A 57671-nucleotide genomic window follows, 5' to 3' on the forward strand; every position below is an offset into this window, starting at 1 on the left:
TAGCGTTCGGCAAAATCGGGAATGATGACCACGATGGTCTTGCCGGCAAATTCCGCACGCTGGCCGACTTCGATGGCCGCCGCGACCGCCGCACCCGCCGAAATGCCGACCGGAATGCCTTCGCTGCGGGCGAGCTTGCGCGAGGTGGCGAGCGCCGATTCATTCGAGATGGTGACGATCTCGTCGAACACCGACGTATCGAGCACGGGCGGCACGAAGCCGGGACCGATGCCCTGGATTTTGTGCGGGCCCGGCTTGCCGCCCGACAGCACCGGCGAATCTTCCGGCTCGACCGCGATGACCTTGATGGGCTTGCGCTTCTTCAGCACCTGCCCCACCCCGGTGATGGTACCGCCGGTGCCGGTCCCGGCCACGATCACGTCGACATCGCCGTGGGTATCGTTCCAGATTTCTTCGGCCGTGGTGCGGCGGTGGATTTCGGGGTTGGCGGGATTTTCGAACTGACGCGGGCTGACCGCATCGGGGATCTCGTTGACGAGTTCCTGGGCGCGCGCGATGGCGCCCTTCATGCCGTTCGCCGCGGGCGTCAGCACCAGTTCGGCACCGAGGAAGGCCAGCATCTTGCGCCGTTCGATCGAGAACGACTCCGGCATGGTCAGGATCAGTTTGTAGCCGCGCGCCGCCGCCACGAAAGCGAGCGCAATGCCGGTGTTGCCGCTGGTGGGCTCGACCAGGGTCGTCTTGCCGGGCGTGATCTTACCTTCGCGTTCGAGGGTATCGATCATGGCGACGCCGATGCGATCCTTCACCGAGGCGATCGGATTGAAGAACTCGAGCTTCAGGAGAATGTTCGCCTTCACCCCTTCGGCCTGCGGCAAACGCGCCAGCTTCACGATCGGCGTGTCGCCGATGGTCTCGGTGATCGAGTTGTAGACGCGGCCGCGGCCCGGAGCGCGAAAGGTCGGGCTATCCGTTAGGGCAACAGACATCGGGTTCTCCTGTTCAATACGCGCCAGCGCGCGTTTGTACAGGACGTTACTGCCAGAAATTTCTAATGTCCAGTTTGAAAGTCGTGAATAAAATATTCAACACTAATTACAGTGCTAAATTACCCCGCGGCCGGCGGAGGGCAGTTATAGATGTCGGCAGAAATCGTGGCCATCGTGTCGGCCTTTGAGCCGGATTGAACTTTGTAGGAGCGGATAGCCAGCGCATTGCCGGACATCTCGGTGGCCTTGGCGCGAACCCGCATCATCGCAGCAAGGTAGAGGTCTTGGTCCTGCGGATACGTGCTGGTTACGTCGACCGGAGCGATGAAACGACACGCTTTCGTATACCCGACTGAAATGATGCGGATATCCTGGAGGTCAGGACTCGGCGCATCATCCAGCCATCCGCGCGCGCATCCCGTCGCGAGAAGCGCGAATAGTGCCGTGATAGCAACTTTAACGACGTCCTTCATGTCCTACCCCGTCCCCAAGTGAGACTGAGGTAACGCATCGTCACCCTTTTGGCTATCGTGTCCAGCCCGGTTGGTTAAGCTAACCGCTTGAATTTCCAGCACTACTCTAGATTGCAGTTGAAATAATTTTATTGTATCCACCGCTAACGCCCGGAAGCACAACGAAAATAAGAACACGCGCCTGTTCGCGAGCGACCTTGGCGACCGGCTTCGAGGCCCTATGGAGCCGCGCGCCCCTGCGGACCATAAATCCCCTTGTTCCAATAGGACAAAAACCCGAACCCCGGAGCCCAAAAAGCCGGACCGGCCGCGGCAGAAACCCTCATGAAACTGTGTGCACTGCGCCGCACCTTCTTGCGCGCGCCGCCCTGCCAAGCCTAAACGAGGCGGTCACCCTGGACGAGCTGCCGATGTCTTCTGATCCCACTCCGCTCACCTACAAGGATGCGGGCGTTGATATCGATGCCGGCGAAGCTTTGGTCGAACGCATTGCCCCCGCTGCGCGCGCTACGCGCCGCCCCGGCGCCGATGCCGATCTCGGCGGTTTCGGCGGGCTGTTCGATCTCAAGGCGGCAGGGTTCACCGATCCGGTGCTGGTCGCATCGACCGACGGCGTCGGTACCAAGCTCAAGATCGCCATCGACACCGGCCATTACGACGGCCTCGGCCAGGATCTGGTCGCGATGTGCGTCAACGACATCGTGGTGCAAGGCGCCGAGCCGCTGTTCTTCCTCGACTACTACGCCACCGGCAAACTCAAGGTCGACGGCGCCGCCCGCGTGGTCGAAGGCATCGCGCGCGCCTGCAAGGACTCCGGCTGCGCCCTGATCGGCGGCGAGACCGCGGAGATGCCCGGCCTTTATGCGGCGCACGATTTCGATCTCGCCGGCTTCTCGGTCGGCGCGGTGGAACGCGGCGCCATCCTGCCCAAGACGGGCGACATGAAGGCCGGCGACGTCGTCATCGGCATCGGCTCGTCGGGCGTGCATTCGAACGGCTTCTCGCTGGTGCGCCGCGTCGTCGAGAAGATCGGCCTCTCCTATGAATCCTGCGCGCCCTTCGCCAGCCCGATGACTCTCGGCGAAGTGCTGCTCACTCCGACGCGCCTTTACGTGATGAGCGCCCTGGCGGCCATCAAGACCGGCGGCGTCAAAGGCCTCGCCCACATCACCGGCGGCGGCATCACCGAAAATACGCCGCGCGCTTTGCCTGCCGGCCTCGACGCCGAAATCGACCTCGGCGCCTGGACGCTGCCGGGCGTGTTTTCCTGGCTGGCGCGCGCCGCCGCCATTCCGGCGGAAGAAATGCTGCGCACCTTCAATTGCGGCATCGGGCTGATCGCCGTGACGGCGCCGGAAAAGGCCGACGCGGTGATCGAAGCCTTCCGCGCGAAGGGCGAGACCGCGCAAGTGATCGGCACGTTGGTTCCGGGGGAAGGCGAAGCCAATGTGCGCTATCGGGGGAAACTGAAGCTATGACCAAGCGCGTTGGAATCCTGATCTCAGGCCGCGGCAGCAACATGCGCTCGCTGATTGCGGCGGCCGCAGTGCCGGGTTTCCCGGCCGAAATCGAGCTCGTGATTTCCAACGTCGGTAACGCCGAAGGCCTCGGCTTCGCCGCCAAGGCCGATATCCCCACCATCGTCATTCCGCACAAGGCCTACGAGACGCGCGAGGCATTCGACCGGGCGCTCGACACCGCGCTCAACAATGCCGGCATCGACATCGTGTGCCTGGCCGGCTTCATGCGCATCCTGTCGGACTGGTTCGTGCAACGTTGGGAAGGCCGGCTTCTCAATATCCATCCCTCGCTGCTGCCGCTGTTCAAAGGCACGCATGTGCACGAGCAGGTGCTCTTGTCGGGCATGCGCGTATCGGGTTGCACCGTGCATTACGTCGTTCCGGAACTCGATGCCGGCCCGATCATCGCCCAGGCCGCCGTGCCGGTGGCGATCGACGACACGCCCGAAACGCTTGCCGCCCGCGTGCTGGTGGAGGAACACAGGCTCTATCCCGCGGCGCTGAAACTCCTGGCCGAGGAGCGGGTGTGGCTCGAGAACGGCCGCGCGGTGTTCGCACGTTCCTGACGCGGAGGCGACCATGGGGGGCAAACGGGTGGTGGCGCGCATCGGACTGCTGCGGCTGCTTGCCTTCTTCGTTCTCCTCGCGCTGGCTTACGGCGGAACGCAGTACCTTCTGCAATTCCAGATCATGCCCGGCATCGCCCGGAGCTTGCGCGGCTTCGTAGCGCTCGGCGCCGACATCGTCATCTGCGTCCTCTGCATCAGCCTTTACGCGCTGCTGGTCGGCTGGCTGGAACGGCGTGACGTCATCGAGCTTCATCTCAAGCGCGGACTGCCGCTTCTCGGCATCGGGCTGGCGCTGGCGGTCGGCATGTTCGCGATCGTGTATGCCGTGCTGTTCGGCGTCCATGCCGCGACATGGCAAGGCTTCGGCGGCACGCAATGGCTTCTGCCGATGGCGGCGATGGCCATTCTCTCAGGCGTTTGCGAAGAGCTCTTGTTCCGCGGCGGCGTCTATCGCATCACCGAGGACATGTTCGGCACCGGCGCCGCCCTTCTCATCTCCGGCGCGCTGTTCGGCCTCCTCCATCTCGGCAATCCGCACGCATCCCTGCTGGCCGGGATCGCCATTGCAGTCGAAGCCGGCATCCTGCTCGGCGCGGCTTATGCAGCGACGCGCAATCTGTGGCTCGCCATCGGCCTGCACATCGGCTGGAATTTCGCGGAGGGCGGCATTTTCGGCGCCGCAGTGTCCGGCGGCATGGGCGGACGCGGCCTGCTGAACATTCCGCTCCACGGCCCCGACTGGCTCACCGGCGGCGCCTTCGGACCGGAAGCCTCGGTCGTGACGCTGGCGGTCTGCACCGCCGCGGGCCTCTATTTCGTCTGGCGCACGATCCGAGCCGGCCGCTGGTGCCGCGCCGGCTTCCGGATGATGCTAGATTAGCGCGTCCGCCTTCAGTTCCTGCCGCCAGTACGCTTCGCGCTCCTTGAGCAGGACCGGGATCATCAGTTCGTTGTCGTCCTTGATCTCTTCCAGGATTTCGAACGCGAACGCGGCCTCGCCGTGCGTCTTCCAGGCGTCCTGCAGCGACTTGCCGGGAAAGCCGCCCATGCCGAGCTGGAACCACAAACCGGACTGACGCTTGCCAAGATCGGGCGCCTTGGCGACCCACACTTGTCCGCTCGCCGCACAGCGCACGGCAAAAATGCCGGGCTGCGCCTTCTGCTCCTTGTATTCGCGGACCAGTTCTTTCTTGCGGGCGTTATCCATGAGCGATGTGTTCCGAAACCTCCCACAGACGGCGGGCATCCGTATCGCTGCGCCCCGCGGCCGAAGGATTGATGGGTTTGCACTTGTACCAGTAGGTCCCGCTTTTGTCTTCCACGCCGGGCGCGGTGGCCAGATGGACGATGGTGCGCGCACCTTTCTCCGGCGTAATCGCCGCGAGCGTCTTCAGCACCGAGAACGAGGACCCCAGAAGACCGCCGGTGTTGGACGCAAACCGCGTATCGACAAATCCGGGATGCAGGCAAACGGCCGTGATAGCGGGGCAGCGCCGCGCCAGTTCGCGCGTGAACAGGATATTCATCAGCTTCGAGGTGCCGTAGACGCGAAAGCCCTTATAGGGACGGAGGGCAAACTGCAGATCGTCGAAGTCGAGCCGCGCCGCGTAATGGGCGTCCGACGCCGTCGACACGATGCGCCCGCCCGGCTTGATGTGATTGATGAGCGCGGTGGTCACGACGAAATAGGCCATGTGGTTCAGCGCGAACGTCCGCTCCAGACCGTCGGCGGTCACTTCGCGTTTGCCGAACATCGCTCCGGCATTGTTGACGAGCACATCGATCTCGGGCGCCGCAGCGGCGATCTTGGCGGCAGCCTCTTTCATGCCGGCGAGCGCCGACAGGTCGGCGACGACCAGCGCATGGTCGCGAGGTCCCGCTTTCGCCAGCCGTTGCACAGCCGCCTCGCCCCGCGCCTCGCTGCGCGCCACCACCACGATCCGCGCGCCCATGGCGGCCAGCGTCTGCGCCGCCACTTGGCCGATGCCGGACGTCGCCCCGGTGATGACGACCGTTTTGCCTTTCATGGCACTCTCCCGCAAACGACAAAGCCGCGCCGACAGGGTCGCCGGCGCGGCTCTGCAAGACCAGAAGTCTGCCGGCGATTAACCGACGATGTCGAGATCGGAGAAGAAGAATTTGATCTCGTTGGCGGCCGTTTCGGGCGCATCGGAGCCGTGTACCGAGTTGGCTTCCATCGACTCGGCGAAATCCTTGCGGATGGTGCCGGGGGCGGCCTTTTCGGGATTGGTGGCGCCCATCACTTCGCGATTCTTGGCGATGGCGTTCTCGCCTTCCAGCACCTGCACCACCACCGGGCCCGAGGTCATGAAGGCGACCAGGCTGCCGTAGAACGGCTTTTCAGCGTGGACGGCGTAGAAGGCTTTCGCCTGCATCTCGGACAAGCGGATGCGGCGCGAGGCCACAACCCGAAGGCCCGCCTTCTCGAACCGGGCGACGATCTCGCCAGTGATGTTCCGGCGGGTGGCGTCGGGCTTGATGATGGAAAGCGTGCGTTCGATAGCCATGGTGTGTTCCCTCTTTGGTAATTTTGGCTTTTGGTAATTTTGGGGCGCTTATAGCCGCGGCCTTTGCGCGCGCGCAAGGAATGTCGTGACCCGGCTTGACCGGACCACCCAATCCGCCGCAAATCCGCCCCGCCATGCTGACCATCGACAACGTAACGGTACGGATCGCTGGGCGCGTCATTTTGGACGGCGCCAGCGCCGGTGTGCCTGCGGGCCGCCGCGTCGGTCTGGTGGGACGCAATGGCTGCGGCAAGTCGACCCTGCTCAAGGCCATCCAGGGCATCATCCACCCCGACGGCGGCGAGACCACCACCCCCAAGGACTGGCGCATCGGCGCCCTCGCCCAGGAAGCACCCTCCGGCCCGCAATCGCTGATCGAGACCGTCTTGTCGGCCGACAAGGAACGCACGGCGCTGCTCGCCCGCGCCGAGACCGAAAAGGACCCGCACACCATCGCGGACATCCACGCGCGGCTGCACACCATCGATTCCTATTCCGCGCCCGCCCGCGCGGCGGAGATCCTGGCCGGTCTCGGCTTTCCGGAAAGCCAGCAGCAGCGGCCGTGCTCCGAATTCTCCGGCGGCTGGCGCATGCGCGTCGCGCTGGCCGCGGTGCTGTTCTCGGCGCCCGATCTGCTGCTGCTCGACGAACCGACCAACTACCTCGATCTCGAAGGCGTGTTGTGGCTCGAGGATTACCTCAAGCGCTATCGCGGCACCGTGCTGATCGTCAGCCACGACCGCGACCTGCTCAACACCTGCGCCGAATTCATTCTCCATCTCGAACACGGCAAGCTGACGCTCTACACCGGCGGCTACGACACCTTCGTCGAAACCCGCGCGATGAAGCGCGCTCTCGACGAAGCCACCGCGAAGAAGGTGGACGCGCAGCGCAAGCATTTGCAGGCCTTCGTCGACCGCTTCCGCTACAAGGCGTCGAAAGCGACCCAGGCGCAAAGCCGCATCAAGATGCTGGAGCGGCTGCAGACCATCGACATTCCGATGGACGAGCATGTCGCTCCGATCCGCCTGCCCGCCGCGACCGAAGCGAGCCCGCCGCTCATCACCATGGAGAACGTCTCGGTCGGCTATGTCGAAGGCCAGCCGATCCTGACGCGGATCAATCTGCGCTTCGATCCCGACGACCGCATCGCGCTCCTGGGCAAGAACGGCAACGGCAAGTCCACGCTGGCGAAGCTTCTCGCCGGCAAGCTGGAACCGATGGGCGGCACGCTGACGCGCGCCAAGAAGATGATCCCCGGCTATTTCGCCCAGCACCAGCTCGAGGAATTGAACGGCGACATCACGCCGATCGACACGCTGGCGCGCCTCAGGCCCCATCTCACGCTGCTGCAGGTGCGCAATGCCCTCGGCGGTTTCGGCTTTTCGGCCGACAAGCAGCTTACCAAGGTCGGCAATCTCTCCGGCGGCGAGCGCGCGCGGCTGATGCTGGCATTGGCGACGCTCGACAATCCCAACCTCATCATCCTCGACGAACCGACCAACCATCTCGACATCGATGCGCGCGGCGAACTGTTGTCGGCGCTCAACGACTTCGACGGCGCGGTGATCCTCATCAGCCACGACCGGCGGCTCTTGGAAGCCACCGCCGACCGGCTGTTCCTGGTGGCGGACGGACGCGTGATGCCGTTCGACGGCGATCTCGACGATTACCGCAAATTCCTGCTCACCTCCGAGGCGCCGGTGAAAGCCGCCGTCGCCGAGCCGAAGCAGACCAAGGAAGACGCGCGGCGCGAAGCGGCGGCCAAACGCCTGCGCCTCAAGCCTTTGAAGGACAAGGTCGATGCCGCCGAGCATCAGATCGAGACGCTGAACGCCGAGATCAAGAAGCTCGACGCCACGCTCGCCGACCCGCTCCTGTTCGTGCACGATCCGAGGAAAGGAACGGCGGTGTCGAAAAAACGCGCCGACGCGGTGAAGAAACTCGAAGCGGCCGAGGAGCGCTGGCTCCTGGCGCATGAGGATTATGAACGCGCGGCGGCGGAATAACGTCAGACTACGGATGAAACTGCGGCGGGAATCCGGCGCGCGCTGCGACGTGTGGTTTCATACGGGAAATTACCCATTCCGCCTGCATGCTGTTCGAAAGCAAAGTCGTCTCACGCCCTTAGCGCGGGAACATGGTGAAAATTGCACCTGAACGCGAGGCACTCTCGCGTAACAGTTGTGTTTGCACTAGCGACTTTCACATCCGTATCGGTCATTGAGACGGCCGATGATTTGCGGGGATTGGCGTGTTCCACAAACAAACGTCACTGGCGGGAACGGCGGTCGAGGACTGGGATCTGGCTCCGGCCGCGGTCGCGGTCGGCATCCTGATCTTCGATGTCGAACATCGCGAAATGCTCGGCCATCTGCGCCGGTTATATGACGGCTTGGCGGAAGGCCGGCCCGAACGGCAGGTTCGCCAAACCGTGGCGGACCTTCTCGCCGTGGCGAAAGCGCACTTCCATCACGAAGAAGAATACATGCGAATGCTGGATTATTCCGACTACCGCCGGCATTCGGACGACCACTACGCGCTCGGCGCCAAGTTGCAGAATTTCATGGACGAGATGTTCGCCACGGACGCGTCGGCCGAACGCAATCTCGCGGAGGTGCGGGCGTTCCTCAAGAAATGGCTGCTCGAGCACATTCTCGAACACGACCGCTCCTTCGCCAATTTCCTGGCGCGCAAGGGAATCCGCTAGGCGTCTGCCGGGATTTACCCATATCGTTTAAGGGGAAATTTAGGGCCGCATGGTCGAATAACGCCCAGAAGCGCCGACCGGAAGCCACCCATGCAATTCATGGTCTTCACCGACAAATTGAGCGACGGTGTGGCGTCGATCGACCATCAGCACGCGCGTCTGGTCGACATCATCAACCAGCTCTACGCGCTGGTCCTCAAGCACGATACGGCCGCTTCGCTGGAAACTGTCTTCGACGATCTGGCGCGCTATACCGAGCAGCATTTCGAATACGAGGAAAAGCTGTTCGCCGCGAACGGCTATCCCAAGCTTGAAGAACACCGCGCGCACCACGACGATTTCAGGCGGCGCCTCGCCGATTATCGCGACCGCATCGGGGGCCGCAACGACACCATTCTGGCCGCCGATCTTCTGCATGTGCTCAAGCAGTGGCTTACCGACCACATCGCGACCGACGACAAGGAGGCCTGCCGCCACCTCAACGCGTGCGGCATTCACTAGTCCTTGGCGGGACCGATTTCCTTGAGCCATCGCCCGAACACCGCGACCGCCTGCGCGGCGTAATGTGGCGCGAACTCAGCCGCGGCTTTGCGCAGCACCGGAATGTCGATTCCCGCTTTCGCCAGTTCGACCGCATGTCCGACCAGCCAGCGCTCGATCTTGAACGGATCGGCTTCGAGATGGAATTGCAGCGCCAGCGCATCGGCGCCGTAGGAAAACGCCTGGTTGGGATAGTTTTCGTTCGACACCAGCCGCGCGGCGCCTGCCGGCAGATCGAAGGTGTCGCCGTGCCAATGCAGCACCATCCCGTCCGCCAGCGGCGCCAGCGCCGAGGACTTGCCCGCGTCCGTCAGCGTCACGCGGCCGAACCCGATCTCCTTGGTGCCGCCGAAATAGACGCGCGCGCCGAGCACCGCCGCCATCGCCTGAGCACCGAGACAGATGCCGAGCGTCGGCTTGCCCGCCGCAAGGCGCTTTTCGATCGCTTTGAGCTCGTCGTTTACGAACGGATAGACATCCGTCTCGTAGATCCCGATGGGCCCGCCCAGAACGGCCAGAAGATCGGCCTCCTGCAACGCCGGATCGGAGAGATCGTCGAGCGCCGCGTCGCAATAGCGGACGGTCCAGCCCAGGCTTGCGAGCAGCGGCTCGATCAGGCCGAGGTCTTCGAATGCGACATGGCGGAGAGCGATGGCAGTGCGGGTCATGAAGGGCTTCAACAGTTCTCGAATGCGGGACCGGCTCACCATGCACCGGGCGCGACCACACGTCAAAATTCTGCTAGACCGGGCGTGCTAGACTACGCGCCGAATGGAGAAAGGGGCTCTCCCATGCCGGCAAAAATCCTCATCCTCGGCGGCACCGGCCAGACCGGACGCCTGATCGCGCGCCATGTGTTGGAGCGTTCCGACGCCATCGTCACCATTGCCAGCCGCCGGTTGGGAAAAGCCGAAGAACTCGCCGCCGATCTCGGGCGCGACCGGCCCGAGCGCGTCAAGGCTGTGGAAGTCGATGCGGGCAATGCCGAATCCCTGCGCGCCGCCCTCGCCGGCCAGACGCTGCTGGTGGTGGCGGCTCCGACCACCGCCTACGTCGAGACGGTAGCGCGTGCCGCCCTGGAGGCGGGCGTCGATTATCTCGACGTCCAGATCGGCGCCAAGAAGTTCGCGTTCCTCCAATCGCTGGCGCCCGAAATCGAAGCCAAGGGCCGCTGCTTCATCACCGAAGCCGGTTTCCATCCCGGCCTGCCCGCGGCGCTGGTGCGGTTTGCCGCGGCCCATCTCGACACCGTCGAAAGCGCCATTACCGCCTGTTATCTGTCGATCGGCCGCGACATTCCTTTTTCCGATGCGGTGGAAGAGCTGGTGGAAGTCTTCCGCAACTACAATGCGCAAGTGTTCACCGGCGGCCACTGGACCGCGCCCGGTACCTATCAGATGCGCAAGATCGCGTTCGGCGGCGATATCGGAACGCGCTCCTGCTACTCGATGTTCTTCGAAGAACTGCGGCCGCTGCCGGACCGTTATCCGTCGCTGCGCGAGACCGGCTTCTTCATGGCAGGCACCCACTGGTTCACCGATGCCGTCATATTCCCGCTTGCTTTCGTGCTGCTGAAGATCATTCCCAAGGCGACGAAGACCATCGGCCGTCTGTTGTGGTGGGGCATGACGCGTTTCCAGAAGCCGCCGTACCGGACCGAGTTGATCGTGCAGGCGAGCGGAACCCACGCCGGGCAAAAGACCGAGTTCGAAGCGGCGGTAGCGCACCGCGACGCCTACGAACTCACCGCCATTCCGGTGGCCGCCGCGATCCTGCAATACCTCGAAGGCTTGGGGCGCCGACCCGGATTGCACATGATGGGCCATCTCGCCGATCCGCGCCGTCTTTTCACCGACATGAAGCGGATGGGCGTGAAAGTCAGGACGACAGTGGCGTAACCTACGCTTCTTCCACCGCCACGACGTCGACCGGCCCAGACGGCACCTGCTCGTTGGTCAGATAGGCGCACAACGGCGCCAGCGTGGTTTGCGTGCGAGCCGGAATGGTAAGAAGCGTCTTGCCGCCCGCCTTGATCTGATACACCGCCAGCGGCTTCGCGCCCGCGACGGCGGCTTGCCAGGTGACCTTTACGCGGCCGGCATCCTTGACGACTTTCACATCGGCCGGCTGCACCAGACCTTGCGCCTTCTGCTGGAAGTAATTGGTGGTGGCGCCGTAGGCCGCTTCCGCCTGCTTTTCCAGCGCCAGCCGTTCGGCTTTGGTCATCGGCGCATCGCAGGCGGCGGCGAGATTGGCGACGAGCTGATCGTCGGCCGGATTCTTGCGGTTGATATGACCGGTGCCGATGATGGTCGTGCACACGCCCGGCAGCGAAACCGTGTAGCGCACCATGTCATGCGTGTTGAGCTTGGAGCCGCCGACCTTCTGGTTCACTTCCTGCGGACCGCGCGTCCAATGCGGCTCCTTCGAGCCGACGAAGGCGCCGTCGGCGAACACTTTCATCGCGATCACGCCCATGCCTTTGGCGAGCGCCAGCGGCAGGACGTTGTTCTGATGCGGCAGGTACTGCTTGTCGGCAACATTGAGCGCCACCAGGAGCGTGTCGAGCTCGTTGCCCTCGTCCATGCGGATCAGGCGCGACAAGACGGTAGAATCGAGATGGCCGGTGACGCCGACATGGCGCACCCAGCGCTTATGCTCGGGATTGAGGCCGGTGTAGTTGGTGCCGTCGCGATAATCGAGCAATGCCGCAAACGCGCCGATCCGGTCGCCCATCTTGCCGCCGCGGTCGGCCATGCCGACATAGATCTGCTCCACCTGTTCCAGATTGCCGATGGCGTGGATCTGGATGCAATCGAGATAGGCGCCTTCCGGAATGAAACCTTGGCCATCGCCGAACGCCTGGGTCAGTGTGCGCTTGAGATCGGTGACCGCGTTCTGGCCCGACGTATCGGCCGGATCCTTGGCGAAGCGGCGGGTCGTTTTGGAGGCGAAATACAGGCTCTCGCGCAGGTCCGCTTTGTAGCCGGGCTTGCCGGGCACCAGATTCATCCGGCGGAACGCCTCGCCGTAATGCACCTGACTGGCGCCGTAGACGTTGGCGGTGTCGAGATAGTTCACGCCGAGTTCGACCGCGCGGCAGATGATGTCGGCCGGATCGACGCCTTCCGGCGTCCATTGCAGCGATGCCTGTCCGCCGAGTCCGAGCGGGGTCACCATGAAGCCGGTGCGGCCGAGCACCTTCTTCGGAATGATCTTCGGCTTTTCGGAAATCTTGGCGGCGCGCGCCGGCTCGAACAGCGCAGCAGCGGCAGCACCCGCGCCGAGCGTGGTGAGAAGCTGACGACGATTGGCCATGGCGATCCCCGAAGCGAATTGCGCCGGCATTCTACGCCGTCCGTCGCGCGCGCGGACGCGACACAAACGGCCGCAGGACGATCAACTTGCGGTGTACGGTCAGCCCAGCTCGTCTCGGGCGATCTTGGCCCATTCGCGCTGGCGCGAACGGTAGTAACCGGGCGCGTGTTTGACCGAGTCGATGATCTCGCGGAACATCGCGTCGGCGCGCTCTTTCTGGCCTAGCTGTTTGAGCAGCAGCGCGAAGCGGCAGCGCGCCTCTTCGCCGGGATAGCGCATCACAATCGATTCATACTGATGTACGGCATCGTCGGTACGCCCGACGAGGACCAGCGAACGGGCGTAATCGAGTTCGGTGTCGGCATCCCAGGCGGCGGGATCGAGCGATTTCAGCCGCTCGAACGCGTCCACCGCACCGGCGCCGTCGCCCGCCAGGAGCTTCGCGCGCGCCAACCCCTTGAGCAGCGTCGGATCGCCTTCGCCGATCGGGCCCGCCATGGCGCCTTGATAGAGATCGACCGCATCCTGGAACATGCCGCGCTTGATGCACTCCTCGGCCAGCGCCCGCTTGGCATCGGCCGAGCCGACCCGCTCCACTTCGCGCAGCTTCTCGCGATAGCCGCGGCCGGGATCGGCCATCGAGGAGACGTTGTCGGCAAAGCGGCGCGCCGAATTCGACGAGAACAGGTCGGGAAGTACGGCGAAGACGACGTAGGCAACCCAGCCGATACCGGGCAGCATGCCGATCACAAGCAGCCACCACCACGGCCGCCCGGTGCGGATGCAGTGATAGGCGAACGCCAGCGAAATCAGCAGGTAGCCGAACGAATAGCCGTAGAACATGCGCCTGACCGTATCCCCGTCCCTGCGTAAGACTTAGGCAGTGGTCCCAGGGCAATCAACCCTGCTTTTCCCATTTTCCGGTGGGGCTTTCTTTCCAATATGTAACGTCGTGGCCCGCCGCCTTGGCCGCTTTCCACGATTCGCGCGCGACCTGCAGCGCCGACGGGTCGTGCCCGTCGAACATCAGCACGATGCGAGCGAGGGCGCGCGTTGCGTCCGCGTTCCAATCGGGCGGCGCGACACCGCCGACCAGAAACAGAATCGCGGCGCCGTTCGGATTACCGTCTTCGGTGGTGATAAGCACCGGCTGGCGCGCCGCCTCGCCGTCGCCGAGCTGGGCATGCGGCAGGAACCCATCGTTGAAGGTCCACAGCAGCGTGTCGAGCGCATCGGCGCGGTCGGCGGATTCGGTCTTGATGACCGCCCGCCAGCCGCGCTGCAGCGACTTCTCGACCAGCCCCGGAAGCACATCCTCCAGGGCCCGCCGTTCGAGGTGATAGAAGAGGGTTTCGCTCATTAATCCTCGTAATTATCCGCCACCAGCCGGTCGAGGATACGCACGCCCCAGCCGGTGGACCAGCTCGGGATCAGCGGCTTCTGTTCGCCGTCCTGCCAGGCCACGCCGGCGATATCCAAATGCGCCCACGGCGTCTTTTCGACCACGAAACGCTGCAGGAACTGCGCCGCGGTGATCGAGCCCGCATGCTGCCCGCCGATGTTCTTCATGTCGGCGATCTTGGACTTCAGGAGCTTGTCGTAGCCTTTGCCGAGCGGCATGCGCCACACCGGCTCGCCCGCCGCCTTGCCGGCCATCGTGAGCTGCTCGCTGAGCGCATCGTTGTTGGAGAACAGGCCGGCATGCTCGCTGCCGAGCGCGATCAAGATGGCGCCGGTCAGGGTGGCGAGATCGACCACGGCGCACGGCTTGAACTTGGTCTGCGCGTACCACAGCGCATCGGCAAGCACGAGGCGGCCTTCGGCGTCGGTGTTGAGCACCTCGATGGTCTGGCCCGACATCGAGGACACCACATCGTCGGGCCGCTGGGCTTTGCCGTCGGGCATGTTCTCGACCAGGCCGATGACGCCGACCGCGTTCACTTTCGCCTTGCGGGCCGCGAGAGCGCGCAGCGTGCCGATCACCGCCGCCGCGCCGCCCATGTCGCCTTTCATGCCCATCATGCCGGCGCCGCTCTTGAGCGACAGACCGCCCGAATCGAAGCACACGCCCTTGCCGACGAATGCGACCGGAGCAGCCGTCTTGCGGCGCGAACCGTGCCATTCGAGCACCACGAGCTGACTTTCGCGCTCGCTGCCCTGGCCGACGCCGAGCAGGGCGCCCATGCCGAGTCGCTTCATCTGGGCTTCGCCGAGCACGGTCACTTTCAGGCCCAGCTTGGCCAGTCCTTTGGCCCGGCGGGCGAATTCGACCGGCGACAGCACGTTCGGCGGCTCGTTGACGAGGTCGCGGGCGAAGAAAACGCCGTCCGCCACCGCCAGAAGGCGGGCATAGGCCCGGCGGGCCGCGGCGGCATCACCTGTCGCAAACGTAATTTTTTTGAGGGCGAAGCCGCGGTCGTCGAGATCCTTGGTGCGATAGGTGTCGAAGGCATAGGTTTTGAGCTTGGCGCCCAGGGCCAGATGCGCCGCCAGATCCCCTCCTTTGGCCCCCTTGAGACCCGTCAGATCGAGCGTCGCTTCGGTCTCTGTGCCGCCCTTGAGCCGGCCCAGCGCCGTCGCAGCGACGGTTTCCGCGGTCGCAGCGTCGAAATCCGCCGCCTTGCCCAGGCCAACCACGATCAGCCGCGACACTTTCAGCCCTGCCGGGGCCAGGATTTCCACGATTTGCCCCGGCTTTCCCGTGAACCGGGAGGCCTTGAGGGCCCGCTCGACGGCACCGCGGCTCGACCGGTCGGCCCTGGCCGCCGCCGGAAGCAGCTCCGGACCCTCGGTCGCACCGACCACCAGAGCGCCCGATTCCACCGCCGCCGCGGCGGCAAACGTGAACTGCATTGCAAATTCTCCTGATTTCTTAACGGGCATTCGGGGGCCTCACCCTTTACGCTGGGTTGCCCCGGTGCCACTGGGGGATGCTAAAGAAGGGGAAGATAGTTTATGTCGAATCGCCACGGGGGCAAACGCCCGGTGCGCGCGAGGTGTGCGTAACGGCCCGCTCCGGGTCTCTGGGAAGGTTCATGCGGCGTCTGTCGTCCTACGTCTTGAAGCAGTTGATCGGGCCGGTGGCGTTGTTCACCTTCCTGCTCACCTGCGTCATCTGGCTGACGCAGGCTTTGCGCCTTCTCGACCTCATCATCAACCGCGGCCAGTCGGCCGTGACGTTCCTTTACCTCTCGATGCTGGTGGTGCCGGGATTGCTCGTCATCATCCTGCCGCTCGCCTTCTTCTCAGGTGCGCTGATCGCACTGTCGCGGCTCAATAGCGAAAGCGAACTGGTGGTGATGGCCTCGGCCGGGTTCAGCCGGGTGCAGCTTGCCGTGCCGGTGTTGACCGCGGCCGTGCTGGTGATGGTGCTGACCTGGGTGTGCAGCCTGTGGGCGATGCCGGCGGGACAGCAGGCCCTCAACGCAACCTTGTTCGATATCCGCGCCAACGTCTCCACCGCCCTGCTCAACGAAGGCACGTTCAACACGCCGGCCAAAGGCCTCACCGTGTTCATCCGCGCCATCGACAATGACGGCACGATCCACGGCGCGCTGGTGCACGACAACCGCAATGCCAAGGCGCCGATCAGCTATCTCGCCGAATCCGGACGCATCGTGCAGACGCCGGCAGGCTCGCGTCTCGTCATGGTCGACGGCACCATCCAGCGCGTCGCCAAGCGGGGCGCACGGCTCAATGTGCTCAAGTTCCAGCGCTACGTCTTCGATCTCGACCAGTTCGCCGCGATCCAGCCGGCGAGCGAACGCAAGGCCAAAGAGGCGTTCATCGGCGAATTGTTCCATCCGCCGGCCGGGATCAAGGACAAGGCCCGCCGCGCCTATCTCGCCGAAGCCCACAGCCGCATCGCCGAGCCGTTCTATTGCATCGCCTTCGCGCTGATCGCGCTCGCTGCCGTCACCCAAGGCCGTCGCGCCCGCGGCGCCCATCTGCTCCGGATGACGATCGCTTGCGCCGCCGCCGCGGGCTTGCGCATCGCCGGTTACGGCGTCGCCGGACTGGCGATCGGCAACACGGCGTTCTGCATCCTGTTCTATCTCCTGCCGCTGATCGGCATCGCCGGAGCGGCGTTCGTGCTGGCGGGCGGCTTCCCCAAGCCGCTGCCCGGCGTGGCGCCGCCCTCGATGCCGACGGGAGAAACGGCATGAGCTGGTCGTGGACCCTTTACCGCTATCTCGCGCGCCAGTTCGCGTTCGGCATCGGCATGGTCTATGCCACCTTCCTGCTGCTCGCGTTTTCGATCGACGTCGTGAACCTGATCGACCGCGTCGCCGGCAAGGGCGTGACGAGCGCCGTCGTGGTCGGCATGGCGATCCTGCAATTGCCCCAGCTCGGCATCCGCATGCTGCCGTTCGCCGTGCTGCTCGGCGGCGTGTTCACCTTCGTGCGGCTGTCGCGCAGCCAGGAACTCGTCGCCACGCGCGCCGCCGGCGTATCCGCCTGGGACTTCCTGCTGCCGCCGCTGGCGGTGGCGATCACCTTCGGCGTGTTCGTGGTGGTGGCGGTGACGCCGGTTTCCTCGGCGATGCTGAACCAGTTTTCCCAGCTCGAAGCCAAATACGTCAAAGGTCAGGCCTCGCAGCTTTCGATCTCCGCCAACGGCCTGTGGCTGCGCCAGGGCGACCAGACCGGCCAGAGCGTGGTCCATGCCCTCTCGGTGGCCCGGCAGGGCGAATTCCTCGACGACGTGATCGTCTTTCTCTACGGGGCGAACGACCATATCGAGGGCCGCATCGACGCCCACACCGCCCAGCTCATGAACGGGGCTTGGCTGCTGTCCGACGCCTGGGTCTCGGGCCCGGACGGCATTCCGAAGCATTACGACCGCTACGAAGCCAAGACGACCCTGACCAAGGACCAGATCCAGGAGAGCTTCGCGCCGCCCGATACCTTGTCCTTCTGGGCCCTGCCGCACTTCATCCAGTCGGCCGAAACCGCCGGATTCTCGGCCATCCGCTACCGGCTTTACCTCTATTCGCTGCTGACCCTGCCGATTCTCCTGGCGGCTATGGTGTTCATGGGGGCCAGCTTTTCGCTCAAGCTGTCGCGCCAGGGCGGCCTGGGCCGCGTCGTTCTGATCAGTGCCTTGTCGGGCTTCGGCGTGTACTTTTTCACCGATTTGACGCGCGCGCTCGGTCAATCGGCCATTCTGCCTGCCTGGCTCGCCGCCACGGCTCCGGCAGCGGCGGCCATCATGATCGGCATGACGCTCGTCTTCCACCAGGAGGACGGATGAGACCGGTCCTGAAGCGGTTCCTGTTCGGCAGCGCGGCCCTCGCTTTCGCAGCGACGGGTGTGGTTGCGCGCGCGCAGAACACCCCCGCCGGCAAGGATATGCTGTTGCAGGCCGACACCGCGGTCTACGACGACAAGGCCAAGACCGTGACGGCCAAGGGCCACGTCGAGATCGACTACGACGGCCGCATCCTTTTGGCCGACAGCGTCACCTACAACCAGAATACCGAGGTCATCACCGCCAGCGGCCACGTCTCGCTGCTCGACAAGACCGGCAACGTCGCCTTCGCCGAGCATGTCGTGCTGACCGACAAGATGCGCGACGGCGCCATCCAGGGCTTCGGCGCCCTGCTGGACGGCCACACCCGCATGGTCGCGGCGACCGCCCAGCGCAAAGAAGGCCGCTACACCATCGCGCGGCACGTCGCCTATACGCCGTGCAAGATCTGCAACAAGCCGGGCGAACGCGTGCCGACCTGGCAGATCCGCGCCGACAAGGTCGAGCACGATCAGGTGCAGCATCGCGTCAAGTTCAAGGACGCGACGATCGAGGCGTTCGGCGTGCCGGTGTTCTACACGCCGTATTTCGCCGAACCGGACCCGTCGGTGCATTACGCCAGCGGCTTTTTGATGCCCGACGTCGGTTCGTCGAGTTCCAACGGCTACTACATCACGCTGCCGTATTACTGGAACATGTCGAAGAGCCGTGACGCCACGATCGAGCCGATGTTCACCACGCGCGGCGGCCAGGTGCTGCTGGGCGAATACCGTCAGCGCTGGAACGAAGGCGGCATGTGGCTGCAGGGTTCGGTGGCGCACAATCCGCGCGGCGGCAACTCCACGCATCGCACCCAGTACTACACGCACTTGTTCGGATCGGGACGCGCTTCGCTCGACGACACCTGGACGTTCGGTTACGACGCCCAGCTCGCTTCCAACGACACCTATCTGAAGCGCTACGACATCAGCCAGCTCGACCGGCTGGTGTCGGACCTGTTCTTCACCGGCGAACAGGGGCGCAGCCGCTTCACGGTTGCCGGCTATTTCTTCCAGGGCCTGAGGGCATCGGACAACAACCGCACCTTCCCGGTGCCGCTGCCGCTGATCGAATACACCTACATCCCGGCGCAGAAGCTGGTCGGCGGGCGGTTCCGTCTCGACATCAACACCGTGGCGCTGACGCGCGACGTCGGGACCAACAGCCAGCGCCTCACGGCCGAAGCCAACTGGCGGCTGCCCGCTGTCAGCAACAACGGCATGCTGTGGACCTTTGCGCTCGACGCCCGCGGCGACGTCTATCACACCGATTACGCCAGCGGTTATCAGCCCGGCGACGCCTATTCCGATCCCGGCACCAACGCGTCGAAGAGCGTGTTCAAGACGCGCGGCCTGCCCTATGCCGCCCTCGACTGGCGCTGGCCCTTCATCAACAGCTTTGCCAGCCGCGCCATCGTGCTCGAGCCGATCGTGCAGCTCATCGCGCAGCCTTACGGCGGCAACCTGACCGGGATGCCGAACGAAGACAGCCTTAACATCGAACTCGACGACAACAATCTTCTGAGCTTCGACCAGGTTCCCGGCAACGACCTCGTGGTGTCGGGACCGCGCGCCAATTTCGGCCTGCGGGCCGAAACGCGGTTCGAATCCGGCTACGCCGAAGCCTTGATCGGCCAGGCGCTCCGCCTCAAGGAAGATCCCGCGCTGACGGCGGTGCCGGGCGCCGGCTTCACCGGCACCAGTTCCGACCTGATCGGCCGGTTCAGCCTGAAGTTCCAGCCTTACATCGACCTTACCAATCGCATCGACATAGATGAACAAACCGGTAATGTCCGGCGCAACGAAATCTATGTGACGGGAACCTACGGTCGTAACGCGACGCGTATCAGCTATATCGAATTGTCGCCGACCCTGGGCCTGCCCGCGCGCCAGGAAGTCAACGCCCAGATCGATGTTAACTTCTACCGCAACTGGCAGGCGTTTGCGGCCATCCGTCGCGATTTAAAGTCCGACCAGACCCTCGATACCGAGTTCGGACTTGGTTACGAGGACGATTGCCTGGGAATTTCGCTGGGCTACCACCGGAAATACACGGCGGACCGCGACTTGAAGCCCTCCACCAACTACGTTTTGCGGTTCAAGCTGAAGACGTCGAATTCGCCGATTCAGCCGTTTAGCCTGTTTCCGGAAGATGTCTTCTCCTACGGGCGTCCTTGATCCCGGACGGGATTTGCTTATCCTCCGGCTCCAGCTAAAACCGGGCTGTTATTGGGAAAAAAGCGTTGGTGATGCACTCGAAGAACCATGCCCTGACAGGCCTCATGGCGGCCCTTGCGTTCGTTGCGCTGGCCGGCGCCGAACCGTTGCAGCGCGAAGCCCGCGCCGAGCCCGCTCCCGCGGCCACCCCGACCGGTGCCACGCCCGCGCCTGCGGCTCCCGACGCCAAGGCCAAAGGGAAGAAGTCGCACGAGGAAAACGGGATCGTTGCACTCGTCAACGATTTGCCGATCACCTCGTATGAACTCAAGCAGCGCATGAACCTCGTGTTCGTCACCACCAAGGTGCCGGACAATCCGGAGATCAAGAAGAAGATCCGCGAACAGGTCATCGAGCAGCTCGAGACCGAGATCCTGCAGCGCCAGGAAGCGCAGAAGAACGACATCACCATTTCGGCGGTGGAAGTCGACAAGTACATGCAGGGCATTCTCGACGACAACCACATGACCAAGGAGCAACTCACCGAGGTGCTCGCCAAGGGCGGCGTGAATATCGCCACCTTCCGCGCCCAGCTTGCGGCGCAGATCCTGTGGCAGAAAGCGGTGCAGGAGCATTACGCCGGCCGCGTCAACATCAGCCCCGAAGCGGTCGACGCCGAAATGGCCCGCATCCGCGAAGGCATCAACAAGGCGCACTTCTCGGTCTCGGAAATCTTCCTCGCGGTCGACAACCCCGATCTCGACGAGAAGGTGAAGAAGAAGGTCGAAGACCTCGCGACGCAGATCAAGGGCGGTTCGCCGTTCGCCGAAGTTGCGCGCCAATTCAGCCAGAGCCCGTCGGCGGCCCAAGGCGGCGACATCGGCACGGTCTACGACGGCCAGCTTGCTCCCGAACTCAACACCGCTCTCACCAAGATGACCACCGGCGAGATGTCCACCCCGATCCGGTCCATCGGCGGCTACTACATCCTGGCGCTGCGCCAGCGCTTCGAGCCGTCCAACGCGACGATCGAAGATATCCAGCCGGCCCAGAGGGAACTGCCCGCCACGGTATCGCTGGGCCGCCTCCTGCTCCGCCTGCCGCCCAAGCCGGCGCCGGATTACCTCACCAAGGTCAACGAGATCGCCAAGCAGATCCAGATGGCCGTTTCTCAGGCACCGTCGGGCTGCGAACTGGCCCAGAAAATTCCGGCCAGCGCCCCCGGCGTGCTCTACATGCCGCTCGGCCCGACTCGCGTCGCCGACCTCAACGCCGAGGCGCGCAACGCGCTGCAGAAGACCGAGATCGGCGGCGCCGCCGAACCGTTCCGCTCCGATGCCGGTATCGAAATCTTCGTCCGCTGCGAGCAGAAGATCGCCAAGAAGATCGCGTTCAAGATTCCGACCCGCGAGCAGGTCGAGAACCAGCTCTTCTCGGAACAGATTTCCGCCCTGGCCCGCCGGTACCAACGGGACTTGAGGCGCAATGCCAACATCGAAGTCCGCTGATCCCATTCTGCTCACCATGGGCGAGCCGGCCGGCGTCGGACCGGAAGTGGCAGTTCGGGCCTTCCAGATGCTCGGCGGCACCATCAACGGCCGTCCGCTCAAGCTGATCGGCGATCCCGACGTGTTCGTTTCCTGCGGCGCCCCGCGCGAGGCGGTGATCGCGACCAAGGCGCGGGCCACACGCGTTCCCGGCAAGCCCGATCGCGCCAATGCCGCGGCCACCATCGAAGCCATTGCGAGCGCCGTCAGCCTCGCCATGAAAGGCCAGGCGGCCGCGCTGGTGACGGCCCCGATCAACAAGCACGTCCTGATGGAGACCGGCTTCGCGTTTCCGGGCCATACCGATTTCCTGCAAGCGCTGACCGGCGCCCCGCGCGCGGTGATGATGCTGGCGTCCGAGGTGATCCGCGTCGTGCCGCTGACCGTGCACATTCCGATCGCCAAAGTGCCGGGCAGCATTTCGATCGCGTCCATCGTCGAGACGGCCGAGATCACGCTCGCCGCCTTGAAGCGCGATTTCGGGATCGCCGCGCCGCGCCTTGCGGTGGCCGGGCTCAACCCGCATGCCGGCGAAGACGGCGATATCGGTCGCGAAGAAATCGACGTCCTGCGGCCTGCCATCGCGGCCTTGCAGGCCAAGGGGCATACGGTCATCGGCCCGCTGCCGTCCGACACCATGTTCCATGGCGAAGCGCGGACGCGCTACGACGTGGCGCTGTGCATGTATCACGATCAGGCGCTGATCCCGATCAAGACGCTGTCGTTCTGGGACGGCGTCAACGTCACCCTCGGCTTGCCCATCGTGCGCACTTCGCCCGATCACGGCACCGCCTTCGAAATCGCCGGCACCGGCAAGGCCGATCCCAGAAGCATGGTCGCCGCCGTCCGGATGGCCGCCGCCATGGCGGATGCACGCGCCCGATGAGCGAGATCGATCCGCTGCCGCCGCTGCGCGATGTCATCGCCGCGCACGACCTGATGGCCAAGAAATCGCTCGGCCAGAACTTCCTGTTCGACCTCAATCTCACCCGCCGCATCGCCCGCGCCGCCGAGGCCGAAGGTGCCGTCGTCTACGAAGTGGGACCGGGGCCCGGCGGCCTGACGCGCGGACTGCTCGCCGAGGGCGCCACCAAGATCATTGCGGTCGAACGCGACGCGCGCTGTCTCGCCGCCTTGGCGGGGATTGCGGCGGCGTATCCCGGCAAACTGTCGGTGGTTTCCGACGACGCCATGAAGGTCGACGAAGCCGCGCTGCTTGCCGCCCACGGCGTTACCGGCCCGGTACGGGTGGCCGCCAACCTGCCCTACAATGTCGGCACCGCGCTGCTCATAAAGTGGCTTTCGGCCCCGCTCTGGCCGCCGTTCTTTTCCAGTCTGACATTGATGTTCCAGCGCGAAGTGGCGGAGCGCATCGTCGCCGCTCCGGGTACGGAGCATTACGGCCGGCTGTCGGTGCTGGCGCAATGGCGCTGCCGCGCCCGCATGCTGTTCGACGTCGCCCGTAGCGCCTTCGTGCCGCCGCCCAAGATCGTCTCGACCGTGGTGCGCCTGGAGCCGCTGCCCGAGCCGGTGGCGCCCGCCGCACTCGCCGACCTCGAAAAGGTCACCCAGGCCGCCTTCGGCCAACGCCGCAAGATGCTGCGCCAAAGCCTGAAGACCCTCACGCCCGACGCCGAAGCGCTGCTTGACGAGGCTGATATCGCTCCCACCGAGCGGCCGGAGCGGCTTTCGGTCGCCCAATTCGCCGCTCTCGCCAGGGCCTGGGCCGCGCGCCGCTGATTCGTCGGACATACGTAAATCCCACGGTTGAGCCCTGGCCCAAATTGTTTCACTTAGGTTAACCTCGCGGCAATCCATTGGGGCCAACCTGCCGCGGTGCCTGTGGGGGACGCGTTTGACCACGAGCAAAGACCAACTCCGCGCCGCCTTGAACGTGTCGCCTGACGCGATGTTCGTGCTCGACAAGCTCGGCACGGTCGTCGAGGTCAACGACGCGGCGGTGGAGTTGTTCGGCTACGTCCCGGATGAACTCATCGGGCAACCGGCCCGCATTTTCGTGCCGGAAAAGACCGTCGGGTACCATCGCCAGAGCTATCAGAGCTTTTTTACCCGCCCGGTGCGCCAGAAGCTGACCAGCGCCATGCACATGCCGCTGCGGACCAAGTCCGGTCAGGAACTTCCGGTCGAGGTCACCATCGGTCCGCTGACGATGGCAGGCAGTCTCTACGCGGTTTGCAGCGTGCGGGATATCTCGGCGCATGCCAAACGCGAAGAGCAGTTCCGCGCCACCATCGATGAACTGGACCGCCGCCTGCGCGCGTCGGAACTCGATTTCCGCCGCACCAACGAGCATTTCAAGCTGTTTCTCAAGCACGCGCCGGCCGCCATTGCGCTGGTCGACCGGCAGATGCGCTATCTGATCGTCAGCGACCGCCTCTTGGAGGACTTCGGCCTCAAGGAGAGCGACGTCCATGGCATGTCCATGTACGACGTATTTCCCGACATGCCCGAGCGCTGGAAGGATGCCCATCGCCGCTGCCTCGCCGGCGAGACGCTGGGCGCCGACGAAGATGCCTTCGTGCGCGCCAACGGAAGCACCGAATGGCTGACCTGGGAAATGCATCCCTGGCGGACGACCGACGGCCGCATCGCCGGCATTTTCCTGGTCAGCGAACTGATTACCGCGCGCAAGAACGCCGAAACGGCGCTGAAGAAAAGCTATCTCGAACTCGAACAGCGCGTCGCCGAGCGGACCGCCGAACTCGAGCGCCTCAAGAACGACGCCACCCGCGCCAACACGCAGAAATCCTGGTTCGTCGCCGCCGCATCGCACGATCTGCGCCAGCCGCTGCAGGCCTCGCTCGCCTATCTGTCGGTGCTGTCGCGCAAGGCCGGCCGCGAAGATCTTGAGGAGTTGTGCGAGAAATCGCGCCAGCCGCTGAAGGCGATGAGCGATATCCTCGATGTGCTGCTCGACATCTCCGATCTCGAAAGCGGCCACGTCAAGCCGCAGATGCAGGACTTTTCACTCGGCGACCTGCTGCAGCGGGTCATCGCCAACGCCCAGCATCAGGCCCAGGAAAAGGGATTGCGCCTCTCCTGCTTGCCGACCGAACTCACGGTGCATTCGGACCCGCGCCTGCTGGAACGGGTGGTTTCGAACTTCGTCACCAACGCCATCCGCTACACCGACAAGGGCCTGATCGGCATTTATTGCGAGGCGTCCGGAAGCAAGGTCTGCATTTCCGTCACCGATACCGGCATCGGCATTCCGGCCGACGCCCTCGGCGTCATTTTCGAGGATCACGTCCAGCTCGCCAATCCGGCGCGCGACCGCCGCAAGGGACTGGGGCTTGGCCTGTCCATCGCCAAGCGCATCGCCGACGCACTCGGCCATCGCATCTCGGTGCAGTCCGAACTCGGCTCGGGCTCGTCCTTCTCGATCGAACTGCCGCAAAGCAGCGTCGCCGTTGCGCGCGCACCTGCCGCCCCGGAGAAAACCGCCGCGGCGGCCGAGCATCCCGTCGTGCTTCTGATCGACGACGATCAGGATGTCGCTGAAGCGATGCAGATGCTGCTGCAATCCTACGACTTCGAGACCTATATGGCGTCGAGCCGCGACGCCGCGCTGGCGATGCTGGAGTCCGGGTTGGTACCCGGACTGGTCCTGTGCGACTACCGCATGCCCGGCGCCAACGGCATCGACGTGATCCGCCAACTCCGCCAAACCCTCGAAACCGAAGTGCCCGCGGTCATCATGACCGGCGACATGGGCCTGACGAGCTGCGATCTCAAACGCTGCGCCGTGCTGCACAAGCCGGTCGACGTCGACAAGTTCTTCGCAGTGATCGGAACCTTGGCGGCCTGACCGGCTTTTTTTCATAGCGGGCGCGTACAGCCATCCCGACAACCGGTCCGCGGTTTCTCACAAAAGAAGAATTTATGGGACCGGTACCGCGTGGAACTGTCGCAATCGGCAACCATTCCGCGTCGACAGTTTGCACCCTAAGCTCTCCTTGGGGGTTGGCTCGGAACTGGGGAATATCCGGGCAGCGTGCGGGGGAGCATCATGAAAACGCGGGCTTGGCAGCTTTGCTGCGTGGCGATCTGTGCTGCGTGGCTTGGCGGATGCGCGTTCAACATCATCAGTGTACGTCAGAATCCCGCGCATTATGAGGCGATCGCCGGGACGGGCGCTTCCTGGTCGCTGACGACCGGCGTCAGGGTCGGTCTGCCGGAAGGCAAGACCTCGCCGCTCAAAACGACGTCGGTGTGGCATCAGGTTGGCCGCATCGAACAGGGCGATGTGTTCCATACATCGGACCAGAACGTCTGGGTGGTGGCATCGCACCAGCACGAGGCCGACATCGTCATTCGCGACGGCCGTATCGTCGGGTTCTTCCTTGTCTACGAACGGACCTTCGCCCCCGCCGACAAGCCTGTCGACATCAAGACCACAAGCCGGTGAGTTCGTCACAACAATCCTCGGAGGAGACGTCAATGTTCAACAAGATTGCACAACCCGTTCTCGCCTGTTGCCTGCTGCTGTTCCTGGCTGCCTGCGCTTCGAGCGGCCCGATCTTCAAGGATGCGCAGGCGAACGTCGCGCCCGTCGCCGCCGACAGCGGCCGAATCTTCTTCTATCGTCCGTCGTCGATGTTTGGCGCCGCAGTGCAGCCGTCGATCAAACTCAACGGCGAGAAGGTCGGCGAATCGATTCCTGGCGGCTACTTCTTCGTCGACAAGCCGGTCGGCTCGTACAAGATTTCGACCGAAACCGAAGTCGAGCGCGACTTGACGCTGGTGCTCGAAGCCGGTCAGACAAAGTACGTCAAGACGCATGTCTCGATGGGCTTTGCCGTCGGTCACGTCTCGCCGGAAATCATCGAGCCGGATGTCGCGCTCAAGGAAATCATCGACTGCCATCTGACGACGCTGAAGAAATAGTCAGCCATCGTTTCGCCAAGAGCCCGGTTCGCCGGGCTCTTTTTTTGCCCGCCCGGCCGCCGCCGCCCGCCCCCGGTAGGTACCACCCCATATTGCCGCCCAGCCTTTGCTTCGTTAACGAACCTTTGGCCACGATGCGGCATTATGGCCGTTCCGATTCTGCGGGTATCCCCATGAGCGTCCATCACCAGCTTCATCACCTCCATCTCGGCGGCGAGATCCTGCGCAACGCCAAGGAACGGGCGCGGGTCGAAAAGCACTGGCATGTGCTGGGTGACGCCAAGCCGCCCAAGCCGCCGAAGAAGAAGTATTCCTACATCGAGGAACTGACGCGGCTGCAGTTCGAACTTCTGAAGCTGCAGGAATGGGTGCGGCTGCAAGGCCTCAAGGTCGTCGTCATTTTTGAAGGCCGCGATGCGGCGGGCAAAGGCGGCGTCATCAAGCGCATCAACGAATGCCTCAATCCGCGCTCCTGCCGCGTGGTGGCGTTGGCGACGCCGACCGAAAAGGAACGCGGCCAGTGGTATTTCCAGCGTTACGTCGAGCAGCTTCCGGGTAAGGGCGAGATCGTGCTGTTCGACCGCTCCTGGTACAATCGCGCCGGCGTCGAGCACGTGATGGGGTTCTGCACCAAGGAGGAATACAAGGAGTTCCTGCGTTCCTGCCCGCTGTTCGAGGAAATGCTGGTGCGCAGCGGTATCATCCTCATCAAGTACTGGTTCAGCGTCAACGACGAGGAGCAGGAAAAGCGCTTCATGGAGCGCATGAAGAATCCGATCAAGCGCTGGAAGCTGTCGCCGATGGATATCGAAAGCCGCGAGCGCTGGGTCGAATACTCCAAGGCCAAGGACGCCATGCTGAAGCATACCGACCGCAAGCTGACGCCCTGGTACCTCATCAACGCCGACAACAAGAAAAAGGCGCGCCTCAACTGCATCGCGCACTTGCTGCGGCAGATCCCCTACAAGGATTTGCAGCCGGTGCAGATCGAACTGCCGCCGCGCCAAGCCGATAGCGGCTACCGCCGCCCCAAGAAATCGAAGCAGAACTGGGTCAAGGAGTGGTATTGAGCAGCGGGCTCAGTTCGCTTCCGGACGCATCAGCCCATCGACGAACCGCACCAGTCCGGGCTGGCGTTCGCGCTTGAGGCGTTCGGCCTGGAGAATGACGCGCACCTGTTCCTGCGCGCGTGCGACATCGTCGTTGACCACGACATAATCGTATTCCGCCCAATGGCTGATTTCGCCGTCGGCCTTGGCCATGCGCTTGGCGATGACGTCCGGCGGGTCCTCGGCGCGGCCGCGCAAGCGGCGTTCGAGTTCTTCGCGACTCGGCGGCAGCACGAAGATCGACACCACGTCGTCGCGCGCCTGCTGGCGAAGCTGCTGGGTGCCTTGCCAGTCGATGTCGAACAGCACGTCGCGGCCCGCCGCCAGCGCATCGAACACCGGCTGCTTGGGCGTGCCGTAGTGATTGCCGAACACCACCGCGTGCTCGAGGAACTCGTCCTGCTGCACCATGCGCAGGAAATCCTCGATGTCCTTGAAGTGATACTCGCGGCCGTCGACTTCGCCGGGGCGCGGGCTTCGCGTCGTCGCCGACACGCTCATGGTCAGGTCGGGATCGGTCTTGAGGAGCCAGCGCGCCAGCGTGGATTTGCCCGCGCCCGACGGCGAGGACAGCACCAGCATCAAACCGCGGCGTTGGATTTCGACGGTCATGATCTACTCGACATTCTGCAACTGTTCCCGGAACTGATCGATCGCGGTCTTGAGATCGAGCCCCAGCCGCGTCAGGTCGATATCGGACGATTTCGAGCACAGCGTGTTGGCTTCGCGATTGAATTCCTGCGCCAGGAAATCGAGGCGGCGGCCCACGGTGTCGCCGGACCCGATCAGGCGGCGGGCTTCCGAGACGTGCGCGCCGAGGCGGTCGATCTCTTCGCGGATGTCGGCCTTGGTGGCGAGCATCGCGATTTCCTGCTCCAGCCGTTCGGCCGACACCGTGCCCGGCGCGACCAGATCGGCGAGCTGCGCGGCGAGGCGGTCGCGGATCGCGGCGGGCTGGGTCGCGGCGCACTGCGTGGCGGCTTCGGTGAGGCGCGCGATTTCGTCGATCTGTCCCGTCAACACGACGGCGAGCTTGGCGCCTTCGATGCTGCGCGCCTTGGCGAGCGCATCGAAACAATCAGCCAGCGTCTTCAGCACCGCGGTATCGCGCGCCGCCTGCGCCTCCGGATCGGGCAGCGAACCTTCGTCCTGGATGATGACGCCCTTGAGCGCCAGAAGTCCGTCGACGCGCGCCGGCGCGAGGCCGGTCTCGCCGGCCACGTCCTGCGCGATCTTCACCGCCGCCGCCAGCGCCACCGGATCGACCCGCAGCCCGCGCGTCGCCGCGCCGGGATCGTAGGATAGCGTCGCCTGCAGATTGCCGCGCTTGAAGCGGCTGGTGGCCAGCGCCCGCGCCGCCGGCTCGATGCTTTCGAAACCGGGCGGCAGGCGCAAACGCAGTTCGAGACCGCGGCCGTTGACGCTGCGCGCTTCCCAGCGCCAGCGGGCGGCATCGAGCCCGCCATGGCCTTCGGCAAAACCGGTCATGCTTACAAGCGCCATGTCACCGCCTCCAGAATCGCGCGGACCTTACAGCCGCATAAACACACTGTCATCCCCGGCCGACCCTGCGCAGCCGAAGGCGAAGCATGGGGAGGGGAAGGGGACCCAGGTTTTGCAGGCAAAAATATGTTCGGGATCGAGCGAGAACACCGGTGCCACACATCCAAAAGCGTGCGGCACCACGACCTGGGTCCCCTTCCCTTCGCATCGCGCTACGCGCGATTGCTCAGCCGGGGATGACAGTCGTTATTTCTCGCCCTTCAAATGGATTCTCCGCCATTTGATGACGTTCTTCGTCTGATCGTCGATGTTGTCGGCGAAGACGTGGCCGCCGGTGCCGTCGGCGACGAAATAGAGGTCCTTCGTATCGGCCGGGTTGAGCACCGCGGCGATCGCATCCTTGCCGGGATTGCAGATCGGATGCGGCGGCAGGCCGGTGATGACATAGGTGTTGTATGGCGTCTCGCCGTGGACTTCGCTTGCGAGCAAACGGCGACCGATCGGATAGCCCTTGGTGATGCCGTAGATGATGGTGGGATCGCTTTCGAGCTTCATGCCGATGCGAAGTCGGTTCATGAACACCGAGGCGATGTGCGGACGCTCGGACGCGATGCCGGTTTCCTTCTCGACGATGGAGGCCAAGACGATCGCTTCTTCCTTGGTCTTGATCGGCAGATTGGGCGCGCGCTTGGCCCACAGTTCGTCGATCAATTCCTTCTGCGCCTTCTGCATCTTGGCGATCAGGCCCTGGCGGGTCTGGCCGCGCTCGAACAGATACGTCTCCGGCAACAGGCTGCCTTCCCGCGGCACCGCGCCGGCGGGCCCTTTCAGCGTCTCGTCGTTCTTGACGAGATCGTAGGCCATCTGGCTGGTCAGACCTTCGGCCACCGTCACCTTGTGGACGATCGACTTGCCTTCCACCAGCAGGTTCATGATGTCCTGCATCGAGGCTTTGCTCGGGATGGCGTATTCGCCGGCCTTCAGCGCCGCGGTCTTATGCAGCGCCCGCACCGCGACCTGGAACACTTCGGGATGCTGGATCACGCCCGCGTCGCTCAGCGCCTGCGCCACGCCTTTGAGGCCGACGCCGCTCTTGATCATCACGACGGTTTCGCTGCCGGATTTGGCGGCCGGTCCGGGGGCCTTGAACGCCGCATAACCCCACTCCACCGCGCCGGCGACGATCACGGCGACGAGGAACAGAAACACCAGAACTTTCTTCATGGCCCCCTACCCTGCGCCCAGGCCAGAAACACCGGTCGCGCTCGCGGCGTGCGCTTCTATTCCGGGCGGGTCAAAATCAGACAGGCGTTGGTACCGCCGAAACCGAACGAATTCGACATCGCGACACGCACCTCGCGCTTGATGGCGGTATGCGGAACCAGGTTCAAGCTGGTTTCGACGTCGGGATTGTCGAGATTGAGGGTCGGCGGAATGATGCCGTCGCGCATGGCGAGGATGCAGAAGATCGCCTCCACCGCACCGGCCGCACCCAAGAGGTGACCGGTCGCCGATTTGGTCGAAGACATCGGCTTGCCCGGCGCCGCATCGCCCAGGAGCCGCTCCACCGCTTTGAGTTCGATGCCGTCGGCCATCGTGGAGGTGCCGTGGGCATTGATGTAGTCGATATCGGCCACACTCAGCCCCGAGCGCTTCAGCGCCATCTGCATGGCGCGGTAACCGCCGTTGCCGTCTTCGGCCGGCGCCGTGATGTGATAGGCGTCGCCCGACAGGCCGTAGCCTTTCACTTCGGCGTAAATCTTGGCGCCGCGTGCCTTGGCGTGTTCGAGTTCCTCGAGCATCACCATGCCGGCGCCTTCGCCCATGACGAAGCCGTCGCGATCCCGGTCGTAGGGCCGCGACGCCTTTTCGGGCGTGTCGTTGTACTTGGTCGCCAATGCACGGCAGGCGTTGAAACCCGCCACGCCGATGCGGCAGATCGAGGCCTCGGCCCCGCCCGCCAGCATGACGTCGGCATCGTCGAGCGCGATCATCCGCGCCGCGTCGCCGATGGCATGAGCGCCGGTGGCGCAGGCCGTCACCACGGCCGAATTCGGCCCTTTGTAGCCGAACCGGATCGAGGCGTGGCCCGACACCAGATTGATCAGGCGGCCGGGAATGAAGAACGGCGAAATCCGGCGCGGGCCTTTTTCGGCCAGCACCAAAGAGGCCTCCGCGATCCCTTCGAGACCGCCGACGCCCGAACCGATCATGACACCGGTGCGTTCGCGCTCTTCCTCGGTCCGAGGCTCCCAGCCCGAGTCGGTGACCGCCTGCTGCGCGGCAGCAAGGCCGAAGACGATGAACTCGTCGACCTTGCGCTGCTCTTTCAGTTCCACATAGGCGTCGGCATTGAACGTGGCGTTCGTGCCGTCGCCCTTGGGAACCATGCAGGCGATCTTGGTGGCAAGATCGTCGGTGTTGAACTTGTCGATGCGACGCGCGCCCGACTGTCCGGCAACCAAACGCTCCCAGGTGCTTTCCACGCCGCTGGCAAGCGGCGTGACAAGCCCCAGTCCTGTCACTACGACTCTACGCATGTGAAATCAGGCGCAACGTTACCGAGTCGTCCCCGCGTTGCGCCTCCCGATCGGCTGTCAGGCGTTGGCTTTGTCGATGTACTTGACGGCGTCGCCGACCGTCACGATCGACTCCGCAGCGTCGTCCGGAATTTCGATACCGAATTCCTCTTCAAACGCCATCACCAGTTCGACGGTGTCCAAGCTGTCGGCGCCGAGGTCTTCGATGAACGACGCTGTGTCGGTGACCTTCTCGGCATCCACGTTGAGATGCTCGACGACGATCTTCTTCACGCGTTCGGCAGTATCGCTCATTGCTTGTCTAAGCCTTTCCTTCGTTTTTTTCACGCCGCGCTTGCGTTGGACATGGCCCGCGGCAAGGGCCCTCACTGATCCTGTTCGAGTGGGGGTTGGCAGCTTCGTAACACAAAGACATACCGACCGCCACAGGCACTAAGTGACTGAATTAACAACTAAACCATAGCAAGACCGCCATTGACATGGACGGTCTGACCGGTCACGTACCCCGCTTCGTCGCTGGCGAGATAAACCACGGCCGCGGCGATATCCGCCGGAGAACCCATACGGGCGGCTGGGATTTTCGCCGATATAGCCTGTTTCTGCGCGTCGGTCAGCACGTCGGTCATCGGTGTGCCGATGAAACCGGGGGCGACGCAATTCACCGTTACGCCGCGGCTGGCGACTTCATAGGCGATGGATTTCGACATGCCGGCGAGGCCCGCCTTGGCCGCGGCATAATTGCACTGGCCGGGATTGCCGGTCGAGCCGATGACCGAAGTCACCGAGATGATACGGCCCCAGCGCTTCTTCATCATGCCCCTCAGGCAGGCGCGCGACAGGCGGAAGGCGGCGGTGAGATCGACGGCGAGCACCGTTTCCCACTCCTCGTCCTTCATCCGCATCGAAAGGTTGTCCTTGGTCACACCGGCGTTGTTGACCAGGATATCGATCGGCGCGCCCGCAGCCGCTTCGGCCGCTTTCGGCAGCGCCTCGACCGACGCCGCGTCGGCGAGATTGCAGGTCGCCACGAAGGCGCGCTCGCCGAGTTCGGCTTTCAGCGCTTCCAGCGCTTCGGCGCGGGTCCCCGACAGCACAACGGTGGCGCCTTGGGCATGCAGCGCTTTGGCGATACCGCCGCCGATGCCGCCGGACGCGCCGGTGACCAGCGCGACTTTACCGGTAAGATCGAACATCAAAGGGTCCTCGCGAAGGCTTCGATATCGGCCGGCGTATCGAGACTGACGTTGGCCAGATCCCGGTCGATGCGCTTGACCATGCCGGTCAGAACCTTGTTGCCGCCGAATTCGACCGTGGTGTCGACGCCGAGGCCGCGGAACGAGAGCACGCTCTCGCGCCAGCGCACCCGGCCGGTGACCTGTTCGACCAGGAGGCGGCGGATGGCATCGGGCTCGGCAGTCGGCAGCGCGGTGACGTTCGCCACCACCGGCACGACCGGCGGCTGGATGGTCACGGCAGCCAGCGCTTCCGCCATTTTATCGGCGGCGGGCTGCATCATCGGGCAATGGAACGGCGCGGAAACGGCCAGCGGCAGTGCGCGTTTGACGCCTTTGACCTTGGCGAGTTCGCCGGCGCGGGTCACGGTCGCCTTGAGGCCGGAGATAACGACTTGGCCTGGGGCGTTGTCGTTGGCGACGACGCAGACGGGATGGGCTTCCACCGCATCGGCGACGGCTTCCTTGGCAACCTCTTCGGCCAGCGCCACGTCGGCGCCGATCAGAGCGAACATCGCGCCTTCGCCGACCCGAACGGCGGCCTGCATGGCCTGGCCGCGGATTTTCAAGAGACGCGCGGTATCGGCAAGGCTGAAGGCGCCGGCAGCGCACAGGGCCGAATATTCGCCGAGCGAATGGCCGGCCACCAGCTTGCCGTGGGTATGGAGTTCGAAGCCCGCTTCGCGCTGCATCACCCGCAGCACGGCGATCGAGGCGGCCATGATGGCGGGCTGGGCATTCTCGGTGAGAACCAGATCGGCCTCGGGGCCTTCCCACATCAGGCGGGAGAGATTCTGCGACAGCGCTTCGTCGACTTCCTGGAAAACATCGCGGGCCGAGCTGAAGGCATCGGCGAGCACCTTGCCCATGCCGACGGCCTGGCTGCCCTGCCCCGGAAAGATGAATGCGCGCGTCATGACAACCGTGCCCCTAAACCGAGAAACCACCGCGATAATGCGACGGTCCTCGAAGCCGGGCGAGACAAATCAAGCGGCGTACCTTAAGTCAAGCACAGGTCCGTTGCCGCGCGGGTCCGCGCGCCAAAGTCACAGTCAAGACCTGTCGTTTTCCCGTGCCGAGCGACTCAAGGTCTCGTTGCCGTAGGCCGCCAGAAACACGGCGGTAATCCTGCGCGTTTCGGCTTCCAGCGCGACGCCGTCCGGGGCCTCGATCGAGTTCCACAGCCGCTGGGTGTGCAGATTTCCGGCGGTGAGATCGAGGAATGTGTCGGCCGCCTCCAAGGGATTGCAGGGCCGCAGCGTGCCTTCGGCCACCAGTTTGGCGAAGTAGCGTGCGATTCGCTCCAGCCCGCGGTGGACCGCCAGTTCGTAGGTCGTTTTGCCGATTTCCGGAAAGCGGCCGGCTTCGGCGATGATGAGGCGATAGCCCGACACGATGGTATCGCTGAGCAGCCCGTCGAGGCAGCGGCGCACCAGTTCGGTAATCGCCTCATTGGGGTCTTCGGCCGTCAGCCTGAGATTGAAGATGCGGTCGAAAAGACCGGTCGTTTCACGATCGATGACCGCGACGAACAGATCTTTCTTGGACGGGAAATAGCTGTAGAGAGTCGCCTTCGAACCGCCGACCAGGGCCGCGATCCGGCTCATCGAGGTCCCGGAGTAGCCGTCCTGCAGAAAGGCCTCGCGCGCGATATCCAGAATCGCAGCACGACGCTCGTCGGGACTGGGTTTGCGGCCTTCGACCATTACCATGTCCGCTTCTTAGCCTCCGCGCCTGCCTGGGCGTAAGAGTTTTCGCTTGACTTCAGCGCCGCACACGCTACTGTACTGTACGGTACAGTCAATAAGAGCTCGCGCAGAGCTTCGCCTATTGGCGAATGACTGCAAGGGCGGCGGCGCGGTATCCCGCGTAGGCACGTTTCCCCCAAAAAAACTGCCGTGCCGCCCTTGCACTCTCTTTCTCCCGCAAATTCTCAGTACCCGGAATATTTCCGCGCCTCGCGGCTGTAGACGTCGTTGCCGAACGCGGCGAGGAAGGTGGAAGCGATGCGATCGACTTCCGCCGTCATGCGTTCGGGATCGATCGCCGGCATCACGTTCCACAGACGCAATTTGTGCAGCACGCCGGAGGTGAGGTCGAGAAACTGCTCGGCGGCCATCTTGGGATTGACCTCGCGCATCTCGCCGCACTCGATCGCGCGCTTGAAAAAAGCCGCCAGATGCTGGGTTCCGCGCCGCAGAGCGATGTCGTGCATGGCGTGGCCGATTTCGGGAAAACGTCCGGATTCGGCGACGATCAGCCGATACGCCGCGATCATCTCTTCGCCCAGCATGGCGCCCATCAGCCGCCGCGCCAGTTCGTGGACGCGATCGCGGAAATCGCCGGCGATCTCGGTGGCGACAAAGATTTCATCGAACAGCTTGGCGCATTCGCGGTCGGTGACGGCGACGAACAGCTCCTTCTTGGAGTCGAAGTAGTTGTAGAGCGTGGTCTTGGAGCCGCCGAGCAGCGCCGCGATGCGCGACATCGACGTGCCGGCATAGCCCTCGCGGATGAACGCCGCGTAGGCGATGTCCAGGATGTGATTGCGCCGCTCGTCGGGCGTCGCTCGTCTGGAGTCCGCCAATTCCATTCCGCTCAGCCTCCGCTGCTTGACACAGCCGTCAACATCGTGTTTGTACCGTACTGTATCGTACAGATCGCGGGTCGCCAATGGCCAATTTGCGCCGAAGAGCCCTGTGCAGCAGTGCTGCGCTTGCCGGAATCGTAGCGTTCGCGCTTGCCGGGTGCGCCCCCGACCTCGGTCCCAAGCCCGAAATGGCCGCGCCCGGTTCGCTTGCCTCCGCCAAGAGCCTTGTCGCGCCTGCCGCCGAATGGCCCGTGGAAGCCTGGTGGAAGGCCTATAACGATCCCCAGCTCGACCGTCTGATCGACGATGCGCTGAAAGATTCGCCCGACCTCAAAATGGCCGCCGCGCGCGTCAGGGCCGCCGAGGCGATGGCCGATATCAATGAATCGTTGTTGTGGCCGACCATCGTGGGCGACGCCACCTTCATGGAAACCGAGATCACCCAGAACATCGGTCTGGCCGACAACTATATGGGCAATCTGTTCAAGCAGAACCTGCCCAAGGGCTTCCATCACCTCGCCGCGCTGTCGCTCGGCATGCAGTACCAGCTCGATCTTTTCGGGAAGAACCACGCCAATTTTGCCGCCGCGATGTCGACCGCCGAAGCGGCCAAGGCCGATGAAGCCTCGGCGCGGCTGCAGATCGCCGCCGGCATGGCCACCTATTACGCCATCCTGACCCAGCTCTTCGCCGACGAGGCCACCAGCGAGAATGCCGTCAAGGTGCGCTCGGAAAGCGCCGCGCTGGTCGAGAAGCGGTTCAAGTCCGGGCTCGAAAACGAAGCCTCGCTCAGCCAGGCGCGGGCCCAGATGGAATCGGCCAAGGTGCAGCTCGAGGCGGTGAAGGCCGCGACCCTCAAGGTCCGCCATGCCATCGCCGCGCTGGCCGGCAAAGGCCCCGATTACGGCCTCGCCATCGAACCGGCGGCGACGCATCCGCTGCGCTCGGACGGCCTGCCCGCTTCGCTCGCTGCCGATCTGGTCGGCCGCCGTCCCGATGTGGTGGCGGCGCGCAAGACCGTCGAAGGCGCCGGCTACGGCATCGACGCGGCGAACGCGAATTTCTATCCCAACATCGACCTCACCGGCATGTACGGCTTCGGCACGCTCGATGCGAAGCACTTGTTCGACGCCTCGTCGGAGATGGCCGGCATCGGCCCGGCGCTGCGCCTGCCGATCTTCGACTACGGCCGCAACAAGGCGATCTATCGCGCCTCGCGCGCCAAGTTCGACGCCGCCGTCGCGCTCTACGACAAGACGCTGACGAATGCGCTGAAAGACGTCGCCGACGCCTATTCCGACCGCAAGGCGCTGGACGGCGAACTCCTCCATGCCCGCAAGGCCCTCAGCGAAAGCGAGAACGCCTATCGCGTCATCAGGGTCCGCTACGACGCGGGCATGGCGCGCTACATCGACGTGCTGACGGTCGAAGACAAGCTCTTGGCGGTACGCATGGCGGTGGCCGACCTCGAAGCCCAGGCCTTCGCCCGTGATATCGCCCTCATTCGCGCCCTCGGCGGCGGCTACACCGAAAAGAAGTGAGAAAGCGCATGACCGACACATCCGCAGGTCTCAGCGAGACGCGCAAGAAGCTGTTCACCTATCTCGGCCTCGGCGTTGCCGCCGTCGCGCTGATCGCCGTGGGCTACTGGTTCTTCGTCGGATCGCATTACGTCTCGACCGACAACGCCTACGTCAACGTCTCGTCGGCGCAGGTGACCCCGCTCACCAACGGCAAGGTGATGGACGTGCGCGTGCACGACTCCGAGCAGGTCAACAAAGGCGACGTGCTGGTGGTGATCGATCCCGCCGACGCGCAGTTGCTGGTCAACCAGGCCGAAGCCGGCTACGGCGCCACGCTGCGCAAGATCCGCACCTATTTCGCCCAGGCCGCCGCCCGCAAGGCCGATTGCACCCGCACCCGTCTCGATTATCAGCGCCGCGCCTCGATCCAGAACACCGGCGCCATGTCGAACGAGGAATTCACCAGCTACCGCGCCGCCTATGAAGCTTCCTGCGCCGCCTTGCAGGCTGCCGAAGCGCTGACGGCGAACACCACGGTCGAGAACCACCCCGAGGTGCAGGCCGCCAAGGCGCAGCTCGATACCGCCAAGCTGAACCTGTCGCGCACGATCATCACCGCGCCGGTGACGGGCATCGTCGCCCAGCGCAACGTCCAGATCGGCCAGATGGTCGGCGCCGGACGCCCGATCATGACGGTGGTGCCGGTCCAGGACGTCTATGTCGACGCCAATTTCAAGGAAGACCAGCTCGCCAAGGTGCACACCGGCCAGAAGGTGACGCTGACCAGCGATCTCTATGGTTCGTCGGTGAAGTTCCACGGCACCGTCTCCGGTCTCGGCGGCGGCACCGGCGCGGCGTTCGCCGTCATTCCGGCCCAGAACGCCACCGGCAACTGGATCAAGGTGGTGCAGCGCATTCCGGTGCGCATCGCCCTCGACCCGGCCGACCTCAAGGCCCATCCCTTGCGCGTCGGTCTGTCGATGAAAGCTTCCATCGACGTTTCCGAGTAGCCCATGACAAGGGCCGACGACATCGCGGACCCGTCGCACGTCCATGGCGTGACGCTGGTCCTGGTGGTGCTGGTGCTGGCGCTGGCGAATTTCCTCGCCATCATGGACATCACCATCGTCAACGTGCTGGTGCCGCAGATCGCCGGCTCGCTGGCGGTGTCGAGTGCCGACGGCACCTGGGTCATCACCTCCTACGCGGTGGCCGAAGCCATCATGGTGCCGCTGACCGGCTGGCTGGCGGAACGCTTCGGGCCGGTCAAGGTGTTCGTCGCCGGCATTGCCGGGTTCGGCATCGTGTCGGTGCTGTGCGGACTGGCGACCACCCTGCCGATGCTGATCGCGTTCCGCATCATGCTCGGCATCTGCGGCGGTCCGCTGATCCCCTTGTCGCAGACCCTGCTGCTGACGGTCGTTCCCAAAAAGTACGAAATGCCGGCGCTCGCCGTGTGGTCGATGACGACCATCCTCGGGCCGGTGGCGGGCCCCGTGCTCGGCGGCATCATCGCCGACCAGTGGAGCTGGCCGTGGGCGTTCCATTTCAAGATGCCGCTGGCCCTGGGGCTGGCCGCGCTGGCGTGGTACGTGCTCAAGAAGCATGAAATGCCGACCACCAAGGCGCGGGTGGATTTCGTCGGCCTCGGCCTTTTGATCCTGTGGGTCGGCGCACTCCAGATCATGCTCGGCAACGGCCAGAACATGGACTGGTTCAACAACGATTTCATCGTCGCGCTGCTGATCGTCACCATTCTCGGCTTCATCAGCTTCGTGATCTGGGAGATGACCGACAGGAAGCCGATCGTCGATCTGCGCATTTTCAGCAACCGCGCCTTTTCGGTGTCGATGGTCGTGATTTTCCTGGCCTACGGCGCGTTGTTCGGCGCCGTCGTGCTGGTGCCGCTGTGGCTGCAGAACATCATGGGCTACACGGCGACGTGGGCGGGCTACAACACCGCCTTTGCCGGCCTGATCTCGCTGCCGGTGGCCCCGCTCACCACCAAGCTGATGAGCAAATACGACCATCGCGGCATCGTCATGGTGGGCTTGTTGTTCTGCGCCGCCTCGAGCCTGATGCGCATCTTCTACAGCCTCGACGTCACCTTCGGACAGACGCTGTGGCCGCAAGTGCTGCAAGGCATCAGCTTCCCGCTGATCCTGATTCCGCTGATGGACATGAGCGTCTCCTCGCTGCCGGCGAAGGACACCGCGTCGGGCGCCGGCCAGTTCAACTTCATCCGGACGCTGTCGGGCGCCATCGCCACCGCCATCGTGGTGGCGGTCTGGGAAGACGCCATCAAATGGAGCAAGGCGACGCTGGCCGGCTCCGTCCAGCACGGCCCCGACATGCTGCTGGCGCTGCAGCAGATGGGCGGCTTCTCCGAAGCCAAGGCGCGCAGCCTGTTCGATCTGGCGGTGCTGCAGCAGGCCGCCCAGCTCGGTACCAACCAGTCGTTCCTGGCGATCGGCGTCGTGCTGCTCGTCACCGCGGGCCTGGTTTGGATCGCCCCCAAGCCGCCCCGGCACGCCAACGGCAATGGCAACGGCAAGCCCCCGATAGGACACTGACCGCCTCGTCCCGTTATGCTATAGGACGGGCATGTACGAGACGCTCAAAGCCTTCGTCGAACGCCCCGCGCCGTTTTCCGCCTACACCACGCCGGATCTGTGGACCGACGAATACGTCTCGGCCCGCATGCTGGAATTCCACCTCGATCCGGCCTGCGACCTCGCCTCGCGGCGGCCGGAGGCGATCGACGCACTGGTCAAGTGGCTCGAGACCCATGTCGGCCTTGCCGGCAAGAAGGTCACCGATCTCGGCTGCGGCCCCGGCCTCTATGCCGAGCGTATGGCGATGCACGGCGCCCGCATCACCGGCTTCGACTTCTCGCAGCGCTCGCTGGCCCACGCCCGCCGCCAGGCCGGCGCCAAGAAGCTCGCCATCGAATACCAGCTCGGCGACTACCTGAAGGATGCCCTTCCGGAAGGCCAGAACCTCGTCACGTTGATCTATTGCGACTACTGCGTCCTGTCGCCGACGCAACGTGCGGCGCTGCTGAAGCGCATCCACGCCATGCTGCGGCCGGGCGGACACTTCCTGTTCGACGTCGCGTCGCGCCCGGAGTTCGGGCAGGTGGAAGAAGGCTTCGTTTGCGAGCGCCGCCTGATGAATGGCTTCTGGGCCGAGGGCGATTATTTCGGCTTCAAGATCACCCACCGCTACGAGGACCAGTACCTCGCGCTCGACCGCTACCAGATCGTCGAGCCCAAGCGCACGCGCGAGATCTATAACTGGCTGCAGTATTTCATGCCCGACGAAATCGACGCCGAACTCGGCGCCGCCGGGTTCGAAACCGCGGAGGTTTTCGACATCTCTTCCGGCGGCAAATGGATCACCAAGTCGGCGCCGTTCGGCGTGCTGGCAAGGAAGAAGTAGCTACACCGCCACCGCGTGCACCGCTTTCGAGGTGGCCAGATAGGTGTCGAACACCGACGCCACCAGCCGCACCGCGGCCCGCGCCGAGGCCGGCACGCTCAGCACCGTCCCGTTGCGCACCACGAAGCCTTCCGCCATCAGCGGCGCCAGGGCTTCCATCTCGCGCGGGAAATCTTCCGGCGTCTTGCCGAAGCGCGCCAGATCGACTTCGAGGAAGCACATCAGCTTTTCGATGATCGCCCGCCGGAGCTTGTCTTCGTCGGAAAGCGCTATCCCGCGCGCCACCGGCAGCTCGCCCACCTCGATGGCTTTGCGCCACTCCGGCACCTCGGGCTTGTTCTGGACGTAGCCCTGCGGCAGCGCGCTGATCGAAGAGGCGCCCAGCCCGATCAAGGCAGGGGCGTCGTCGGAGGTATAGCCCTGGAAATTGCGCGCCAGGGTGCCCGCCTTGGCCGCCACCGCCAGGCTGTCGTCCGGCAGCGCGAAATGATCGAGACCGATGGCGGCATAGCCCGCCGCCGAAATCAGGCTGTGCGCCAGTTCGAACTGGGCGAAGCGCTCCGCCGCATCGGGCAATGTTTCGGTCTTGATGAGCTGCATATGCTTCTTGAAGTGCGGCACATGGGCATAGCCGAATACCGCGAACCGTTGCGGCTTCAAGGACAGCGACAGTTCGATGGTCCGCGCCACGTTTTCGCGGGTCTGGTAGGGCAGCCCGTAAATAAGATCGATATTGAGCGAAGCAACGCCCGCCGCCCGCAACGCGTCCACCACGCGCTTGGTCTCGTCGAACGGCTGGATGCGGTTGATCGCTTTCTGCACCTGCGGCGCGAAATCCTGCACGCCGATCGACGCGCGCGTCAGGCCGCATTCACCGAGAGTCGCAATCAGATCGTCCTTCAACCCGCGCGGATCGATCTCGACGGCGAATTCGGCATCGGGCGCGAACTCGAAATGACGTGTTAGCGCTCCCTTCAAATTGCGCACGTCGTCGGGCGTCAGCATGGTCGGCGAACCGCCGCCCCAATGCAGATGCGTGACCGGATGGCCCTTCAAATACGGGCCGATATTCGCAATCTCGGTGAAAAGATCGTTGAGATAAGACGACACCGGCGAATAGCGATTCACCACCGTCGTATGGCAGCCGCAGAACCAGCACAGCGTGTCGCAAAACGGAATGTGCACATAGAGCGAAAGCGGCAACCCCGTGGGCAATCCGGCAAGCCATTGCTTCAATTCGTTTTGGCCAATGCCGGCATGAAAATGCGGCGCCGTGGGATACGACGTGTAACGCGGCACGCGGGCGGAAAAGAGATCGACGTTGGAATTCATGGCTGACCGTTACAGGTGAAAAGTGGAGGACGACATCTTGCTTGCGGCCGATTTCTACGACTCGCAAGGGGCCCTTGCACGAACGAGTTTTCTTGACTTTCTTTGTGTTCGGTGCATACTAATTCCTGCCTCGCTCGGGTAGAGCAAGATGAGGTGCAAAGACGGGCCCGCCCGCCGGGCCGGTCGGCCAAATAGCCCAAGAACCTTGATTGGGTGAGGGTTATGGCCTTGAAATGGGGGCTGCCTTCGCGACAGCCCCCGCACCTTTTTTCAGGCATGCGAAATCGCTGCAATCCGGCTTTCTCCGCGGGTTTGCGACGGAGTCTAGCCTAAAGCAGCCTCAAAGTCTCATCTTTTGCCCGCGGCACCTCTGGCCGATGCCGCGGGATGTGGACGCCGGTTTCAGCCGCCTGCCGTCGCGAACAGTTTGTAGCTGCCGGTCCCCGAGTTGTTGGCGGACGCCACCAGATAACAGGTGCCGGTCGACAGCGCCGTGAAGCGGATCACCGCGTCGTGGTTCGTGCTGTCGTTGGCGTAGGTCAGCTGAACCCCGCGAGCGTCGCAGATCGCCAGGAACGGATCGGCGAGCGTGCCGTTGCCGCCATCGACACCAGAGAGCGTGAAGGTATAGGTCTGGCCGGCGGTGACGTTCACCGCGAACCAATCCTTGTCGCCCGACGTGCCGATCGTGTCGGAGACCGAGCCGCCGACCGTTAAATCGTGGTTGGTCTGTTCCGAGCCGAACGCGCCGTTAGTGGTGCGGTGTTCCCAGTAACCGTTCTTGAGATAGTGCTCGGTGGCATCGGTTGCGGTGAAGCCGCACGTCCCCAGATCGGTATTGTTGATGAGATAGGCCACCGGATCGAACGTGACCTTCCGCCCTTCCCAGAAACCGTTGCGGATGTAGTGCTCTTCCGCGGCCTGCACATCATCGCCAAAGGCACCGATCAGGTCCGTGTAGGACGCGATGTAGGCCAGCGCATTGAACGTGACCTTGCGGCCTTCCCAATAGCCGTTGCGGATATAGTGTTCTTCCGCCGCCGTCTTGTCGTTGTGGAACGCAATCACCAGATCGTCGTAGGAGCACACATAAGCGAGCGCGTCGAACGTGACCTTCCGGTTCTCCCAATAGCCGTTGCGGATGTAGTGCTCCGCCGCGGCCGTCTTGTCATTATGGAAGGCAATCAACAGGTCGCTGTACGAGCAGACATACGCCAGCGGATCGAAGGTCACCTTGCGGCCTTCATAGGAACCGTTCTTGAGATAATGTTCTGTTGCCGCCAATTGGTCGTCGTGGAAGGCGACGATCAGATCGCCATAGGAGCAGAGATAGTTCAGCGCGTTGAACGAAATCGTCCGCCCTTCGGCTTTGCCATTGTTGAAATAGTGCCGCGCACCCCACACCGCATCGTCGCCGAACGCGCCCATCAAGTCCTTGTACGACGCGATATATTCCAGCGCCTGCAGCGGACTGAACGCCTGCGCCTGGAACTCGGCCAGCGTCAATGTCTGGCCGCCGCCGAACGTAACCTTCTCGATATTGATGAGCGTATCGTTCTCGCCCGCGCCGGTCACGGTCGTGCTGCCGTCGCCGTTCGAAGTGACCAGATAATCCGACGCCCGTCCTGCAAGCACCGCCGTATCGGTTCCTGCACCGCCGTTGAGCGTGTTGGTGCCGAGGCCGCCGCTCAGCGTATCGTTGCCGCTGCCGGTGCGGATAGTATCGGTGCCTGCGCCGCCGATGACCGACTGATCGGAGCTACCGGTAATGTCGATGAGCACGGTGTGCGCCGTATCGACGGTATGGGCATCGATCTGCACATTCCCAAACGAACCGGTCAAATGATAGTCATAAGGTCCACGCAACTCGATGCGCGGCACGTTGACGTGGGGATTGTCGACATTGGTGTTTCCTTCGGCGATGAGAACATCGGTCCCATAGCCGTGGCCGTCGATCACGTCGTTGGCGTCCCAGGCGGCGCCCATGTAGAAGGTCTGGTTGCCCGTCATCGCCTGGGTCCAGTCGCTGCCGCCGCCGCTGAGGTCGTAATAGTCATCGCCGTCGCGGCCATAAAGACGGTCATCGCCGGCGCCGCCCACCAGCGTCTCGGTCGCGTTATTGCCCGCGATCGAGTCATTACCGGAGCCGCCGACCACACGTTCGATGCCGATCAGCGTGTCGTGACCGATCAAAGACCCGGTTGCCGTACCACTGGCAAGATCGACCGAAATTCCCTCCGTGTCGCTGCTGTAATCGGCAGTGTCCAATCCGGCACCGCCGTCCAGCGTGTCGTCGCCGGGACCGCCGATCAGCGTGTCGTTGCCGCCCAAGCCTTGGAGATTGTCGTTGCCGGAGCCGCCAGTCAAAATGTCGTCGCCGGCTCCGCCGGTGGTCGACGGCACCGGGACCGCAATCTGCTTATCGGCGAACACCAGGGTTTCGATGCCGGTCAACCGGTCGGTGCCGTCCGCACCAACGACCGTGACATCGCCGCCGGAACCGTAGGTAATCGTATAGGCGGTCGAAGCGCCGGAGAAATTGGCTTGGTCGCTGCCGGCACCGCCGTCGATGAGGTCGTCGCCGAGACCGCCGGTGATGACGTCGTTGCCGGTATAGCCGCGCAGGGTGTCGTTGCCCGCGCCACCGGTGAGGGTGTCGGCCCCGCTGCCGCCGCCAAGAGAGTCGGTGCCCGCGCCGCCGGAGATGGACAGCGCAATCGACACCATATCGTGATTGTCGACGACCAGCTTGTCACTCGCCCCCAATGCGGACCCGTTGATGGTCTGGCGATCGCCGCTCGGAGAAACATGACCGTTATACGGGGTCAGCTTGTAGCTGTAGCCGGTGCCCAGGTTGATGGTTTCGAGGCTTTCGACCCAGCCGAGGTCGAGATTGCCGCTGTAGTCGCCGTAGATGTTGAGCGTATCGTTGCCGGCGCCTCCGTCGATGCCCAGTATGCCCGAAAGCGTACCGAATATATTGAACGTGTCGTCGCCGTTGCCGCCATAGACGCCCATATTGAAGGCGTGCGAAATATAGAACGTGTCGTTCCCGTCGAAGCCGCTATAGGCAGAGGTTGGGCTCGAACAAACGAATGTGTCGTTGCCGGAAAAGAACAGATTGTGGAATGAATCGCTGGTTCCGTTCATTGCGGCATCCCAAAGCTGGGACACCGGCGCCGACAGACCCGTCCAGACCTCTCCGGTGGAGTCCGAAAAGCCCGTGATGGTGCCCCCCACGGGTTTGCCGGAGGCGTAGGTGAATCCGGTGCCGGTGACCGTAATGGTGCCGAAATAGGGTATGCCGGACATCTGGAATCCGGTCGAACTGCTGTTGCTGGCGCTGCCGCTCGCAAACGCAATCAACGCGTTCGCACTGAAGACGTTGTTGCCGCCGCTATTGCCGTCGACCACTAGCACGCCCGGCGTCGGTGTCGCCACATAGGCGATCGTCTGGTCCTTGAACTGCAGATATTCGACGTTTTTTATGTAGTCCACGCCGTCGGCACCGACCACAAAACTGCCGCTGCCGACGGTGATGAGCGAGTACTGGGCGCGCGTGCCCGAGAATGCGACCGTGTCGGTGCCGCCTGCCCCATCGAGCATATCGTCGCCGAGACCACCGGTGAGGGTATCGTTGCCAGCCCCGCCATCAAGCGAGTCATTGCCCGCCCCACCGTCCAGCACGTCGTCGCCGATGCCACCGGAGACGAGATCGGCGCCGTCATGGCCCGACAGTGTATCGTTGCCGCCGTTGCCGTAAAGCGTGTCGCCGCTCGAACCGCCGGTGAGGCTGTCGTTGCCGGCGCCGCCGCGGTAGACCGTCGTCGACACGGCGGAGCCGTCGATAATCATGGCGTCCGACGCCCCGAGGCTTGCCCCGTCGACGGTCGTCGCACTGCCGTACGCACTCCAATAGAAGGGGTCGCTCATGTTGAGCGTAAGATTGTAGGTGTGGCCGCCGGTCAGGGTGATGGTTTCGAAGTTGCGGATTGTCGACGGCGAAAGGGTCACGCCAGCGCTGTAATCGCCGTCGAGAACGAGCCTGTCGGTGCCCCAACTGCCGTTCAATGTATCAAGCGGATCGAGAGCGGCACCGATGAAGATCGTGTCGTTTCCGTCGCCGCCGTAAAAGATGTCGTGACCGCCTTGCGATAAATCGAAACTGTTGGTGCCACCCGAGACGCTGACATAGTCGTCGCCGGCCGTACCCTTGGGCGTTCCCATGGCAATGCGATAGGTTCCCGTACCGCTCGCCGCCGCCGAACTCGCGACAAGGAAATATGTGCCGCCGGCGGTCGGGGTGAATGTGATGTGCGAATCCCTCGTGCCGCCGGACGCGTCGTCGTTGGAAACGACGGGATTGCCCGACGCATCGAGCAACTGCAGATAAGGATTGGCGAGCGTGCCGTTACCGGACGCGCTGCCTTGCAGATCGAATTCGTAGCTGAACCCGACAAACAGCGTTGTCTTGAACCAATCCGTATCGCCGGCCTTTTCGATCGTTCCGGTCAGCGCGCTGTTGGAGGAAATGGCCCCGTTGGTGGAGGTTCCCGAGGCGTAATCCTCTCCGAGGCAAATGGTCTGGTCGCCGAATGCGGCGAGCTCGACGTTCCACAGCGTGTCTCTCCAGCCGCTGCCTAACATCGTGAACGAGCCGTCGCCATTGGCGGTGATCGTCACCGAAGCGCGGTTGAACGAATAGCGGGCGATGTCGGTGCCGGCGCCGCCGTCGATGGTGTTCGTGCCGTAGCCGCCCTCGATCGTGTCGTCGCCGCCCATGCCGTTGATGACGTCGCCGCCGTCGCCGCCAAGGAGAAGGTCGTTCGCCCCCGTGCCGGTGATCGTATCGTTGCCGCTTTCGCCGTTGATCCAGGCGCCGGCGACACCGAAGGGGCTAGCTTGCGGAACCAGCTCTACGCCCGACAAGTCGATGGTGTCCGCCGAGGTACTGCCGTCGATCAGGCCGTAGAGGGAGATTTTTTCGCAGCCGGTCGACGCCGCACGGAACGTGCCTGTGACCGAGGCTACGGCATCGATCGACAGGAGGTCGATACCGGCGCCGCCGGAAATGCTGCCGTCCGTCAGGATGACGGTGCCGAAATTGTTGCTGCCGCTTCCGAGACGCACCACGTCGTCACCGTCACCGCCGTCGATCGTTATCGACCCGCTGTACGTGGCGGCGAAAATCGTGTCGTTTCCGGCGCCACCCTGCATGGTCGCGCCGTCGTGCAGCTCGTCGTTGCCGTTGCCGCCGATCAGCAGGGTGCCGTCCCGCAGCAGGTCGTTGCCATCGCCGCCATCGAGCGTGTCGGCCCCGCCATTCCCGAAAAGCGCGTCGTTGCCGCCCAATCCGCTGATGGTGTCGGGCCCGGCGCTGCCGGTGAAAGTATCGTTGCCGCTGGTGCCTACCAGCGTGAGCCCCGTCAGTGGGACCAAAGCGAGCAAGACGGTCTGGTCGGCGAATTGCAGCTTCGGAATGTTCCGGAGCGTATCGGTACCGTCCGCCCCGCCGGAGACCTTGTAGGTGTAGCTGTTGACTTTGAAGAAGGTATAGTCGGCGTAATTTCCGGAAAACACCGCGACATCGATGCCGCCGCTGCCATCGAGAGTGTCGTCGCCGGCGCCACCGATCAGCGTGTCGTTACCCGAGCCCCCCGACAGCGAGTCGTTGCCGCCGAGCCCGCTCAGCAGCTTGTTGCCTCGGTCGTTGGATGTGTAGTACCCGGCGCCGAGATTGTCGTTTCCCATGGTGCCGGTGATGGTATCGTTGCCGTCGCCGCTGTTGATCGCAACGCCACTGGTCCCGACAAGCGTAAAACCCGAGAAGTCGAACACATTGTCGCCGTCGTCGGCAAAGATGTGCGGACTGTAATTGCTGTCGTCCAGATTGAGGAACTGGATCTTCTCGAAGCCCGACGATGCGGCGCTGAAGCTCGCCCCGGTCAGCGTCAAGCCGGCCCGCACATAGAGAAGGTCGGTGCCCGCTCCGCCGAGGAGTGAACCCGCGGCGACCGTCACATTCTGCAATGTAACCGTGTCGTCGCCGGCTCCGCCGTCGATCAGCGCATAGGGCCCGCCGCTCGAGATCGTCAGAACGTCGTCGCCGCCAAGCCCCAAAATCTGGTCGTAGCCCGACAAGCCAGCAAGCGTGTCGTTGCCGTCTGTTCCGGTGATCGTCGGCATCCCGGTGCCCCCCTGGAATTACCCGGCCGCCAGGATACAATTTGGGACAAGCTTCTGTCTTGAACGGCGTTCGAGCCGGGCGCAGCCAATTAGCCGCAGAGGCACGCCCGCCCTCAGCGATTGCGGATCACAACTACTTGATCGGAAAGGCTTCCGGCTCAGCCCCCCGCAGTTGCGAACAGTTTGTAAGTACCCGTGCCCGTGTCATTTGCCGAAGCGACGAGATAGCAGGTGCCGGTCGACAGGGCCGTGAAGCGGATCACCGCGTCGTGGTTCGTGCTGTCGTTGGCGTAGGTGAGCTGGACCCCGTGCGCATCGCAGATCGACAGGAACGGATCGGCGAGCGTGCCGTTGCCGCCATCCACGCCTGAGAGCGTGAAGGTGTAGGTCTGGCCGGCCGTGACGTTCACCGCGAACCAATCCTTGTCGCCCGACGTGCCGATTGTGTCGGTGACTGAGCCGCCGACTGCGAGATCGTGGTTGGTCTGCTCCGAGCCGAACGCGCCGTTGGTAGTGCGATGCTCCCAATATCCGTTCTTGAGATAGTGCTCGGTGGCATCGGTCGCCGTGAAGCCGCACGCGCCCAGATCGGTATTGTTGATGAGATAGGCCACCGGATCGAACGTGACTTTCCGCCCTTCCCAGAAGCCGTTGCGGATGTAGTGTTCCTCGGCCGCCTGCACATCGGTACCGAACGCACCGATCAGGTCCGTGTAGGACGCGATGTAGGCCAGCGCATTGAACGTGACCTTGCGCCCTTCCCAATAGCCGTTGCGGATATAGTGTTCCTCCGCCGCCGTCTTGTCGTTGTGGAAGGCGATCACCAGATCGTCGTAGGAGCACACATAAGCGAGCGCGTCGAACGTGACCTTCCGGTTCTCCCAATAGCCGTTGCGGATGTAGTGCTCCGCCGCGGCGGTCTTGTCATTGTGGAACGCAATAAGAAGGTCGCTGTAGGAGCACACATAGGCCAGCGGATCGAACGTCACCTTGCGGCCTTCATAGGAACCATTCTTGATGTAGTGCTCGGTCGCCGCATACTGGTCGTCGTGAAACGCAACGATCAGATCGCTATAGGAACAGATATAGTTCAGCGCATTGAAACTGATCGTGCGTCCTTCGGCCTTGCCGTTGGAGAGCCAGTGCTTCAACCCCCACTGCGCATCATCGCCGAACGCACCCATCAAATCCTTGTAGGATGCGAGGTAGGCAAGCGCATTGAACGATGCCGCCTCGAATTGGGCCATGGTCAGATGCGTGCCGGTGAGCGAGACCTGCTCGATATTGGTCAGCGTATCGCGCGAAGTGAGACTGTCGACCGTGTAGCTGCCGTCGGCGTGCCGTGCGACGTAATAATGGCCGGCATCCTGCGTATAATTGACGGTATCGGTGCCCGCGCCGCCGTTCAGCGTGTTGGTACCCGTACCGCCGGTCAGCACGTCATCGCCTGCTCCGCCGGTCACCACATCGTTGCCGGAATTGCCCACCACGGTATCGCCGAAATCGTTGCACGTGACCGTGTTATTGCCGGTGCCGCATATCAGGGTATTGATCTGGGTTCCGAAGGCGATGCCGATGTTCTTGGTGCCGTGAATGCTCGACAGCGTTCCCGGCGTGAGGTTGACGACATCCGCCGACGTGAAACCCGACAGATCGAGCGTGTTGTTTGTGCCCGCGTCCCAGAGGGTGACGTTCGGCGAGGTGTTGACGGTAAAATCGAAGAACTTCCCGATCGACCCCGAGACGTTGCAGTTGAAACCGAACACCTGCCCGCCCGACAGCGGCGTAGTGGTGGGCGCCCCGTAGAGGCGCTGCATCGCCAGGATATCGACGACCATCGGCGTCTGCGGCGAACCGAACCACATTTGGGAGAGGTCGTCGAAACCCGCTGCGCCGTACTTCAGCGTGCCGATGATCCCGAGATAGGACATGATCGACCACGGCTGTACGTCATAGGCGCTGTACTGGTCGGTGGCCGGCATGGCGGCACCGTTGTACGGCCCGCTATGGCCCAACCCCAGGATATGGGCGATCTCGTGGATGATCGAATTGCGCGGATAGCTGAACGTGTCACCCACCGAACTCGCGAGCACGAGACTGGAGTTGAGCGTCAGCGTGCCGGTGGCATATGTGGCGAGGGTCGACGAGCCGACCTGCTCCATGTTTTGCGTGCTCGTGCCGCCGGTACCGATGTAGCCTTGCGCCATCGTTGCCCGCGTGATGGTGATCTGGGCGGCGCTGGCGTCGGTGGTCACGGCGAAGCTGACATTGGCGTAGGCCGACCACAGCGCAAAGCCTTCCATCACGACGGCCTGGTCGCTGGCCGTGTAGTTCGCGGCCGGATCGAAATAGACCGAAAGCGTGCCGCTGCCGGTCCCGGCGGAGGTCGCACCCCATTTGCCGCCCGCGCTTGTCGTGGTGCTGTAGGTTGCCGGATTGTACCCGCCCCAGGTCCAGTAGCTCGGCGACGCCACTTTGCCGTCGGCGTCCACGCCGCACAGATAAGTGACCTGATCCTCCAACGACGGCGATGTCGGCATATCGTAAACGGTTTGAATAACCTGATTGCTGTCCATCTTTTCCCCCGGTGCCCTTAAGGCCCGCTCCTGGTTCAAAAAACCTATCGATACGTTCGGACGGACAATCTCATCCGCCTGCCGTGGCAAACAGCTTGTAGGTGCCGGTCCCGGTGTCGTTGGCCGACGCCACCAGATAACACGTGCCGGTCGACAACGCCGTGAAGCGGATCACCGCGTCGTGGTTGGTCGAGTCATTGGCATAGGTGAGCTGCAAGCCCCGCGCGTCGCAGATCGACAGGAACGGATCGGCCAGCGTGCCGTTGCCGCTGTCGGCCCCCGACAGCGTGAAGGTATAGGTCTGGCCGGCCGTGACGTTCACCGCGAACCAATCCTTGTCGCCCGATGTGCCGATCGTATCGGTGACCGAGCCGCCGACCGTGAGATCGTGGTTGGTCTGTTCCGAGCCGAACGCGCCGTTGGTGGTGCGATGCTCCCAATAGCCGTTCTTGAGATAGTGCATGGCCGCATCAGAAGCGGTGAAACCGCACGTCCCCAGATCGGTGTTGTTGATGAGATAGGCCACCGGATCGAAGGTGACTTTGCGCCCTTCCCAGAAGCCGTTGCGGATGTAGTGCTCCTCCGCCGCCACCGCATCGGTGCCGAACGCGCCGATCAGATCGGTGTAGGAGGCGATATAGGCCAGCGCATTGAACGTGACCTTGCGCCCTTCCCAATAGCCGTTGCGGATATAGTGTTCTTCGGCCGCGGTCTTGTCGTTGTGGAAAGCCACCAGCAGATCGCTGTACGAGCAGACATAGGCCAGCGGATCGAACGTGACTTTGCGGTTCTCCCAGTAGCCGTTGCGGATGTAGTGCTCCGCCGCCGCCTCCTTGTCGTCATGGAAAGCCATCAACAGGTCGCCGTACGAGCACACATACGCCAGCGGGTCGAACGTAACCTTGCGGCCTTCGTAGGAGCCGTTCTTCAGATAGTGCTCGGTCGCTGCGAACTGATCGTCATGGAAGGCGACGATCAGATCGCCGTACGACGCAATGTAGTTCAGCGCGCTGAAGGTGATCTTGCGCCCTTCGGCCTTGCCGTTGTTGAAATAGTGCTTGGCGCCCCACTTCGCGTCGTCGCCGAACGCCCCCATCAGATCCTTGTACGACGCGATGTATTCCAGCGCCTGCAACGGACTGAATGCCTGGGCCTGGAAATCGGCCAGCGTCATCACCTGCTTGGAAGCGTCGAACGAAACCGCCTCGATATTGGTCAGCGTGTCGGTCTCGCCCGCGCCGGTCACGGTATAGCTGCCGTCGGCGTTCGCAACGACCATATAGTCGGTCGCCGATCCTGCGAACATCGCCACATCGGTGCCGGCGCCGCCGTCGAGCGTGTCATTGCCGTCGCCGCCGCTGAGCAGATCGTCGCCGTCGCCGCCGCTGAGCATGTCGTCGCCGTCTTGGCCATTGAGCCAATCCGTGCCGCCGAGACCGCGGACCGTGTCGTTGCCCTCGCCGGCGAAGAACACGTTCGTCTCGCTGTCGCCGGTCAGCGTGTCGCCGTAAGACGATCCGGAAAGGTTGTGAATGTCGACCAGCCGGTCCTTGCCTTCTCCGCCGCCGACATCCTGTGCGGTCGAGATCGTAAGATCGACGTTGACGCCGGACGAGGCCCCGAAATAGCAGGCGAAATCGGTTCCGCCGCCGCCGATAATGGTGTCGTCGCCGCCATTGCCGGTCAGCCAGTCGTCGCCGAGACCGCCGTTGATGACGTTATTGCCTTCATCGCCGAAGAGGAAATCGGCGTAGTTCGAGCCGGTCAGGTTCTCGATGTTCGCGAGTGAATCGGCGCCGAGCCCGCCGCCGACCGTCCCGGACGAGTTCACGAACACCACCACGCTGCTGGTCGCATCGCTATAGCTGACGGTGTCGATGCCGGCGCCGCCGTCGAGCGAGTCATCGCCTGTCCCGCCGCAGAGCGTGTCGTTACCGTCGCCGCCATAGAGTTCGTCGTTGCCGGCGGCGCCATTCAGGCTGTCGTTGCCGGCGTAGCCGTAAATGGAGTCGTTGCCGGCACCGCCGTTCAGGGTTTCACCGGACGCGGTACCGCTGATCGTATTGCCGATGTCGGCCGCCGCAACGGTCTGGTCGGAGAACTGGAGATTTTCGATGTTGGACAGGGTGTCGTTGCCGTCGGCGCCCGAAACCGCGATGTCGCCGTTCGACCATTTCGTCAGGGTATAAGACCCGCGAGCGCCGGAAAACACGGCCGTGTCCGTCCCGACGCCGCCGTCGATCTGGTCGTTGCCGCCACCGCCCTCCAGCGTATCGTTGCCGTCGAAACCGCAGATGTAATCGTCACCGTCCATGCCGCGGATGTTGTCGTCCCGCGACCAGATTCCCATGATGCTGTCGCTGCCGGAGCCGCCGATCATGGCCACGGTATCCGTGGACGCGATCATGATATTGGCGCCGAGCGTGCCGGTGAGCGTCGCAACCCCGTTGCCGCCCAGCACGAGCCCCATCGTGCGATCGGTGAACTGCAGCACCTCGGCGTTGCTGACGCTGCTGTAGTTGGTATCGGTGTCGTTGCTTGCCCGGAAATTGGTGAACAGCGTCCCGTTCGAGATGCCCCACTGGAAAGTGCTGTTTTTGCTGCTCCAAGGCAAAACGACCGTATCGTTGCCGGCACCGCCGTCGATGCGGTCGTGGCTGGTAGCCGAGATGTAGAGCACGTCGTCGCCGTTGCCGCCGGTCAGCGAGTCGTTGCCGGTGCCGCCGTCGAGGACGTCGTTGCCGTCCTGCCCCCACAGCGTGTCGTCGCCGTCTCCGCCGTAAAGCGTATCGCTGCCCGCCCCGCCATACAGGACGTCGGTTCCGGCATAGCCATAGAGCGTTTCGTCGCCCGAGGTCCCGTTCAGCGTATCGTTCGCCGACGAGCCGGTAATCAGGTGCGTGGTGGACAGCGAACTGACGGAAACCGTCTTGTCGCTGAACTTCAAATTCTCGATGCCGGTCAGACGGTCGGTGCCGTCGCTGCCGCCCGACACGATCAGGCTGCCATCGGTGTTGAGTGTGACCGTATAGGACGCATAGGTGCCCGAAAAACACGCCGTGTCGCTGCCCGCATCGCCGCTCAGCGTATCGTTGCCGGCTCCGCCGGTCAGCGTGTCGTCGCCATCGCCACCGTAGAGCGCATCGGCACCCGCCCCACCGTTGAGGACGTCGTTTCCGCCATAGCCATAGAGCGATTCATCGGCCGCGGTGCCGGTTAGCGTTTCGCCGGCGGAGGTTCCGGTAATCACGAGATTGTTGGTCAGCGAGCTGACGGAGATCGTCTTATCGCTGAACTGCAGGGTTTCGATGCCCTCCAGCTTGTCGGTGCCTTCCGCGGCATTGGAGATGACCAGGCTGCCGTCCGCGCTGACCGAAATCTTATAGGCCGAAGAGGCGCCCGAAAAACACGCCGTGTCATTGCCGGAACCGCCGCTCAGGGTGTCGTTGCCCGACCCGCCGGTTAACGTGTCGCTGCCGGTGCCGCCCATCAGAACATCGTCTCCGGCACCGCCGTTGATCGAAATGCTGCATGCCAGCCGGCTGAGATCGAACCTGTCGCTCTTGCTGGAGCCGATGACCTTCAGGCTTTTGATATTCGGCTCGGGCACCGTGAACAGCTTGGTCTGCTCGGTCCATTGCGGCTGCCCATACGTGCCTGTCGAGGTGGTGGCGGTGGAGATCTTCAATTCATGGTACCCGCCCCGCGTTCCGTAGGTGGCCGGAATCAGGACTTTCCGGGCCGGGTGTTTGATGACGATCGGATCCTGCCAGACGTGATTAACGTAGCGGCCGGGACTGATGTACTCGGTGTAGCCGGGCACGGTTTTGTAAGAGCTCTCCTTGATCAGGTATTTTTCCACAGGGACCAAGGTGTCGCTGGTCGTTATCGGCGCCGTCGAGTCCGAGACATCGAAGGTATAAGCGCCGCCACCGTTGTTGGTGAAAGTACCGGTCATCACTCCCCCCTTAAAATTAAACTCAATACAATATGTGCCCGCCGAGATTCCAAATCAGTACAGCACAGTACAGTTCGCACGCTGCGATTGGGTCTATGTAAGTGCAAGTAGAACTATACAAGCTGCGACAATTATCATTCGTCCAGAACTCAACTCATGATCGCTGGTAAATTTCGCTCGTCTGGAACGTGGGTAATCGCGACATCTTGGCATGATTGGCGCACCTCTTCGTCGGTCCTTGCTCCAATCTCCATTTTCCACGACACGTCGGCGCCCTGCCGGCAGTCAGATCAAAAAAGGGCCCGGATCGCTCCAGGCCCTCTTCGTTTCTGACGGAAGACCGCCCTCAGCCGCCTGCCGTCGCGAACAGCTTGTAGGAGCCGGTGCCCGTGTCGTTGGCCGAAGCGACGAGATAGCATGTGCCGGTCGACAAAGCCGTGAAGCGGATCACCGCGTCGTGGTTGGTGCTGTCGTTGGCATAAGTCAGCTGAACCCCGCGGGCATCGCAGATCGACAGGAACGGATCGGCGAGGGTGCCGTTGCCGCCGTCGACGCCGGAGAGCGTGAAGGTATAGGTCTGGCCGGCCGTGACATTCACCGCAAACCAATCCTTGTCGCCCGTGGTGCCGATGGTGTCGGTCACACTGCTGCCAACCGTCAAATCGTGATTGGTCTGTTCCGAGCCGAACGCGCCGTTGGTGGTGCGGTGTTCCCAGTAACCGTTCTTGAGATAGTGCATGGCCGCATCAGAATCGGTGAAGCCGCAAGTCCCCAGATCGGTATTGTTGATGAGATAGGCCACCGGATCGAACGTGACTTTCCGGCCTTCCCAGAAGCCGTTGCGGATGTAGTGCTCCTCCGCGGCTTGCACATCGGTACCGAACGCACCGATCAGATCCGTGTAGGACGCGATGTAGGCCAGCGCATTGAACGTGACCTTCCGCCCTTCCCAATAGCCATTGCGGATATAATGTTCTTCCGCCGCCGTCTTGTCGTTATGGAAGGCGACCACCAGATCGTCGTACGAGCAGACATACGCCAGCGCATCGAACGTGACCTTGCGGTTCTCCCAATAGCCGTTGCGGATGTAGTGCTCCGCCGCTGCTGCCTTGTCGTCGTGGAACGCAATCAGCAGGTCGCTGTACGAGCAGACATAGGCCAGTGGATCGAAGGTCACCTTGCGGCCTTCGTACGAGCCGTTCTTCAGATAGTGCTCCGTCGCCGCCAACTGGTCATCATGGAAGGCGACGATCAGATCGCCATAGGAGCAGAGATAGTTCAGCGCGTTGAAGGTGATGGCCCGCCCTTCGCTCTTGCCGTTGTTGAAATAGTGCTTGGCACCCCACACCGCATCGTCGCCGAATGCGGCCATCAGATCTTTGTAGGACGCGATATATTCGAGGGCCTGCAGCTTCGAGAGCGATTGCGCCTGGAGATCCATCAGCATCACGGTCTGACCGGTGCCGCTGCCAAATGTAACTTTTTCGATATTGGTCAGCGTATCGGTTTCGCTGGCACCGGCCATGGTCGTGCTGCCGTTAGCGTTGGCCGTCACCAGATAATCCGACGCCAGTCCTGCGAGCACCGCCGTATCGGTACCGGCGCCGCCATCGAGCGTGTTGGTGCCGAGGCCGCCGCGAAGCGTGTCGTCGCCGGTGCCGCCACTGATGAAGTCGTCGTACGGGCTGCCGGTCAGACTATCGTCGCCCCCCTTACCGTATAACGTGCCGTTCCAACTACCGAGGGTTAGGTCGTCGGCGTATTCCGTTCCCGAACGGGTGACCGTATTGGTGCCACTGTCTAGCGCTGCTGCGGCCTTAGCCGTACCATCGGCAAGAATGACCACCCAGACACCGCCGTATTCCGCGATACCAATCCGCGTATTGCTCAGTGCAACCATCTTGGAAAAATCGGCAAAACGACTTTTCAGCGTTTTGCAGACTTCGTCGGCACTCTGCCCCTCCGAAGCGACCGCCATCATGACACCATTCGAGGTAACTCCCAGCAGCGCAGCAAGGCCATCGGCGAAGGATTTGCCGTTGCTCCAGGTCTGCGCCCAGTCGTCGCCGCCATAGGCTTGGTTGACGATCGCATCGCGGGCGTAATTCTGCGCCAAGTCCATCGCCTTTCGGTTGGCGGCTGCGAACAATTCCGCATCGGCGACTATCGATGCCGTCCGCAACGTCTTGATATCGGCAAGAAGCTTCATCTCGTCGGTGGAGGCACCATCGCCCACCATCGCACCGAGCGCGACTTCGAACACGCCTCCGCGCGATTGCCAGTTGGTATACGACGACGGAGCATAGGCCAAATCCGATGCCGCAATCACGCCGGATGTGGCGTTCGGCGCCTCGCCCAACTGGACGCCCTTGGTGAGGTAATAATGCAAGGCCGAACCATATGCACCCGATGCAACCGCGGCGCGGGCATCCGCATAGGTGGCGAGATACCAGCCGGCATCGAAGGCAATCGTCTTCGGTTCGGTCAGTGTCTCGGCCACAGCGTTCGAACCGAACAAGGCGATCATCGAAGCACTGCTCGAATGCTGGGAAGCATACTGGTCGTACCAGTTCGCCACCTTCCATTTGATGTAATTACTGGCCGTCTTCTGATAGAGCCACTGGCCGGCGATGCGCCCGCCGACCATCCCGATTTCGATCGAGGTGCCGAGCGTCTGAGCGAAGAAGGGAACGCCAGCAAGCGCACCGGCAAATGCACCAACACCACCGGCGCCCATCAAGGCGCAAAAGTCTGCAAGCTGCACGATGAATTCGCGGGTTCTGTCGCTGGCATTGAGGATGTCGGCCGTACGAAACACTGCATCGATGCCGTAACCGGCCTTGCTGATGATGCCGTTCAGCTTTTCGGCGAGCGGCACGATGTCTTTGCTGCCGACTTCCTTGAGGAGCGTATTCACCAGATCGGCGGCGTCGAGTTGCCCCGATGCAATCTCCTGGCCCAGGGTGGAAGCGATCTTGTCGATGTCCCGCGCTGCATCGACGCCTGTCCGCTTGCTGCTTTTTACCGTGACGACATAGGATTCGCCGGCGGTATAGCCGTGATCATCGAGGACTTCGATCGTATTCCGGCCTGCGCTGTAGTCGAGCGTGAAGGTCCGCGTAATCGAAGGATCGTCCTTCAACGCGACCTGCCAGGTAATCTCGGTATCGTA

General features: G+C 63.4%; 45 protein-coding genes (2 of these 45 only partly in view). 21 read left to right on the forward strand and 24 right to left on the reverse strand.

What is annotated here, in order from left to right:
* Positions 1-950: the 5' portion of a cysteine synthase A gene (cysK, locus tag FHS84_RS07720; RefSeq protein ID WP_166932600.1), read on the reverse strand. Its footprint begins 43 nt before the window's first position; only the first 950 of its 993 coding nucleotides appear in the window; it begins with the start codon at positions 948-950; the stop codon falls past the left edge of the window.
* A gap of 119 nt (positions 951-1069) precedes the next feature.
* Positions 1070-1423, reverse strand: a complete 354-nt coding sequence (locus FHS84_RS07725; protein ID WP_166932602.1) for a hypothetical protein — start codon at positions 1421-1423, stop codon at positions 1070-1072.
* 410 nt (positions 1424-1833) lie between these two features.
* Between FHS84_RS07725 and purM the strand changes: the two genes are divergently transcribed.
* The 3 genes from purM to FHS84_RS07740 are packed head-to-tail and all read left to right on the forward strand — an operon-like array spanning position 1834 to position 4392.
* A complete protein-coding gene (purM, locus tag FHS84_RS07730) occupies positions 1834-2901 on the forward strand; it encodes a phosphoribosylformylglycinamidine cyclo-ligase (protein WP_166932604.1) in 1068 nt (355 codons plus the stop codon).
* Positions 2898-3509 carry a phosphoribosylglycinamide formyltransferase gene (gene purN, locus FHS84_RS07735; RefSeq protein WP_166932606.1) on the forward strand — a complete coding sequence of 204 codons (612 nt, stop codon included), beginning with the start codon at positions 2898-2900 and terminating at the stop codon, positions 3507-3509. The genes purM and purN overlap by 4 nt, the downstream gene beginning before the upstream one ends.
* A 13-nt stretch (positions 3510-3522) precedes the next feature.
* Positions 3523-4392: a CPBP family intramembrane glutamic endopeptidase gene (locus tag FHS84_RS07740; RefSeq protein ID WP_166932608.1), complete on the forward strand. Its 870-nt coding sequence runs from the start codon at positions 3523-3525 to the stop codon at positions 4390-4392.
* Here the strand turns inward: FHS84_RS07740 and FHS84_RS07745 are convergent.
* The 3 genes from FHS84_RS07745 to ndk all read right to left on the reverse strand — a co-directional run bounded on the left by FHS84_RS07745 (position 4384) and on the right by ndk (position 6040).
* Positions 4384-4719 (reverse strand): GIY-YIG nuclease family protein, encoded by a 336-nt coding sequence (locus tag FHS84_RS07745; RefSeq protein WP_166932610.1) that lies wholly within the window; start codon positions 4717-4719, stop codon positions 4384-4386. The two genes, FHS84_RS07740 and FHS84_RS07745, sit on opposite strands and share 9 nt — an antisense overlap.
* The gene (locus tag FHS84_RS07750) at positions 4712-5539 is read right to left on the reverse strand and encodes an SDR family NAD(P)-dependent oxidoreductase (RefSeq protein WP_166932612.1); all 828 of its coding nucleotides are present in this window, start codon (positions 5537-5539) and stop codon (positions 4712-4714) included. Before FHS84_RS07750 ends, FHS84_RS07745 begins: the two co-directional genes overlap by 8 nt.
* Before the next feature lie 78 nt (positions 5540-5617).
* Entirely contained in the window at positions 5618-6040 is a 423-nt protein-coding gene (gene ndk / locus FHS84_RS07755) for a nucleoside-diphosphate kinase (protein WP_166932614.1), read from the reverse strand.
* Positions 6041-6135: 95 nt separating this feature from the next.
* Between ndk and FHS84_RS07760 the strand changes: the two genes are divergently transcribed.
* The 3 genes from FHS84_RS07760 to FHS84_RS07770 all read left to right on the forward strand — a co-directional run bounded on the left by FHS84_RS07760 (position 6136) and on the right by FHS84_RS07770 (position 9251).
* Positions 6136-8049 carry an ABC-F family ATP-binding cassette domain-containing protein gene (locus FHS84_RS07760; RefSeq protein WP_208393756.1) on the forward strand — a complete coding sequence of 638 codons (1914 nt, stop codon included), beginning with the start codon at positions 6136-6138 and terminating at the stop codon, positions 8047-8049.
* A gap of 245 nt (positions 8050-8294) precedes the next feature.
* Positions 8295-8750, forward strand: a complete 456-nt coding sequence (locus tag FHS84_RS07765) for a bacteriohemerythrin (protein ID WP_166932616.1) — start codon at positions 8295-8297, stop codon at positions 8748-8750.
* A 90-nt stretch (positions 8751-8840) separates the two neighbouring features.
* On the forward strand, positions 8841-9251 hold the full coding sequence (locus FHS84_RS07770; protein WP_166932618.1) for a bacteriohemerythrin: 411 nt from the start codon (positions 8841-8843) through the stop codon (positions 9249-9251).
* On the opposite strand, the gene FHS84_RS07775 is transcribed toward FHS84_RS07770, so the two are convergent.
* Positions 9248-9958, reverse strand: a complete 711-nt coding sequence (locus FHS84_RS07775) for a glutamine amidotransferase (protein WP_166932620.1) — start codon at positions 9956-9958, stop codon at positions 9248-9250. The genes FHS84_RS07770 and FHS84_RS07775 overlap by 4 nt on opposite strands.
* 123 nt (positions 9959-10081) lie before the next feature.
* Between FHS84_RS07775 and FHS84_RS07780 the strand changes: the two genes are divergently transcribed.
* Positions 10082-11188: a saccharopine dehydrogenase family protein gene (locus FHS84_RS07780; RefSeq protein ID WP_166932622.1), complete on the forward strand. Its 1107-nt coding sequence runs from the start codon at positions 10082-10084 to the stop codon at positions 11186-11188.
* A 1-nt stretch (position 11189) separates the two neighbouring features.
* On the opposite strand, the gene FHS84_RS07785 is transcribed toward FHS84_RS07780, so the two are convergent.
* From FHS84_RS07785 to FHS84_RS07800, 4 genes are all read right to left on the reverse strand, one after another.
* The gene (locus tag FHS84_RS07785; RefSeq protein ID WP_166932624.1) at positions 11190-12608 is read right to left on the reverse strand and encodes an aldo/keto reductase; all 1419 of its coding nucleotides are present in this window, start codon (positions 12606-12608) and stop codon (positions 11190-11192) included.
* 99 nt (positions 12609-12707) lie between these two features.
* A complete protein-coding gene (locus FHS84_RS07790; protein WP_166932626.1) occupies positions 12708-13451 on the reverse strand; it encodes a hypothetical protein in 744 nt (247 codons plus the stop codon).
* A gap of 55 nt (positions 13452-13506) precedes the next feature.
* Complete coding sequence (locus FHS84_RS07795) at positions 13507-13968, reverse strand: DNA polymerase III subunit chi (RefSeq protein WP_166932628.1); 462 nt, start codon at positions 13966-13968, stop codon at positions 13507-13509.
* Complete coding sequence (locus tag FHS84_RS07800) at positions 13968-15461, reverse strand: leucyl aminopeptidase (protein ID WP_166932630.1); 1494 nt, start codon at positions 15459-15461, stop codon at positions 13968-13970. The genes FHS84_RS07795 and FHS84_RS07800 overlap by 1 nt, the downstream gene beginning before the upstream one ends.
* A 182-nt stretch (positions 15462-15643) precedes the next feature.
* On the opposite strand from FHS84_RS07800, the gene lptF reads away from it, so the two are divergent.
* The 10 genes from lptF to ppk2 all read left to right on the forward strand — a co-directional run bounded on the left by lptF (position 15644) and on the right by ppk2 (position 27579).
* Positions 15644-16774, forward strand: a complete 1131-nt coding sequence (gene lptF, locus FHS84_RS07805) for an LPS export ABC transporter permease LptF (RefSeq protein WP_166932633.1) — start codon at positions 15644-15646, stop codon at positions 16772-16774.
* Positions 16771-17862 (forward strand): LPS export ABC transporter permease LptG, encoded by a 1092-nt coding sequence (gene lptG, locus FHS84_RS07810; RefSeq protein WP_166932635.1) that lies wholly within the window; start codon positions 16771-16773, stop codon positions 17860-17862. The genes lptF and lptG overlap by 4 nt, the downstream gene beginning before the upstream one ends.
* Positions 17859-20075: an LPS-assembly protein LptD gene (locus tag FHS84_RS07815; RefSeq protein ID WP_166932637.1), complete on the forward strand. Its 2217-nt coding sequence runs from the start codon at positions 17859-17861 to the stop codon at positions 20073-20075. The genes lptG and FHS84_RS07815 overlap by 4 nt, the downstream gene beginning before the upstream one ends.
* 71 nt (positions 20076-20146) lie before the next feature.
* Positions 20147-21562, forward strand: a complete 1416-nt coding sequence (locus FHS84_RS07820) for a peptidylprolyl isomerase (RefSeq protein ID WP_166932639.1) — start codon at positions 20147-20149, stop codon at positions 21560-21562.
* Complete coding sequence (gene pdxA, locus FHS84_RS07825; RefSeq protein WP_166932641.1) at positions 21540-22487, forward strand: 4-hydroxythreonine-4-phosphate dehydrogenase PdxA; 948 nt, start codon at positions 21540-21542, stop codon at positions 22485-22487. Before FHS84_RS07820 ends, pdxA begins: the two co-directional genes overlap by 23 nt.
* Positions 22484-23341, forward strand: a complete 858-nt coding sequence (rsmA, locus tag FHS84_RS07830) for a 16S rRNA (adenine(1518)-N(6)/adenine(1519)-N(6))-dimethyltransferase RsmA (RefSeq protein ID WP_166932643.1) — start codon at positions 22484-22486, stop codon at positions 23339-23341. The genes pdxA and rsmA overlap by 4 nt, the downstream gene beginning before the upstream one ends.
* A gap of 115 nt (positions 23342-23456) precedes the next feature.
* Positions 23457-25430 (forward strand): hybrid sensor histidine kinase/response regulator, encoded by a 1974-nt coding sequence (locus tag FHS84_RS07835; protein WP_166932645.1) that lies wholly within the window; start codon positions 23457-23459, stop codon positions 25428-25430.
* A gap of 201 nt (positions 25431-25631) precedes the next feature.
* The gene (locus FHS84_RS07840; RefSeq protein ID WP_166932647.1) at positions 25632-26030 is read left to right on the forward strand and encodes a hypothetical protein; all 399 of its coding nucleotides are present in this window, start codon (positions 25632-25634) and stop codon (positions 26028-26030) included.
* A 32-nt stretch (positions 26031-26062) separates the two neighbouring features.
* Positions 26063-26509 (forward strand): DUF2846 domain-containing protein, encoded by a 447-nt coding sequence (locus tag FHS84_RS07845; protein ID WP_166932649.1) that lies wholly within the window; start codon positions 26063-26065, stop codon positions 26507-26509.
* A gap of 173 nt (positions 26510-26682) precedes the next feature.
* Positions 26683-27579, forward strand: coding sequence for a polyphosphate kinase 2 (gene ppk2 / locus FHS84_RS07850; RefSeq protein ID WP_166932651.1), 897 nt, complete (start codon positions 26683-26685; stop codon positions 27577-27579).
* A 9-nt stretch (positions 27580-27588) separates the two neighbouring features.
* Here ppk2 and gmk read toward each other — a convergent pair whose 3' ends face one another.
* The 9 genes from gmk to FHS84_RS07895 form a co-directional block, all read right to left on the reverse strand.
* Positions 27589-28230: a guanylate kinase gene (gene gmk, locus FHS84_RS07855; protein WP_166932653.1), complete on the reverse strand. Its 642-nt coding sequence runs from the start codon at positions 28228-28230 to the stop codon at positions 27589-27591.
* Positions 28231-28233: 3 nt separating this feature from the next.
* Positions 28234-29121 (reverse strand): YicC/YloC family endoribonuclease, encoded by an 888-nt coding sequence (locus FHS84_RS07860; RefSeq protein WP_166932655.1) that lies wholly within the window; start codon positions 29119-29121, stop codon positions 28234-28236.
* 246 nt (positions 29122-29367) lie between these two features.
* A complete protein-coding gene (mltG, locus tag FHS84_RS07865; protein WP_166932657.1) occupies positions 29368-30345 on the reverse strand; it encodes an endolytic transglycosylase MltG in 978 nt (325 codons plus the stop codon).
* A 56-nt stretch (positions 30346-30401) separates the two neighbouring features.
* Entirely contained in the window at positions 30402-31661 is a 1260-nt protein-coding gene (fabF, locus tag FHS84_RS07870) for a beta-ketoacyl-ACP synthase II (protein ID WP_166932659.1), read from the reverse strand.
* A gap of 57 nt (positions 31662-31718) precedes the next feature.
* Positions 31719-31955, reverse strand: a complete 237-nt coding sequence (locus FHS84_RS07875) for an acyl carrier protein (RefSeq protein WP_166932662.1) — start codon at positions 31953-31955, stop codon at positions 31719-31721.
* Between the two features lie 158 nt (positions 31956-32113).
* Positions 32114-32854, reverse strand: coding sequence for a 3-oxoacyl-[acyl-carrier-protein] reductase (fabG, locus tag FHS84_RS07880; RefSeq protein WP_166932664.1), 741 nt, complete (start codon positions 32852-32854; stop codon positions 32114-32116).
* Entirely contained in the window at positions 32854-33810 is a 957-nt protein-coding gene (gene fabD / locus FHS84_RS07885) for an ACP S-malonyltransferase (protein WP_166932666.1), read from the reverse strand. Before fabD ends, fabG begins: the two co-directional genes overlap by 1 nt.
* Positions 33811-33945: 135 nt before the next feature.
* On the reverse strand, positions 33946-34605 hold the full coding sequence (locus FHS84_RS07890; RefSeq protein ID WP_166932668.1) for a TetR/AcrR family transcriptional regulator: 660 nt from the start codon (positions 34603-34605) through the stop codon (positions 33946-33948).
* Between the two features lie 221 nt (positions 34606-34826).
* On the reverse strand, positions 34827-35486 hold the full coding sequence (locus FHS84_RS07895; protein ID WP_166932670.1) for a TetR/AcrR family transcriptional regulator: 660 nt from the start codon (positions 35484-35486) through the stop codon (positions 34827-34829).
* A gap of 80 nt (positions 35487-35566) precedes the next feature.
* Here FHS84_RS07895 and FHS84_RS07900 point away from each other — a divergent pair, with 80 nt between their 5' ends.
* From FHS84_RS07900 to FHS84_RS07915, 4 genes are read left to right on the forward strand one after another with little or no spacing between them, the layout of a single operon-like run.
* A complete protein-coding gene (locus FHS84_RS07900) occupies positions 35567-37024 on the forward strand; it encodes an efflux transporter outer membrane subunit (protein WP_166932672.1) in 1458 nt (485 codons plus the stop codon).
* 8 nt (positions 37025-37032) lie between these two features.
* Positions 37033-38016, forward strand: a complete 984-nt coding sequence (locus tag FHS84_RS07905) for an HlyD family secretion protein (RefSeq protein WP_166932674.1) — start codon at positions 37033-37035, stop codon at positions 38014-38016.
* Positions 38017-38019: 3 nt separating this feature from the next.
* Positions 38020-39579 carry a DHA2 family efflux MFS transporter permease subunit gene (locus tag FHS84_RS07910; protein WP_166932676.1) on the forward strand — a complete coding sequence of 520 codons (1560 nt, stop codon included), beginning with the start codon at positions 38020-38022 and terminating at the stop codon, positions 39577-39579.
* A 31-nt stretch (positions 39580-39610) separates the two neighbouring features.
* On the forward strand, positions 39611-40447 hold the full coding sequence (locus FHS84_RS07915; protein WP_166932678.1) for a class I SAM-dependent methyltransferase: 837 nt from the start codon (positions 39611-39613) through the stop codon (positions 40445-40447).
* Here FHS84_RS07915 and hemN read toward each other — a convergent pair whose 3' ends face one another.
* The 5 genes from hemN to FHS84_RS22220 all read right to left on the reverse strand — a co-directional run.
* Positions 40448-41779: an oxygen-independent coproporphyrinogen III oxidase gene (hemN, locus tag FHS84_RS07920; protein ID WP_166932680.1), complete on the reverse strand. Its 1332-nt coding sequence runs from the start codon at positions 41777-41779 to the stop codon at positions 40448-40450.
* A gap of 402 nt (positions 41780-42181) precedes the next feature.
* A complete protein-coding gene (locus FHS84_RS07925; RefSeq protein ID WP_166932683.1) occupies positions 42182-47965 on the reverse strand; it encodes a beta strand repeat-containing protein in 5784 nt (1927 codons plus the stop codon).
* Positions 47966-48123: 158 nt separating this feature from the next.
* A complete protein-coding gene (locus FHS84_RS07930; RefSeq protein ID WP_166932685.1) occupies positions 48124-50541 on the reverse strand; it encodes a M10 family metallopeptidase C-terminal domain-containing protein in 2418 nt (805 codons plus the stop codon).
* Between the two features lie 70 nt (positions 50542-50611).
* The gene (locus FHS84_RS22055; RefSeq protein WP_166932688.1) at positions 50612-54499 is read right to left on the reverse strand and encodes a hypothetical protein; all 3888 of its coding nucleotides are present in this window, start codon (positions 54497-54499) and stop codon (positions 50612-50614) included.
* A gap of 346 nt (positions 54500-54845) precedes the next feature.
* Positions 54846-57671 carry the 3' portion of a pre-peptidase C-terminal domain-containing protein gene (locus FHS84_RS22220; protein WP_166932690.1) on the reverse strand. It continues 429 nt past the right edge of the window, so the window shows 2826 of its 3255 coding nt (coding positions 430-3255); its start codon lies beyond the right edge, outside the window — the gene reads right to left on this strand; its stop codon occupies positions 54846-54848.

This window comes from Rhizomicrobium electricum (genome assembly GCF_011762045.1).
GTDB lineage: Bacteria > Pseudomonadota > Alphaproteobacteria > Micropepsales > Micropepsaceae > Rhizomicrobium > Rhizomicrobium electricum.

Bases quoted from the DNA above. Each gene is read 5' to 3' on its own strand.
- FHS84_RS07725 (WP_166932602.1), bottom strand. From the start codon at position 1,423: ATGAAGGACGTCGTTAAAGTTGCTATCACGGCACTATTCGCGCTTCTC.
- purM (WP_166932604.1), top strand. From the start codon at position 1,834: ATGTCTTCTGATCCCACTCCGCTCACCTACAAGGATGCGGGCGTTGAT.
- purN (WP_166932606.1), top strand. From the start codon at position 2,898: ATGACCAAGCGCGTTGGAATCCTGATCTCAGGCCGCGGCAGCAACATG.
- FHS84_RS07740 (WP_166932608.1), top strand. From the start codon at position 3,523: ATGGGGGGCAAACGGGTGGTGGCGCGCATCGGACTGCTGCGGCTGCTT.
- FHS84_RS07745 (WP_166932610.1), bottom strand. From the start codon at position 4,719: ATGGATAACGCCCGCAAGAAAGAACTGGTCCGCGAATACAAGGAGCAG.
- FHS84_RS07750 (WP_166932612.1), bottom strand. From the start codon at position 5,539: ATGAAAGGCAAAACGGTCGTCATCACCGGGGCGACGTCCGGCATCGGC.
- ndk (WP_166932614.1), bottom strand. From the start codon at position 6,040: ATGGCTATCGAACGCACGCTTTCCATCATCAAGCCCGACGCCACCCGC.
- FHS84_RS07770 (WP_166932618.1), top strand. From the start codon at position 8,841: ATGCAATTCATGGTCTTCACCGACAAATTGAGCGACGGTGTGGCGTCG.
- FHS84_RS07775 (WP_166932620.1), bottom strand. From the start codon at position 9,958: ATGACCCGCACTGCCATCGCTCTCCGCCATGTCGCATTCGAAGACCTC.
- FHS84_RS07780 (WP_166932622.1), top strand. From the start codon at position 10,082: ATGCCGGCAAAAATCCTCATCCTCGGCGGCACCGGCCAGACCGGACGC.
- FHS84_RS07785 (WP_166932624.1), bottom strand. From the start codon at position 12,608: ATGGCCAATCGTCGTCAGCTTCTCACCACGCTCGGCGCGGGTGCTGCC.
- FHS84_RS07790 (WP_166932626.1), bottom strand. From the start codon at position 13,451: ATGTTCTACGGCTATTCGTTCGGCTACCTGCTGATTTCGCTGGCGTTC.
- FHS84_RS07795 (WP_166932628.1), bottom strand. From the start codon at position 13,968: ATGAGCGAAACCCTCTTCTATCACCTCGAACGGCGGGCCCTGGAGGAT.
- FHS84_RS07800 (WP_166932630.1), bottom strand. From the start codon at position 15,461: ATGCAGTTCACGTTTGCCGCCGCGGCGGCGGTGGAATCGGGCGCTCTG.
- lptF (WP_166932633.1), top strand. From the start codon at position 15,644: ATGCGGCGTCTGTCGTCCTACGTCTTGAAGCAGTTGATCGGGCCGGTG.
- lptG (WP_166932635.1), top strand. From the start codon at position 16,771: ATGAGCTGGTCGTGGACCCTTTACCGCTATCTCGCGCGCCAGTTCGCG.
- FHS84_RS07815 (WP_166932637.1), top strand. From the start codon at position 17,859: ATGAGACCGGTCCTGAAGCGGTTCCTGTTCGGCAGCGCGGCCCTCGCT.
- FHS84_RS07820 (WP_166932639.1), top strand. From the start codon at position 20,147: ATGCACTCGAAGAACCATGCCCTGACAGGCCTCATGGCGGCCCTTGCG.
- pdxA (WP_166932641.1), top strand. From the start codon at position 21,540: ATGCCAACATCGAAGTCCGCTGATCCCATTCTGCTCACCATGGGCGAG.
- rsmA (WP_166932643.1), top strand. From the start codon at position 22,484: ATGAGCGAGATCGATCCGCTGCCGCCGCTGCGCGATGTCATCGCCGCG.
- FHS84_RS07840 (WP_166932647.1), top strand. From the start codon at position 25,632: ATGAAAACGCGGGCTTGGCAGCTTTGCTGCGTGGCGATCTGTGCTGCG.
- FHS84_RS07845 (WP_166932649.1), top strand. From the start codon at position 26,063: ATGTTCAACAAGATTGCACAACCCGTTCTCGCCTGTTGCCTGCTGCTG.
- ppk2 (WP_166932651.1), top strand. From the start codon at position 26,683: ATGAGCGTCCATCACCAGCTTCATCACCTCCATCTCGGCGGCGAGATC.
- gmk (WP_166932653.1), bottom strand. From the start codon at position 28,230: ATGACCGTCGAAATCCAACGCCGCGGTTTGATGCTGGTGCTGTCCTCG.
- FHS84_RS07860 (WP_166932655.1), bottom strand. From the start codon at position 29,121: ATGGCGCTTGTAAGCATGACCGGTTTTGCCGAAGGCCATGGCGGGCTC.
- mltG (WP_166932657.1), bottom strand. From the start codon at position 30,345: ATGAAGAAAGTTCTGGTGTTTCTGTTCCTCGTCGCCGTGATCGTCGCC.
- fabF (WP_166932659.1), bottom strand. From the start codon at position 31,661: ATGCGTAGAGTCGTAGTGACAGGACTGGGGCTTGTCACGCCGCTTGCC.
- FHS84_RS07875 (WP_166932662.1), bottom strand. From the start codon at position 31,955: ATGAGCGATACTGCCGAACGCGTGAAGAAGATCGTCGTCGAGCATCTC.
- fabG (WP_166932664.1), bottom strand. From the start codon at position 32,854: ATGTTCGATCTTACCGGTAAAGTCGCGCTGGTCACCGGCGCGTCCGGC.
- fabD (WP_166932666.1), bottom strand. From the start codon at position 33,810: ATGACGCGCGCATTCATCTTTCCGGGGCAGGGCAGCCAGGCCGTCGGC.
- FHS84_RS07890 (WP_166932668.1), bottom strand. From the start codon at position 34,605: ATGGTAATGGTCGAAGGCCGCAAACCCAGTCCCGACGAGCGTCGTGCT.
- FHS84_RS07895 (WP_166932670.1), bottom strand. From the start codon at position 35,486: ATGGAATTGGCGGACTCCAGACGAGCGACGCCCGACGAGCGGCGCAAT.
- FHS84_RS07900 (WP_166932672.1), top strand. From the start codon at position 35,567: ATGGCCAATTTGCGCCGAAGAGCCCTGTGCAGCAGTGCTGCGCTTGCC.
- FHS84_RS07905 (WP_166932674.1), top strand. From the start codon at position 37,033: ATGACCGACACATCCGCAGGTCTCAGCGAGACGCGCAAGAAGCTGTTC.
- FHS84_RS07910 (WP_166932676.1), top strand. From the start codon at position 38,020: ATGACAAGGGCCGACGACATCGCGGACCCGTCGCACGTCCATGGCGTG.
- FHS84_RS07915 (WP_166932678.1), top strand. From the start codon at position 39,611: ATGTACGAGACGCTCAAAGCCTTCGTCGAACGCCCCGCGCCGTTTTCC.
- hemN (WP_166932680.1), bottom strand. From the start codon at position 41,779: ATGAATTCCAACGTCGATCTCTTTTCCGCCCGCGTGCCGCGTTACACG.
- FHS84_RS07925 (WP_166932683.1), bottom strand. From the start codon at position 47,965: ATGCCGACGATCACCGGAACAGACGGCAACGACACGCTTGCTGGCTTG.
- FHS84_RS07930 (WP_166932685.1), bottom strand. From the start codon at position 50,541: ATGGACAGCAATCAGGTTATTCAAACCGTTTACGATATGCCGACATCG.
- FHS84_RS22055 (WP_166932688.1), bottom strand. From the start codon at position 54,499: ATGACCGGTACTTTCACCAACAACGGTGGCGGCGCTTATACCTTCGAT.